At 45.9% G+C, this 54,462-nt stretch carries 50 protein-coding genes, 1 tRNA gene, 1 rRNA gene, 1 pseudogene and 1 riboswitch (1 of these 54 running past the window's edge); of the genes and pseudogenes, 28 read left to right on the top strand and 25 right to left on the bottom strand.

Translation table 11 applies throughout. The features are described from left to right. The 4 genes from rrf to L5L98_RS11555 form a co-directional block, all read left to right on the top strand. Positions 1-97: ribosomal RNA gene (gene rrf, locus L5L98_RS11570) — 5S ribosomal RNA — on the top strand; the annotation flags it as partial. A 36-nt stretch (positions 98-133) separates the two neighbouring features. Then, positions 134-210, top strand: a tRNA-Asp gene (locus L5L98_RS11565). A gap of 379 nt (positions 211-589) precedes the next feature. After that, positions 590-1,102, top strand: a complete 513-nt coding sequence (locus L5L98_RS11560) for a DUF1993 family protein (RefSeq protein WP_063885021.1) — start codon at positions 590-592, stop codon at positions 1,100-1,102. A gap of 409 nt (positions 1,103-1,511) precedes the next feature. Then, positions 1,512-1,721, top strand: a complete 210-nt coding sequence (locus tag L5L98_RS11555; protein WP_105251048.1) for a hypothetical protein — start codon at positions 1,512-1,514, stop codon at positions 1,719-1,721. Between the two features lie 105 nt (positions 1,722-1,826). Here the strand turns inward: L5L98_RS11555 and L5L98_RS11550 are convergent, their stop codons facing one another. From L5L98_RS11550 to L5L98_RS11520, 7 genes are all read right to left on the bottom strand, one after another. Then, a complete protein-coding gene (locus tag L5L98_RS11550) occupies positions 1,827-2,294 on the bottom strand; it encodes a GNAT family N-acetyltransferase (RefSeq protein ID WP_263140895.1) in 468 nt (155 codons plus the stop codon). 99 nt (positions 2,295-2,393) lie between these two features. Further along, positions 2,394-3,710, bottom strand: a complete 1,317-nt coding sequence (locus L5L98_RS11545; RefSeq protein WP_263140894.1) for a sensor histidine kinase — start codon at positions 3,708-3,710, stop codon at positions 2,394-2,396. Positions 3,711-3,714: 4 nt separating this feature from the next. After that, complete coding sequence (locus L5L98_RS11540) at positions 3,715-4,374, bottom strand: response regulator transcription factor (protein WP_263140891.1); 660 nt, start codon at positions 4,372-4,374, stop codon at positions 3,715-3,717. Then, positions 4,374-4,640 (bottom strand): PepSY domain-containing protein, encoded by a 267-nt coding sequence (locus L5L98_RS11535; protein WP_011787607.1) that lies wholly within the window; start codon positions 4,638-4,640, stop codon positions 4,374-4,376. The genes L5L98_RS11540 and L5L98_RS11535 overlap by 1 nt, the downstream gene beginning before the upstream one ends. Beyond that, entirely contained in the window at positions 4,633-5,196 is a 564-nt protein-coding gene (locus tag L5L98_RS11530; RefSeq protein ID WP_263140889.1) for a diheme cytochrome c, read from the bottom strand. The genes L5L98_RS11535 and L5L98_RS11530 overlap by 8 nt, the downstream gene beginning before the upstream one ends. Positions 5,197-5,298: 102 nt before the next feature. Next, positions 5,299-5,745 (bottom strand): DUF1924 domain-containing protein, encoded by a 447-nt coding sequence (locus L5L98_RS11525; protein ID WP_263140888.1) that lies wholly within the window; start codon positions 5,743-5,745, stop codon positions 5,299-5,301. A 53-nt stretch (positions 5,746-5,798) separates the two neighbouring features. Next, a complete protein-coding gene (locus tag L5L98_RS11520) occupies positions 5,799-6,386 on the bottom strand; it encodes a cytochrome b/b6 domain-containing protein (RefSeq protein ID WP_263140886.1) in 588 nt (195 codons plus the stop codon). A gap of 216 nt (positions 6,387-6,602) precedes the next feature. On the opposite strand from L5L98_RS11520, the gene L5L98_RS11515 reads away from it, so the two are divergent. Beyond that, positions 6,603-7,067 (top strand): DUF2809 domain-containing protein, encoded by a 465-nt coding sequence (locus L5L98_RS11515; RefSeq protein ID WP_263140885.1) that lies wholly within the window; start codon positions 6,603-6,605, stop codon positions 7,065-7,067. A gap of 83 nt (positions 7,068-7,150) precedes the next feature. Continuing rightward, a complete protein-coding gene (locus L5L98_RS11510; RefSeq protein ID WP_263140884.1) occupies positions 7,151-7,654 on the top strand; it encodes a hypothetical protein in 504 nt (167 codons plus the stop codon). Between the two features lie 166 nt (positions 7,655-7,820). Here the strand turns inward: L5L98_RS11510 and L5L98_RS11505 are convergent, their stop codons facing one another. Continuing rightward, complete coding sequence (locus L5L98_RS11505; RefSeq protein ID WP_263140883.1) at positions 7,821-9,341, bottom strand: aldehyde dehydrogenase family protein; 1,521 nt, start codon at positions 9,339-9,341, stop codon at positions 7,821-7,823. A 381-nt stretch (positions 9,342-9,722) separates the two neighbouring features. Here L5L98_RS11505 and L5L98_RS11500 point away from each other — a divergent pair, with 381 nt between their 5' ends. The 4 genes from L5L98_RS11500 (at position 9,723) to L5L98_RS11485 (ending at position 15,277) form a co-directional block, all read left to right on the top strand. Beyond that, positions 9,723-11,624: a sigma-54-dependent Fis family transcriptional regulator gene (locus L5L98_RS11500; protein ID WP_263140880.1), complete on the top strand. Its 1,902-nt coding sequence runs from the start codon at positions 9,723-9,725 to the stop codon at positions 11,622-11,624. Positions 11,625-11,906: 282 nt separating this feature from the next. Next, the gene (locus L5L98_RS11495) at positions 11,907-13,427 is read left to right on the top strand and encodes a catalase (RefSeq protein WP_317633952.1); all 1,521 of its coding nucleotides are present in this window, start codon (positions 11,907-11,909) and stop codon (positions 13,425-13,427) included. Between the two features lie 177 nt (positions 13,428-13,604). After that, on the top strand, positions 13,605-14,123 hold the full coding sequence (locus L5L98_RS11490; protein WP_263140878.1) for an ankyrin repeat domain-containing protein: 519 nt from the start codon (positions 13,605-13,607) through the stop codon (positions 14,121-14,123). A gap of 173 nt (positions 14,124-14,296) precedes the next feature. Continuing rightward, entirely contained in the window at positions 14,297-15,277 is a 981-nt protein-coding gene (locus L5L98_RS11485) for an MDR family oxidoreductase (RefSeq protein WP_263140875.1), read from the top strand. Between the two features lie 97 nt (positions 15,278-15,374). Here the strand turns inward: L5L98_RS11485 and L5L98_RS11480 are convergent, their stop codons facing one another. Continuing rightward, the gene (locus L5L98_RS11480; protein WP_411569209.1) at positions 15,375-16,751 is read right to left on the bottom strand and encodes an ATP-binding protein; all 1,377 of its coding nucleotides are present in this window, start codon (positions 16,749-16,751) and stop codon (positions 15,375-15,377) included. Beyond that, positions 16,739-17,425, bottom strand: coding sequence for a response regulator (locus L5L98_RS11475; RefSeq protein WP_105251061.1), 687 nt, complete (start codon positions 17,423-17,425; stop codon positions 16,739-16,741). The genes L5L98_RS11480 and L5L98_RS11475 overlap by 13 nt, the downstream gene beginning before the upstream one ends. Positions 17,426-17,709: 284 nt before the next feature. On the opposite strand from L5L98_RS11475, the gene L5L98_RS11470 reads away from it, so the two are divergent. The 4 genes from L5L98_RS11470 (at position 17,710) to L5L98_RS11455 (ending at position 20,389) form a co-directional block, all read left to right on the top strand. Beyond that, positions 17,710-18,219 carry a Spy/CpxP family protein refolding chaperone gene (locus L5L98_RS11470; RefSeq protein ID WP_263140872.1) on the top strand — a complete coding sequence of 170 codons (510 nt, stop codon included), beginning with the start codon at positions 17,710-17,712 and terminating at the stop codon, positions 18,217-18,219. Between the two features lie 51 nt (positions 18,220-18,270). Next, positions 18,271-19,161, top strand: a complete 891-nt coding sequence (locus L5L98_RS11465) for a cation diffusion facilitator family transporter (RefSeq protein ID WP_131525141.1) — start codon at positions 18,271-18,273, stop codon at positions 19,159-19,161. A gap of 14 nt (positions 19,162-19,175) precedes the next feature. Further along, positions 19,176-19,628 carry a hypothetical protein gene (locus tag L5L98_RS11460; protein WP_263140869.1) on the top strand — a complete coding sequence of 151 codons (453 nt, stop codon included), beginning with the start codon at positions 19,176-19,178 and terminating at the stop codon, positions 19,626-19,628. Positions 19,629-19,837: 209 nt separating this feature from the next. Then, positions 19,838-20,389, top strand: coding sequence for a porin family protein (locus L5L98_RS11455; protein WP_219251316.1), 552 nt, complete (start codon positions 19,838-19,840; stop codon positions 20,387-20,389). Between the two features lie 143 nt (positions 20,390-20,532). Here L5L98_RS11455 and glnG read toward each other — a convergent pair whose 3' ends face one another. The 8 genes from glnG to L5L98_RS11415 all read right to left on the bottom strand — a co-directional run bounded on the left by glnG (position 20,533) and on the right by L5L98_RS11415 (position 27,926). After that, positions 20,533-21,945, bottom strand: a complete 1,413-nt coding sequence (gene glnG / locus L5L98_RS11450; protein ID WP_263140867.1) for a nitrogen regulation protein NR(I) — start codon at positions 21,943-21,945, stop codon at positions 20,533-20,535. 38 nt (positions 21,946-21,983) lie between these two features. Then, positions 21,984-23,030, bottom strand: a complete 1,047-nt coding sequence (gene glnL / locus L5L98_RS11445) for a nitrogen regulation protein NR(II) (RefSeq protein ID WP_263140864.1) — start codon at positions 23,028-23,030, stop codon at positions 21,984-21,986. Positions 23,031-23,183: 153 nt separating this feature from the next. After that, positions 23,184-23,690, bottom strand: coding sequence for a DUF4124 domain-containing protein (locus L5L98_RS11440; RefSeq protein WP_263140863.1), 507 nt, complete (start codon positions 23,688-23,690; stop codon positions 23,184-23,186). 204 nt (positions 23,691-23,894) lie between these two features. Beyond that, positions 23,895-24,521: a glutathione S-transferase family protein gene (locus L5L98_RS11435; RefSeq protein WP_131525136.1), complete on the bottom strand. Its 627-nt coding sequence runs from the start codon at positions 24,519-24,521 to the stop codon at positions 23,895-23,897. A gap of 133 nt (positions 24,522-24,654) precedes the next feature. After that, entirely contained in the window at positions 24,655-25,347 is a 693-nt protein-coding gene (locus tag L5L98_RS11430; RefSeq protein WP_263140861.1) for a type 1 glutamine amidotransferase domain-containing protein, read from the bottom strand. A 59-nt stretch (positions 25,348-25,406) separates the two neighbouring features. Then, positions 25,407-26,564 carry an iron-containing alcohol dehydrogenase gene (locus L5L98_RS11425; protein ID WP_263140860.1) on the bottom strand — a complete coding sequence of 386 codons (1,158 nt, stop codon included), beginning with the start codon at positions 26,562-26,564 and terminating at the stop codon, positions 25,407-25,409. A gap of 174 nt (positions 26,565-26,738) precedes the next feature. Then, positions 26,739-27,335, bottom strand: a complete 597-nt coding sequence (locus L5L98_RS11420; protein ID WP_263140859.1) for a TetR/AcrR family transcriptional regulator — start codon at positions 27,333-27,335, stop codon at positions 26,739-26,741. Between the two features lie 279 nt (positions 27,336-27,614). Further along, positions 27,615-27,926 (bottom strand): pyrimidine/purine nucleoside phosphorylase, encoded by a 312-nt coding sequence (locus tag L5L98_RS11415; protein ID WP_011918489.1) that lies wholly within the window; start codon positions 27,924-27,926, stop codon positions 27,615-27,617. Between the two features lie 355 nt (positions 27,927-28,281). On the opposite strand from L5L98_RS11415, the pseudogene L5L98_RS11410 reads away from it, so the two are divergent. Continuing rightward, positions 28,282-30,236 (top strand): annotated as a pseudogene (locus L5L98_RS11410) (methyl-accepting chemotaxis protein). A gap of 132 nt (positions 30,237-30,368) precedes the next feature. Here the strand turns inward: L5L98_RS11410 and ovoA are convergent. Next, positions 30,369-32,486: a 5-histidylcysteine sulfoxide synthase gene (ovoA, locus tag L5L98_RS11405; RefSeq protein ID WP_263140854.1), complete on the bottom strand. Its 2,118-nt coding sequence runs from the start codon at positions 32,484-32,486 to the stop codon at positions 30,369-30,371. A 377-nt stretch (positions 32,487-32,863) separates the two neighbouring features. Between ovoA and L5L98_RS11400 the strand changes: the two genes are divergently transcribed. Further along, complete coding sequence (locus tag L5L98_RS11400; RefSeq protein WP_198572490.1) at positions 32,864-33,259, top strand: hypothetical protein; 396 nt, start codon at positions 32,864-32,866, stop codon at positions 33,257-33,259. Positions 33,260-33,298: 39 nt separating this feature from the next. Here L5L98_RS11400 and L5L98_RS11395 read toward each other — a convergent pair whose 3' ends face one another. Next, on the bottom strand, positions 33,299-33,481 hold the full coding sequence (locus L5L98_RS11395; RefSeq protein ID WP_113941356.1) for a hypothetical protein: 183 nt from the start codon (positions 33,479-33,481) through the stop codon (positions 33,299-33,301). 361 nt (positions 33,482-33,842) lie between these two features. Here L5L98_RS11395 and L5L98_RS11390 point away from each other — a divergent pair, with 361 nt between their 5' ends. From L5L98_RS11390 to L5L98_RS11375, 4 genes are all read left to right on the top strand, one after another. Next, on the top strand, positions 33,843-34,694 hold the full coding sequence (locus tag L5L98_RS11390) for a PfkB family carbohydrate kinase (protein WP_263140851.1): 852 nt from the start codon (positions 33,843-33,845) through the stop codon (positions 34,692-34,694). Between the two features lie 315 nt (positions 34,695-35,009). Beyond that, positions 35,010-36,470 (top strand): diguanylate cyclase, encoded by a 1,461-nt coding sequence (locus tag L5L98_RS11385; protein WP_219254984.1) that lies wholly within the window; start codon positions 35,010-35,012, stop codon positions 36,468-36,470. A gap of 135 nt (positions 36,471-36,605) precedes the next feature. Beyond that, positions 36,606-37,301 carry an MOSC domain-containing protein gene (locus L5L98_RS11380; protein ID WP_198572493.1) on the top strand — a complete coding sequence of 232 codons (696 nt, stop codon included), beginning with the start codon at positions 36,606-36,608 and terminating at the stop codon, positions 37,299-37,301. Positions 37,302-37,337: 36 nt separating this feature from the next. After that, positions 37,338-37,694: a DUF4870 domain-containing protein gene (locus L5L98_RS11375; RefSeq protein WP_105251079.1), complete on the top strand. Its 357-nt coding sequence runs from the start codon at positions 37,338-37,340 to the stop codon at positions 37,692-37,694. A 76-nt stretch (positions 37,695-37,770) separates the two neighbouring features. Here the strand turns inward: L5L98_RS11375 and L5L98_RS11370 are convergent, their stop codons facing one another. Further along, complete coding sequence (locus tag L5L98_RS11370; RefSeq protein ID WP_263140845.1) at positions 37,771-39,687, bottom strand: methyl-accepting chemotaxis protein; 1,917 nt, start codon at positions 39,685-39,687, stop codon at positions 37,771-37,773. Positions 39,688-40,035: 348 nt separating this feature from the next. Then, positions 40,036-41,685: an electron transfer flavoprotein-ubiquinone oxidoreductase gene (locus L5L98_RS11365; protein ID WP_263140843.1), complete on the bottom strand. Its 1,650-nt coding sequence runs from the start codon at positions 41,683-41,685 to the stop codon at positions 40,036-40,038. Positions 41,686-41,932: 247 nt separating this feature from the next. Next, positions 41,933-42,066: riboswitch (molybdenum cofactor riboswitch) on the top strand. On the opposite strand from L5L98_RS11365, the gene moaA reads away from it, so the two are divergent. The 7 genes from moaA (at position 42,054) to L5L98_RS11330 (ending at position 46,998) form a co-directional block, all read left to right on the top strand. Then, complete coding sequence (moaA, locus tag L5L98_RS11360; protein ID WP_105251082.1) at positions 42,054-43,034, top strand: GTP 3',8-cyclase MoaA; 981 nt, start codon at positions 42,054-42,056, stop codon at positions 43,032-43,034. (Overlaps the previous riboswitch by 13 nt.) Before the next feature lie 96 nt (positions 43,035-43,130). Beyond that, positions 43,131-43,607 (top strand): cyclic pyranopterin monophosphate synthase MoaC, encoded by a 477-nt coding sequence (gene moaC / locus L5L98_RS11355; protein ID WP_006079755.1) that lies wholly within the window; start codon positions 43,131-43,133, stop codon positions 43,605-43,607. A 23-nt stretch (positions 43,608-43,630) separates the two neighbouring features. Beyond that, positions 43,631-43,882 (top strand): molybdopterin synthase sulfur carrier subunit, encoded by a 252-nt coding sequence (gene moaD, locus L5L98_RS11350; protein WP_006079756.1) that lies wholly within the window; start codon positions 43,631-43,633, stop codon positions 43,880-43,882. Position 43,883: 1 nt separating this feature from the next. Further along, positions 43,884-44,351, top strand: coding sequence for a molybdopterin synthase catalytic subunit MoaE (gene moaE, locus L5L98_RS11345; RefSeq protein ID WP_168826423.1), 468 nt, complete (start codon positions 43,884-43,886; stop codon positions 44,349-44,351). A 79-nt stretch (positions 44,352-44,430) separates the two neighbouring features. Continuing rightward, positions 44,431-45,234, top strand: a complete 804-nt coding sequence (gene modA, locus L5L98_RS11340) for a molybdate ABC transporter substrate-binding protein (protein WP_263140837.1) — start codon at positions 44,431-44,433, stop codon at positions 45,232-45,234. Continuing rightward, a complete protein-coding gene (gene modB, locus L5L98_RS11335) occupies positions 45,234-45,914 on the top strand; it encodes a molybdate ABC transporter permease subunit (RefSeq protein WP_263140908.1) in 681 nt (226 codons plus the stop codon). The genes modA and modB overlap by 1 nt, the downstream gene beginning before the upstream one ends. Next, positions 45,895-46,998, top strand: coding sequence for an ABC transporter ATP-binding protein (locus tag L5L98_RS11330; protein ID WP_263140834.1), 1,104 nt, complete (start codon positions 45,895-45,897; stop codon positions 46,996-46,998). Before modB ends, L5L98_RS11330 begins: the two co-directional genes overlap by 20 nt. 48 nt (positions 46,999-47,046) lie before the next feature. Here L5L98_RS11330 and L5L98_RS11325 read toward each other — a convergent pair whose 3' ends face one another. Further along, positions 47,047-50,472, bottom strand: a complete 3,426-nt coding sequence (locus L5L98_RS11325; protein ID WP_263140832.1) for a response regulator — start codon at positions 50,470-50,472, stop codon at positions 47,047-47,049. A 97-nt stretch (positions 50,473-50,569) separates the two neighbouring features. Between L5L98_RS11325 and L5L98_RS11320 the strand changes: the two genes are divergently transcribed. Next, complete coding sequence (locus L5L98_RS11320) at positions 50,570-51,208, top strand: response regulator transcription factor (protein WP_168826430.1); 639 nt, start codon at positions 50,570-50,572, stop codon at positions 51,206-51,208. Between the two features lie 2 nt (positions 51,209-51,210). Here the strand turns inward: L5L98_RS11320 and L5L98_RS11315 are convergent, their stop codons facing one another. Both L5L98_RS11315 and L5L98_RS11310 read right to left on the bottom strand, forming a co-directional pair. Then, positions 51,211-52,458 (bottom strand): hypothetical protein, encoded by a 1,248-nt coding sequence (locus L5L98_RS11315; protein ID WP_168826432.1) that lies wholly within the window; start codon positions 52,456-52,458, stop codon positions 51,211-51,213. Next, positions 52,419-54,462: the 3' portion of a CS1-pili formation C-terminal domain-containing protein gene (locus tag L5L98_RS11310; RefSeq protein WP_263140830.1), read on the bottom strand. The gene runs 425 nt beyond the window's last position; only the last 2,044 of its 2,469 coding nucleotides appear in the window; its start codon lies beyond the right edge, outside the window; it ends in the stop codon at positions 52,419-52,421. The genes L5L98_RS11315 and L5L98_RS11310 overlap by 40 nt, the downstream gene beginning before the upstream one ends.

Here is a 54,462-nt window from a genome sequence, read left to right as displayed (position 1 = left end):
TGGAACCACCTGATCCCATCCCGAACTCAGAAGTGAAACGCAAACGCGCCGATGGTAGTGTGGGGTCTCCCCATGTGAGAGTAGGTCATCGCCAAGCGCCTAATTTAGGTTAACGTGTAAACGTTAAGCTAAAGGAGCGGTAGTTCAGTTGGTTAGAATACCGGCCTGTCACGCCGGGGGTCGCGGGTTCGAGTCCCGTCCGCTCCGCCAACATTAAGAGATAAGCCTCATCGAAAGATGAGGCTTTTTTCGTTATGGCGTCGCGGATAATTCGTGTCAGTGACGCACATGCTTCGGGCTCGAAGCATGTGGTTATCGTCATAGTCGGCCATCCCAATTCCTACGAGTGTACGTTATTGTTATTCGGATCAGTCCGAGATAATTTTAATCTCTTGGCTTGTAGCTGACGCTCTATCCCTACTGGTAACGTCTATTTTTTTCTCGTCCTAATTGACTTAATATCGTTTATATTGAAGTATTTATTATTAAGCAGATACTTAAATTCCAAGAATGATTGAAATTGAGTAATTTGCCCCAAGATCGTCTTAAGTGCTGCAGTTTTGTAGCGTCCATCAATGAGGTCTATGCCATGCTTTATGATTTAACGGTTGTACAATTTAGCAAGATGCTGAAAAATTTAAGCGTTATTCTTGAAAAAGGCGAATGCTTCGCAAACCTCAAGAAAGTTGATATGGCGGTGCTATTAAACTCACGTTTAGCGCCGGATCAATTCAATCTTATTCGCCAAGTTCAAATTGCCTGCGATACTGCCAAAATTGGCGTAGCACGTTTGACTGATAACTTAGATACAGTACCAAAGCATGATGATAGCGAGACGACGCTGGCTGAGTTGCAAGCGCGTATTAGCTCGGTTTTGGATTATTTAGCGACGTTTAAAGCGGATGATTTTGCTAATGCGGCCACGATCCATGTCTCACAACCACGATGGGAAGGAAAATATCTTACAGGTTATGAGTTCGCCATTGAGCACGCTATTCCGAACATTTACTTCCATGTAACAACAGCCTACGCGATTTTGCGCCACAACGGTGTTGAAATTGGCAAGAAAGATTACCTCGGCGCTATGCCATATAAGTCGTAAATCTAGGCTAGATGTAGTACTGTTGCGTAGCCTAATTGTTGCGCAGCAGCGCTTTGCCGCTCGAGCTTACCAACCTTTCTGCATTACTACCTGTTCTTTCTCTACCTATGTTATGCCGCTTTGTCGCCGTGAAATTTAGGACTCGTTAGGGTTCTGTTGCGTCGATGAAGTCAATCAATACTCAGTTTTTCATTTCGACCTTATGTCTCGATCGTCTTCATCCTATCAGCATGTATTTAATCTTGTTGGCTTAGATGAATGATATGGACCGTAAGTCTATGAGTCGCCAAATTATCTGTTACTTAAATAGTGAATGGCGAATTGACTCATTATAGATGACCTGTTTTTTCGTCTAGAGCAGGGATTTACTGGAAGAGCCTATTTAAGGTTCTAATTAAAGGAGTTAGCTATGTCTATCGAATCTCAAGCCGTCGAGAGTCCTACTGATGCAACGACAACTGATTTACCGATGAAGAGCAAGAAAGCCAAAAAAGCCGCCATTACCAGTGGTTTGCGTCTCAAAGACAAGTTGACCCAAGACACTCGCCGCCGAATTGAAATTCTGCACGAGCAACGCCAACTATCCAATCGTTTCGGTGTGGATATTGAAATTGACTAAAGCCTTTGGCTTGTCGCTAAGTATTAGATATCACATCTAGATATTTAGCCAGCATGTACAGCTTCACGACGCCCGTCGTGAGGCTTGCTCACTCTCCTTAAACATTCACTTCTTAAATTTATATTCCATTATCGTGACCATCTCGCCCATATAATCTTCCCGTGAAATCTTTGACCAACCAAGTGTCTGATAAAAGTCTGCTTTGTCTGCGGTAAACAAATATATTTTTTGTAATCCGAGTGCTTTGGCATAATCAACGACGGCATTGACTAATAATTTCCCTAAGCCTTTATTTCGATAGTGTGGATTAACATACACATTGGCGAGCCAAGGACTTAAGTCGGTTCGGCTGTCCATATCGGCGACGATTAATGAAGATGATCCCATCACTTGATTTGCCTGTTCGCAGATAAACATCTTGGGGATGGCGGCGTCAGTTAAATACTCGTTCATTTCCTCAATCAACGTAGTGACTGAAGCATTCGCAGAACTCAAATGTGCCCATGCTTGATGATGCCACTCCGCCAATTGTGGAATGTGTTGCGGGGCCGATTTTAGGTCGATAACTTTCATATAAATCTCTAGACTGATTGCTGAAAGGGGGAATGGGCAAATTATACCCTCTATTGGCTTGCATGAACTTAGTGGTCATAGGCCGAGTGAGTATACCGCTTAATTCGGGATCGGCAGAAATACGCTGGCTTTAAGCCCGCCTTGTTTCGCATGGCTAAAACCGAGTTCGCCTTGATAACTGTCGACGATATCTTTGCAGATAGATAATCCTAAACCATGGCCCTGGATGCTTTCATCTAGCCGAATGCCGCGCTCAATGATAACGGACAGCGCGGCATCGGAGACGCCTTCGCCATCATCACTCACTTCTATCCCATAGCCTGTGGTTGGCACGTTCTGCTGACTGATATGGATCTCAATATTTTTGCTACCATGCTTGCAGGCATTATCCAGCAAGTTGCCTAAGAGTTCGAGTAAGTCATCCCGATCAAACGGCATCACTAAGCCGCTCGTGTAATGGCTATGAATAATGCGGTCTGGGTAAATGCGCTGCATCACTTGAATCAGTGGCGCTAGGTCGTCATCGAGGACAGTATAACGCCCTGGAGTGGACAGGCCGACAATCTTAGTGCGCTTAAGCTCTCTCTCGATGATGTGGTGCAGGTTTGCGAGCACCTTGCCGCCCTCACTCCGCTGTTCTGGTTGAAGGCTTTCTAGGTAGGACTGCAGCCCTTGTAACGGACGTTTCATTTCGTGGGCTAAGTTACCCAAGGCATTACGGGAGCGTTGTACTCGCTGGCCCAATTGATTGACTAAACGATCTATCTCTTCGATCAGTGGGACTATCTCGCTTGGTACTTGGTCAGGATTGATTTCTTGCCCTTGGGTGCGCATTTGCCGGATAGCTTCTGGCATCTGCTCTAAGGGTTTAAAACCGCGTTTAAGTAATTGATACTGTGCTATTAATAGAATAACAATCGTGAGCAACACGGCTGCGCTGGCAAAGGCTAAAAACTGCACTTGGGTTTGTTCGATCTCGCTGATGTCTTCTGTCACCCACAGGATAACTAACTGATCATCTTTGATAACGGCCTGACTGAACATCAGCCAATGTTCTTTGCCGACAAACTCAGTGGCTTGGTGTTGTTCACCAGAGGTCAGCTTAAGCATGTTTACGTTATGGTCGAATAGGGAGCGTGAACGCAGAGTTTGCTCGCCGATTTGAATCGCAAAATAATGCCCAGAATTAACCCTGTGGTACACATTGGGCAAACGGTCGGAGGTGAGCGCCCAAGTGCCATCGGGATTGTGATTCAGGGCGGAGATCAGGCTGTCGGCATCGTGTTGCAATCGAGAGGCAACAAAGTCTTGGGTTAATATTTGGATACCTTGGTACAGAAAATATAATAACAGCACCATGGCAAAGGTGAGCGTGATCAGCAGATTGCGCGTCAGATAACCCTTGAGTGAATACACGCCTTTACTCCTTGAGTCGATAACCTTGGCCGCGGCGGGTTTCGATATAATCCTTGCCTAAGCGTTGGCGCAGGCGGTTGACGTACACTTCGATGACATTGCTGTCTTTGATTTGATCTTCTTCGTAAATGCGTTCACTGAGTTCTGACTTAGAGACGATCTTGCTGGGATTGACCATTAAGTAATGCAGCAGACGATATTCAATCTTAGTCAGCTCTATCACTTCACCATTAACATTGGTGACCGCCTGTTTGTCGACATCGAGGGAGACGCCTGCATGCTGCAACACATTGTCGGCACGGCCAAAGTGGCGGCGGATCAACACTTCGAGCCTTGCGAGTAGTTCTTCAATGTGAAAAGGCTTGCCGAGGTAATCATCCGCACCCGCCTTGAGGCCGTCGACCCGCTCATGCCACGCATCGCGGGCGGTGAGGATCAGCACTGGCATGGCTAAGCCTTTTTGTCGCCATTGGCCGAGGACTTCTAAACCGGGTTTGCCGGGTAAGCCGAGATCGAGGATCACGGCTTCGAAGTTTTCTTCTTCGCCTAAAAAGGCACCGTCGATACCATTATCGGCGTGCTCGACGGTATAACCCGCCTTGTTGAGGGCGGGAATGAGACGCGCGACCAGATCGGTATCATCTTCAATCAATAGCAAACGCATCAGTCGACCTTTTCCTTTAGCCACTCACCGGTTTTGGCGTCAATCTTGATTTCATACACTATGCCATCATCGCGGAGGATTTCGAGCTCGTAGATGATACGACCATGTTTCTGCTCGACTTCTAAGTCCAGCAGCCGTCCCTGTAGGCGTGATTCGTAGCGTTGCATTATGGTGTCGAAGGGTAAAACCTTGCCCTCCTTAACCCACTCGACCACCTTGCTGGAAAGATCATCGTCGTGGGCATCAGTGCTTGGGCTGCTAATCATCCCAACGGCCAAAGCCAGGAATATTAACGGTATCTTCATCGAATATGCCCTTCTCTGCGAGGTTGTGACAATTGCTACATTGACTGAATGAACCGACTTTTGGGTTATCTTGCACCATTCGCCTTGGGATCTCATCGTGTTTGCGAATAAAAAATGCCTGTTCTGTGATCTTTTGCGGCCCCATGCCCGCGAGCCGCGGCGTGCTGTTTTTCATCACCTTACCATTTTGCGCTGCATGTTGAACTAGATATTCCTCAATTCTAGCAGTGACTTGAGGATCTACGCTGGCGTTGTCACCAAAGTGGTTCTCAAGATCTGCGGTAATGGCGCGCCACTTGTCGGCGGGGAGTAAGTTCGCGGGATAAGCCATGTGGCAGCTGCCACATTCTGCCGTGTATTCCGCATTCTGTGGAATGGCGCGGCTGAGCTCGCGGCCATCGTCCGCATAGCCTGTGCCAGTTAAGGTTAGGCTGACACCGATAACGCCAATGGCCAATGCCGCGGCTGTGAGTGATGAGCCGAGGAGCCAGCTAATAGGGTGTGCTTGTTGAGTCATGACATCTTCCTTTTTGTGTCGTTACCTTCTGTGGAAGGTATTGAAATTAATCGATCTAATTAAATGAGTTATTGAATGAGTAATATGGTCGACATTTGGCGGTTATTGCAGGCTTAACCAGAGTAAGGCATCGCCTTTTTCCTGTGGCGTGCAGTCGCGTTTAAAGGTCCAGTTACAGTTACGGGTAAACCATTTCTCAATTTTGGCTGAGTCGGTTAACCGATCTGCGGTAATCGATGGCGCCATAGGGTCAATGGGTTTACGGGTATTTTGGTGCATCCCCATGTCGGTGACTTTGGCTGTATGGCAACTGGCGCAGCTGCGGCCGTCCATGTCCTGTAGCCAAAGCTTTTGTCCTGCGGCGGCGCTAAAGGGTCCTGCGCCTTGGGCTTGATAGCTTTGCAGTTGCGTGCCAATGCGCTCTGCGCTCAGTGGTAGGCTTTGCACTTTAATGTTGGCGGCGCTAACGCTAAGGCTAGTCAGCAGCAAGGTGGAAATCGCGGCAATGGCAAGGCGACTTTTATTCGTGTGTCTGGTTAATCTGTTCATAGGGCATTCCTTTTGGGCTGGATGTCTTATTGCTAAGCAAAATGGCTAATGGATTAATCTTCTTGTTCCACTGGGCGTTGTTTCTTGCCCGTGACCATAGCTCTGACTAAGTTTTCTTTGTGCAATAGGCTGCTGACGATGACGCCGCCAACGTGGATGACCACAAGGAACACTGTGAAGTTGGCAAAGAATTCATGGACTTCTTTTATGGGGCCTTCGGGCAAAGTGGCGAAAAAGCTTGTGGCTAATGGGCCATGTCCGTCGGTGGCGTAGAGGGCCATGCCTGAGAATCCCGTGATGGCTATGCTGGCAATCAAGGCCGCTATCATCATTGCCCCTGCGGGGTTATGGCCTATGTAGTCTTTGGCTTTGCCTGTGATGAGCCCTTTGAGGTACATCAGTACTTCTTTAGGGCGAGTGATAAAGTTGCTAAAGCGCGCATTGTGGGTACCCACAATGCCCCACAGCAGGCGAAACACCAGTAAAATTAAGATGCTATAACCTGCGTAACTGTGGATGGTCATCCACTCGCCTTCGCCTTCAGTGAGGTAGGCTAAGGTAAAAAAGCCGACGAGTGACCAATGGAATATGCGGATCAACAGGTCCCAGACTTTGATGGTTTGCAGTGTGTTTGATGACATGGTGTGACGCTCCTAAGTTGGTTTAGGTGTAGGCTACTTAACCCAAACTTAAACCTCGCTTAAATTTTGAGGCGCGAACATTCAGTGAGTTGGTGGGGTTAGGTTGCGCGCTTGCTCGGGTGACGAGTCTTAAATATCAACGGAAGCTCGCTTGTTAACCTCTTGGTATTACGGTAAATTCTGCCACCTCAACCGAGTGAAGGGACTAACTTATCTATGTCTACCGCCGTTATTCGCGCTTTCATCAGCCGCAATCCGAGTCGTAAATCCTTTTTTATTTATGCCGTTTTATTATTTTTGACTGAAGTCTTAATCGCTTTATATGCGCCTGCGGGTTTTATCCGTGGTTTTGTGGGCGATGTATTGGTGGTGATCTTGCTGTTTTGCATGGCGTGTGCTGTCGTTCCTTTTACCCATCCAGTAGAAAATACCGCAGCAAAAAACACCGGCGAGGGTATTAAGCGCTTATTTCAAACTCCTTGGCTGGCGTTTGCGGTATTGCTGTTTGCCTTTGCTATCGAGTTTGGCCAGTATTGGGGTTTAGTCGACAAGTTAGGCTTGGGCGGAAATCGCTTGGCGCGGATAGTGATAGGTAGCCATTTTGATCCACTCGATCTCGTGGCATATTTTGTCGGTTACTTGATCTTATTGGGTTGTTATTGGAAAAGCCGCCAGCCCTAGTGATTTGAATCCGCAAGAGCCGCGTGACATGTGTTTTCGCGGATAGGAATGCGAGATAGGTAGGCAGATAAGTGGGGTAAAGGATGCAACCGATAACGGCATTTTCACTGCTAACAGCACGTACTAATGGACTTGAGCTTAATCCACTGAAAATGCCTCTGTATTTTAATGGCCAACCTACTCACACTTTTATTGCAGGCCTAGTGATTGAAGGCCAATATCGCTGCGTTTTATCCAATAAAACCTTGGGGTATTTGGTCATCACTTCTTTCGATTGTCCCTTCGAAGAATCGACCGAGTTTAGTCTGCTTGATGAAGGGTTTAAGCTAATTGCGACAACCTCTTTGGCGCAAATGTACGATTCTTTTCTGCTTTATGCCCATTGGCCTATGACGGATAACCGGCTGAGATTGCACTATTACGGTCAGTTTGTGCTGGATTTAGTGATGACAACGGGCAGTTCTTGGTTACCTTTTCAGCCAAAACTTAAACTGGTTGAAGTTATCGATCCCCAAAGCGATCCACAAACAGCCTCCTCTCTTGCTGAATTAGCCCAGCGTTTAGCGCGGATTGATAATATAAACTGAGTGAGGTTTGAATTAAATTCAGTTAAAAAAGAAAGGGCTATTCGCCCTTTCATGTTTATCACTTGTATCGATTACTCATGCGGAAAGTTTTATAAGCTTGCTTGCAAAGACGTTTAAAAACCTAATAAAAGCTTCCTCACATCAGCTTGTTTGAGCCCCAAAAACCTTAGAAGAAACCTAAAGGATTAACATCGTAACTCACCAAGAGATTCTTGGTATTTTGATAGTGGTTGAGCATCATCTTATGGGTTTCGCGGCCGATGCCGGATTTTTTGTAACCACCAAAGGCGGCATGGGCAGGATAGGCATGGTAACAGTTAATCCAAACGCGGCCAGCTTGAATGCCACGTCCCATACGTTGAGCCGTATTCATGTCCCGTGTCCACACACCAGCACCTAGGCCGTACTCAGTATCGTTCGCGATCGCTAAGGCTTCGGCTTCATCTTTGAAAGTGGTGACCGAAATCACGGGGCCGAAGATCTCCTCTTGGAAGATACGCATCTTATTGTGGCCTTTCATAATCGTCGGGCTGATGTAATAACCTTCGCTTTGACCGCCATCGAGTTGGCAAAGTGTGCCGCCCAATAGTACTTCTGCACCTTCAGCCTTACCTATGGCTAAGTAACTTAAGATTTTATCGAATTGCTCTTTAGAGGCTTGAGCGCCAACTTGAGTGTCGGTATCCAAGGGATCGCCTTGCTTAATGGTTTGCGCACGGGCGAGCACTTTTTCGATAAAGCGATCAAAAATCGATTCTTGGACTAGCACCCGAGATGGGCAAGTACAGACTTCACCTTGGTTAAAGAAGGCCAACAACATACCTTCGACGGCTTTATTTAAATATTCGTCCTCATGGTCCATCACATCGGCAAAAAACACGTTAGGCGACTTACCGCCAAGCTCAACGGTCGATGGAATTAAGGATTCGGCGGCACATTTTAAAATGTGATAACCAATTTCGGTGGAGCCCGTAAAGGCCAATTTAGCGATGCGTTTGCTGGTGGCCAAATCTTGTCCTGCTTCGGCGCCAAAGCCGTTGACTACGTTAAGAATACCCGCGGGTAATAGGTCTTCAATCAGCTCGAGCAAGACCAGAATCGAGACCGGTGTCTGCTCCGCAGGTTTGAGTACCACACAGTTACCCGCCGCCAGCGCAGGGGCGATTTTCCATGCTGCCATTAAGAGCGGAAAGTTCCAAGGAATGATCTGGCCGACCACGCCTAAAGGCTCTGGAAAGTGATAGCTGACTGTGTTGCCGTCGATATCGGCAGCGCTGCCTTCCTGTGCGCGGATACAACCTGCAAAGTAGCGGAAGTGGTCGACGAATAAGGGCAAGTCAGCATTTAAGGTTTCACGCACCGCTTTACCGTTTTCCCAGGTTTCGGCAACGGCTAAGTATTCGAGATTTTGCTCGACGCGATCGGCAATGCGCAGTAACAGGTTTGAGCGCTCAGTGACTGAGGTTTTACCCCATGCTTCTTTGGCTGCGTGGGCGGCATCTAACGCTAATTCAATATCTTGTGCATCGGATCGCGGGATTTGGCAAAAGTTTTGGCCATTCACGGGGGAGCGATTGTCGAAGTATTTGCCATTGACTGGGGCGACCCATTTTCCGCCGATAAAGTTGGCGTATTTTTCTTTGAAGTTAACGATTGCGCCTGCGGTTCCGGGTTGAGCATAAATCATAGAATCATTCCTTCTTGTGGATGGCATGCTGGGCGTTGGCGATTTTTACGCTCTTGGCTTCAGCAAGGGAGTCTTGTTGATGCATCTCTACTGGATGCCTTTTTAAATATTTTTCGTTTTGCTTTAAGCCAATCCTATTGATTGGCTTAGTGTTCTCTTATGCAACACCTTAGGCTTGCATACCAAGGGTGCATCGCAAGGAGAGTGCCAAACTGGCAGGAGTTGTACACTTGTTGTGCTAACAGTATGATGAAAAGCTAATTTTGCAGATTTGAATAAGTATGGGCACTCAGGGAGAGAAGTGTGTCCAGTGGTTACTTTGTCATTGAGTGGCACACAGCAATTGTGCCGAAACGGAACACAGCTCGGGGTAGCACGGCTATGACAGTTAAACCGCATTTACCATCGACACAGGCGTGGTTGGCCGATTCGTGGCAGCGCAGCATTGGCGCTGGCTTGTCAGAATTTCAGTTACCCCAGGAGCTAAGGCTCGATGCCTGCGAACTAAAGCAGAAACATGAGCAATATCAGATGCTCATAGCATTAGTACAATCTCATGCCTTGCCCTTGTTCAATCAGTTGATGGCGCATTCTAATAGCCGACTCTTGCTCAGCGATGCCGAGGGTTATGTGCTCAGGCATTGGGGCGTGAGCCGTTACTCCACAAAACTGGCGAATGTAGCTCTGGATATTGGGGTGAATTGGCTTGAGCAGCACAAGGGCACCAATGCGATAGGGACGGCACTTACCGCCAAACAAGCCGTATCTGTAGTGGGTGAGCAACATTTTATTCGCCAGAATCGTTTTATGAGTTGCACTGCTTGCCCTATATTTTCCCCCCAAGGTGAGATGCTCGGGGTGATTGATATCACCAGCGAGCAGCAAAGGCACACCCAGCAGACGCTGATGTTAGTGTCCAGTTTGGCGCAGCAGGTCGAGACCGCGCTTTTGTGCCATCTGCCCGATAGTCATTATCGAATCGATTTAGCGGCGCAGCCAAATCTGTTGAATTCGGGTTGGCAGGGCATAGTGATTGCCGATAGTGATGGTCGCATCGTGGGTTGTAATCCCATGGCGAAACAATTGCTTAATCATGCCAAGGTGGGCGATGCCGTCGAACAGTACTTAGGCGATAATTGGAGCCGTGCGGGTGGCTTTAATCAACATTTAGCTTTGCATTTACAGACTCAATCCTTAAATATTCCCAGCGCTAAGGGTCGAGTTGCGATTAGCAATAAATCGCTCAATCAATTGGGGGTTCGGTTTCGCGATCCTCTATTAGAACGCGCTTGGCAACATGCCAATAAGGTGATCACCAAGCAAATTCCGCTGTTAGTGCTTGGTGAAACTGGCGTCGGTAAAGAGCAGTTTGTTAAAAAACTCCACGCCCAAAGTGCGCGTCGCACCGGGCCCTTAGTGACAGTGAACTGCGCCGCATTGCCCGCTGAATTAGTCGAATCTGAACTTTTTGGTTATCAGGCTGGCGCTTTTACTGGGGCAAACCGCACTGGATTTATCGGTAAAATTCGCCAAGCCCACGGCGGCTTTTTGTTTTTAGATGAGATTGGTGAAATGCCGCTGGCGGCCCAGAGTCGTTTACTCAGAGTATTGCAAGAGCGCGAAGTGGTACCCGTTGGCAGTAATCAAAGCTTTAAAGTCGATATCCAAATCATTGCCGCAACCCATATGGATTTAGAACAACAGGTGACTCAAGGGCTGTTTCGGCAGGATTTATTCTATCGATTGAATGGTCTGCAAGTACGTTTACCTGCGCTGCGTGAGCGGCAGGATATCGAGCGTATTATCCATAAATTGCATCGTAAACATCGTATCGCCGCGCAGGATATCTGCCCAGAACTGTTAGGGCAAATGATGCAATACGACTGGCCGGGGAATTTGCGTGAGCTGGATAACCTCATGCAAGTCGCTTGCTTGATGGCTGAAGGCGATGACACTTTAACTTGGCAGCATTTACCTGATTATCTGGCGGCCAAACTCACATGCGAGCCGTTAAAAGTAGGCCTGTTACAAGCAGCCCCCTTATTTGAAGAATTTAAGGAGGTAAGCCGTCAACATTCAGCATCACAGCTGCAAAGTGGTAAGTTCGCTGTGGAGCCGAATGTCACAAAGGTTCAATCGGATTCCCTAAATGAGGCGATTTATAGCAATGTGCTGCAGGCATTTCAGGCCTGTAATGGCAATGTGAGCCAATGCGCTAAGCGTTTAGGGATCAGCCGTAATGCCTTGTACCGGCGATTAAAACAGATGGGGCTTAAGGATTAATGCTAGCTTACGGCTCTTGTTGTGAAGCTCAATCAATCGCTAAATATCTCTTAATCACCCCACGTTTATCCACTTCGCAATAGACTAAAACCGAGAGGTTTTAGTCCACAATCTCTAGCTTCAGTATCTGACAATGTGACTTTTTGTTGTTGCCAATTTATGTCTAATAGGTTTTATTGATTCGTATAATCGATAAAGATCGTTTCTTCTAATTACAAATTCAGAACTATACTGCGGGCAGGCAGAAAAGAGCTTGGCGTTATGCATAGAAGAGGAACTGTTATGCATCTTACTAAAAGCCTTTTAATTATTTCTATGGGTCTGACATTGAATGTACAGGCTCAAACTTTACCAACAAATACCCTGACACGTGACAATGGTGCACCTGTGGGTGATAACCAAAACTCGACCACAGCGGGCAGTAATGGCAGCGTGTTATTGCAAGATGTGCAGCTTATCCAGAAGCTACAACGCTTTGCCCGTGAACGTATTCCTGAGCGTGTCGTCCACGCCAGAGGCACAGGTGTGCATGGTGAATTTGTATCGAGTGGCGATTTTAGTAACCTAACCCAAGCGGCACCCTTTGCACAAAAAGGTAAAGTGACGCCCGTATTTGTGCGCTTTTCTACCGTGATCCACTCGAAAGGTTCGCCAGAAACGCTGCGTGATCCCCGAGGGTTTGCGACCAAATTTTATACGGACCAAGGTAACTGGGACTTAGTAGGTAATAACTTACCCGTATTCTTCATTCGCGATGCGATCAAGTTTCCTGACATGGTGCATTCACTCAAACCATCGCCAGTGACCAATATGCAAGATCCGAATCGTTTCTTCGATTTTTTCAGTCACGAAGCGGGTTCAACTCATATGTTGACTCAGGTTTACAGTAACTTAGGTGTACCTGCCAGTTATCGTGAAATGGACGGTTTCGGTGTGCATGCGTACAAATTTGTGAATCGAGATAACCAAGTTAAATACGTGAAATTTAACTGGAAGAGTCTGCAAGGTGTTAAAGGCTTACGTCCCGATGAAGTGGTTAAAGTCCAAGGACAAAACTTTAACCATTTAACCGATGATCTTTATAGTGAGATCAACAAGGGTAACTATCCTAAGTGGGATCTGTACGTTCAATTACTCGACCCGACTGAGCTTAATAAGTTTGATTACAACCCGTTAGACGCCACTAAGGTGTGGCTAGATGTGCCAGAACAAAAAGTGGGCACTATGACGCTGAACCGCATGCCTGCAAACTTCTTCCAAGAGACTGAGCAAGCGGCATTTGCGCCATCGAATTTGATCCCTGGGATTGAGCCTTCGGAAGACAGATTACTGCAAGGCCGCATGTTCTCCTACGCCGATACTCAGCTGTATCGACTCGGCGCGAATTTGTCGCAATTGCCGATTAATAAACCCTTAGTGGCGGTGGCAAACCACAACCAAGAAGGTGCGGGCAATATGGGGCATACCCAGTCCGATGTGAACTATCAACCGAGCGTACATTTAGCCTTGGCTGAAGATAATCATTATCGTGCGGTAACAACTGCGCTGACGGGAACTGTGCAACAAACGGCTATTAGCAAGCAGGATAACTTTAGCCAAGCGGGTGTCTTTTATCGCAGCTTGAGCAAGCAAGATAGAGCAGATCTGATCACTAACTTGGCCGGTGACTTAGGCAAAGTGAACGATGCCAATGTGAAACATCAGATGCTTAGTCACTTTTATCGTGCAGACCCAGAGTTTGGTGAGCGTTTAACCAAGGCCGTAAAGGGTGATCTGGCCAACGTTAAACAGCGTTCAATCTGATGTTGTTATTTTTAGGACTGTTTTGGTCGAAGATATTTGCGCGTTAACAGTCCGAACCCAGTAAGTCCCGCAAGACGTAAACAAGCTCTTTTCTGCCCAGTTTAAGAGGGCGTCTTGCGGGCATTTCGTCACGTCTCATTGTTTAAATCTCTATTTTAGCTGTGCTGGGAGCCATTGATGAAACACACTATTGCTATCTTATTATTGATTATTGTGGCCCTGAGTATGTCGGTGGCAATGGGGGCGGGTTCGCTTCAAGCGCCATTGGTTACACCCGCAACTGTCAGTCAAACGGACGAGCCCGATACCGCACAAGTACAATTGCTGGTGGACTACTTTTTTGCTGCAGCGCGTACCGGCGATATCACAGTGCTTGAGCATTTTCTCGATGCAGGCTTCCCTATTGACCAGAGAAATAGTCAAACCTATACCGCGCTAATGGTGGCGGCTTATAACGGCCAAGAGGCTGCAACGGATTTATTGCTTGAGCATGGTGCTAATGCTTGTTTGCAAGATAAGCGTGGTAATACGGCAATGATGGGCGCTGTGATTAAGGCCGAATTCAATATCGTAAAGCGGCTATACGCGAAAGAATGCGATGCGAACCTAACGAATAATGCCGGAATGACCTTGACTGAGTTTGCCCGCTACTGGGGTCAAAGTGGCGCTTTACAGCAGGCGAGTTTAAAGCAATAAAGACGCTAGATCTTGCCATCTCTTGCGCTCGATCACTTTTGGTCATTATCTTTAATCTGTTTAGATCTCAGCATTTACTATTAGCAACAAGTCTGCTTGTTAATGATGTCTATGCCTTTTATGGTAACTTTTTGAATATCGTTTAATACGGTTTGGCCTTCGGAGAGCGATTTATGTTTGATGCCTTACTACTGACGCAAGAAGATAAACGTACGTTTGCTCAAGTTTCACAAATCACAGGAGCTGATTTGCCAGAAGGGGAAGTCTTGGTTGATGTCGCTTATTCCTCGCTGAATTATAAAGATGGTTTAGCTGTGACGGGTGCTGGCAAAATCATTCGTCAGTTTCCTATGGTACCAGGCATTGATTTTGCGGGCGTGGTGCGCGAATCGACTGATGCGAGATACCAAGTCGGTGATCAGGTGATTTTGACCGGCTGGGGCGTGGGCGAAAATCACTGGGGTGGTATGGCGCAAAAAGCGCGAGTTAAAGCCGACTGGCTGGTGCCCATGCCGCAAGGTTGTGATGCCGCAAAAGCTATGATGATAGGCACGGCTGGGCTTACGGCGATGTTGTGCATGCAAGCGCTGCAGCAGGCTGGGGTAACACCGCAAAGTGGGGATATTCTTGTCACAGGTGCCAGTGGTGGTGTGGGTTCTGTGGCGGTGACTTTGCTCGCCAATGCTGGCTATCGTGTGGTTGCCTGCAGTGGTCGAGTTGAACAGAATGCGCCTTTATTGAAGGAGCTTGGCGCCGCAGAAGTGATTGATCGCAGTGAACTTGAACAAGATGCTAAGCCGCTTGAGGCGCAGCGCTGGGCGGGTGTGGTCGATACTGTTGGCAACAAGATCCTCGCCAAAGCATTAGCGCAAATGCAATACGGTGGTGCAGCCGCTATCTGTGGTTTAGCGGGCGGTTTTGCATTACCAACAACCGTTATGCCGTTTATTTTACGGGGTGTGAGTTTACTGGGAATCGACTCTGTTTCTTGTCCATTTGAGAAACGAAAAGCGGCGTGGGAAGCTGTGATTAAAGCACTACCCGAACATTTTTATCAGCAAGCTTGTCAGCAGATATCACTGGCAGAGGTGCCTGATTTCGCGAATAAAATTATCCAAGGTCAAGTCACCGGACGTGTATTAGTTAAGCTGTAATCCCGTTTCCTACGTTTTAACACGATGGCAACACTGAGGTGTTGCCAATTACGACTAAACCATTAGTTCTGCCTCCTGTACTTGTTCTTCATATCGGCTATTTCGGCAGTGTAATCGTCACTTTAAGGCCCGTTGGTATACGGTTCTCGGCTTTAATCTTACCTTTGTGGGCGGTAATTGCCGCTTCAGTGATTGCCAGCCCAAGTCCCCAGCCACCGCTTTCTCTTTGTCTTGCCGAGTCGGGACGGTAGAAAGGTTTAAAAATGGCATCGAGTTCGGCGGCATCTATGCCTGGACCATCGTCTTTTATGGTAATTTGTACTTGATCAGCCGTCGCACTCGCCTGCAGGTGAATATCGCTTGCGGCATAACGGATCGCGTTACGCAGCAGGTTTTCGATCGCGCGGGAAAGTGATTTAGGAAAATGCGCTAACTCAATTTCTTCATCTATATCGATAGTAATGCTTTTACCTTGCTGTTCTGCTTCAAATTCCGCATCGTCTAAAACTTGGCTCAGGGATTCTGCCAAGCCTAAATGTACCTTAGTTTCGTTAGTGCTGAGCTTGACCCGTGAGAGTTCTAACAATTCACTGATAAGCTTTTCGAGTTGCTCAGCTTCATAACCTATGCGTTCCGTTTCGGTGGTCTGCTGACCTTTTTTACGGGCGAGGGCAAGGGATAACTGTAGCCGCGTCAATGGTGTGCGTAGTTCATGGGAAATATCCCCCATGAGCCGCTGCTGATTATTCACCATAGCTTCGATGGAGTCGGCCATGCTGTTAAAAGCCGTGGCGAGCTGACCAATTTCATCGTTGCGCTGAGTGGTGGACTTATCGACTCGGTGACTTAAGTCACCCTCTGCGAGGGCATTAGCACTCTTTTTAAGTGAATTTAATGCCTTACCTAAATGCCACGCGAGCAAGCCACATAATAATCCCGAAAGGAAAATCGCCAGGCTTAAGGTTAATAACTTATTTTCGGCGAAGAAGAAGAACCAAGGCCGTGGATGGTTATCTGGTAGGCGACCATAAAGTGAATAGGTTTCAGCGCCCAGATTGAATTGATAGGGACCAAACACCAGCTCATCTTTAAACTGATGGCTAATCGGTTGTTTTTCTTCATCAGCCATCAGCATAAAGCTGCGCACACCGCGACTCACCCTGTGGGTGTTGACGACTTGGCCTTGGCTGTTGACAAGATAGACCCGCAGAGGTTTGCCTTCCATGTCTCTGTGTCTTTCCCAGCGCCGAAGAAAATCGGATTCCAGCAAGGCGGGGTTTTCTTGAATGCGCTTAGCTATCGTCGATAGGACTTTTTCAAGGTGAGGTGGTAGTGGTGCACGGTCGTGATTTTGTTGTAGCAATGGTAACAGACCCACTAAGGCGATGATTAGTGAGCTGCAAAGCCAAAATCCGAGCAATAATTTGATAAATAAACGATTAGGCACAGTCGATACCGCCGTTATGGGAGCCAAATATAACCTTTGCCACGGATGGTTTTCACCCTTGGCCGACCATCGCTACGCTCGGGGAGTTTTTTACGTAGATTCGATAAATGCATGTCTAAGCTGCGATCGAAGGGCATGAGTTTTTTGCCGAGCACTTTCTCGTTTAACTCTTCCTTGTTCATCAACTCTCCAGCGTGCAGTGCTAGGGTGTGCAGCAGAGTGAATTCAGTGCCTGTGAGTATGATTAATTGCTCATTACAGTAAGCTTCTTGGCGCGATGGATCTAAGCGTAGATCGCCAAACTCTTGGGCGGGCGCGGCATGGATTTCTTGGGTTGTTAAGTTCGAACGACGAATAATGGCGCGGATACGGGCGATTAACTCTCTGTCATTAAACGGCTTTGGCAGATAATCATCGGCGCCGATTTCAAGCCCAACTACGCGATCGATTTCATCGCCGCGAGCGGTCAGCATTAATACTGGGGTTTGTTTATGTTGGCGCAGTGCGCGTAGTACTTCAAAACCGTTTAATTTAGGTAGCATGACATCGAGTAGGATCAGATCGTAATCTGCGGTCAGTGCCAGATCTAAACCTTGTTTACCGTCGTAGGCCAAGGTTAATTGAAACCCTTCTAACTCGAGCAGTTGCCCTAGTAGCTCAGATAACCCCAGATCGTCATCGATTAATAATATCCGACTCATACTGTTCCTTAATCTCTGTAATGTGGCCTCATGTGCCTGTTTATCATAGACACTTTTAGCGCTTTGGCTGAGTATACCTGTTTTGATGTCAATTGCTGTGTAGCAATGTAAGCCAAAGTAAAGAATAGAGTTATTGCCGCAACTTTACAGTGATTTACTCAGGCAACGCCCTCACTTACATATAGGGGTTTAGACTGGAAGGGTCGAAAGTGACTCGGCTTAAAAGGGTCGTCACTGTGTCTTATTACTTGCCATATTAAAGTTGAACCATCGAGGTTAACACTATGAAAACATTATCACCTTTGAAAGCGAGCCTGTTTGCCATTCTAGCGAGTTCTGCGGTTTTCGCGACGGCAGTTAATGCAGCACCTAAGGATGTTGGCTGCGACTTCTCTAAATCTGAATTCCATAAAGGCGACCGCATGGAACATGGCGGCCGACATATGGACCACGGTGGCATGCATCGTATGTTTGAAGGGCTCGATTTAACGGATGCCCAGAAAGCTGACGTTAAAAAGTTGTTTGCCGATCAGAAAGCCACGCGCGCTGATAATCGTCCAACGAAAGAGGAACGCTTGGCACATCGCACTGAGATGCAGGCCTTAATTACCGCGCCTAGTTTTGATGAAACACAAGCAAAGGCACTGATGAGTGCGCAGCAAGAGCAGCGTCAAACTCAAGCCATTGAACGTATGAAGCTGCATAATCAAATATTTAATCTGCTGACACCAGAGCAGCAAGCTAAGTTTAAAGCGCGATTTGAAGCACAAGCTGGTAAAGAACCTCGCGGTTAAGCGTCTTAGCTGATATACAATAGGGTCATAGCTTCTCAAGATAGATCCCTTATGACTCAAACTTCCCAATACGATTTTTGGGTCAAACTGGCTAGCCGCGCTTCCGTGGCTACCGCTTTGATCCTTATTCTTATCAAGATGTTCGCTTGGCTTTATTCCGGCTCTGCCAGTATGTTGGCATCTTTGACGGATTCCTTTGCCGATGCTCTCGCTTCTATTATCAATTTTATTGCCATTCGTTACGCGCTTGTGCCGCCGGATCATGACCACAGATATGGCCATGGTAAGGCTGAGCCGTTAGCGTCTCTAGCGCAATCCGCCTTTATTATGGGCTCTGCATTTTTATTACTTTTCTATGGTGGCGAGCGTCTATTAACACCTGTTCCGGTTGAAAATGCCACCATAGGTGTAGTTGTTTCTATCATAGCGATTGTGATGACGTTAGCTTTAGTCATGTTGCAGAAACGCGCATTAGCGGCGACAAAAAGTACTGTGGTTGAAGCTGATTCGCTGCACTATAAATCAGATTTATTCCTTAATGGTGCGGTATTGTTGGCACTAGTATTAGCGCAATACGGTTGGTGGTGGGCTGACGGTTTATTTGCGGTAATGATTGCATTTTATATTGGTCATCAAGCCTTTGGCTTAGGTTATCGCTCAATTCAAGCCTTGTTAGACAGAGAGCTAGACGAAGAAACTCGCCAGCAAATCACGCAAATTGCGATGGAAGATCCACGGGTGCAAGGGCTGCATGATTTACGCACTCGTCAAGCAGGCAAAACTGTTTTTATTCAATTTCATTTAGAACTCGATGGCAATTTGAGTTTGAATGAAGCCCACAGTATTGCTGATACAACAGGGATAAGAGTCAAAGCCGCCTTCGAAGATGCTGAGGTGATTATTCACCAAGATCCGGTTAAACCTGAAGTCAACGAAACATAAATTAAGGACAAGCTATGGCATGGATGCAGAAGCAAAGTCACAGATGGGATCATTCCACTCGATTGATATGTCGCTATCATAGGCTATCGACTCGCTTTGAGTTGATAGCCGAATTTGTGGTTTCTGACGTTAGCATTCCTGTGAATGCAGAAATCACGCTCCTAATGGAACAGAAACCTTCGATAGTAAATCAAGCAGATAGTACCGTATCTCCTGTGATAGCGGGGGCTTGGAGTCAGTTAGTCCTGCGTAAACATCTTTATTACTTACCGCAGAAAATTGAGCTCGACATTGCTAACCAAGCTTATCGAGTCCATGTCTGGCCATTATTTCTTTGGCGTACACGTATTACTTGTGTGGCGTCTGGCAGAGTTGTCGTATCCGAATGTTTGGATGTGAGAAGGCGTCGTTCCCTCATCCGTTGGCTATATGCAAGTTTTATAGGATTGTTGCGGGTGCTAAGTTAAATCCGTTAATGATTTTAGATATAAAAAGATAATGTCTAAAGTGAGTATGATTTCCCTCTATAAATATCAGCTATAGCTTTCGTTTTTGACTCAAGCTGAATAAATGCTGTACGGCTAGTGTTTTGCTCATTTAAACGATGACACCCCAGATCTGCTTATTGTAATATCCACGCCGTTTAATACTTTCGTTAAATCATTAGGGAATTATGATGAAAAAATTATCAATTGTTGCCGCTGCTTTATTGTCTGCATTTGTGGCGACTCAAGTCTCTGCTGCAACCGACACTACTGGCTTTTATGTGGGCGGAGCCCTCAATAAAGTGACTGTCGATGTTTTAGATGAATCAGAGTCGGGTACTGGCTTTGGCGTTTACGGTGGTTACAACTTCAATGAGTGGTTTGGTTTAGAAGCCAACCTGTTCGCCACTGGAGATCTTGGCGACAGAGATGTTGATATAGGTGCCGGCGCATTAAGCTTCACGCCTAAATTTACCGCACAAATCAATGATATCTTCTCTGCTTATGCGAAAGTGGGCATCGCTTCTATGGCGCTGGTGATTGATGACGGCTCCGATGATGAAGACTTCACCGGTTTCGGTTGGACCTATGGTGTTGGCGTTAATGCGGCGGTAACAGAGCACTTAAATATCCGCGTAAGCTACGATGTGACTACGGGTGATCTAGAAGCAGATCGTCACAACTCTATAGATATCGATACTGATATTAAACAGTTTGCTGTGGGTCTGCATTATCAGTTCTAATTCTGCTTCTGCTTGGGCTAGTGGTCGTCATGTTAGTTAGCACAATCTAGATATAAAAAAGGGATATGTGAATATCCCTTTTTTGTTGCTTAAGGTTAATGCGTTTGTATAGTTAGCCTTGATGAGAACGTTATTTTATCTACTCAATCCATCGACAGTTCTTTTAATTTCCGCGTTAAGGTATTTCGTCCCCAGCCTAAACGTTTCGCCGCTTCCTGTTTATGGCCTTGAGTATGGCGCAGCGCAGTTTCTAGCAGTATGCGCTCGAATGCGGGCTGCACCTCAGTTAACAGATCGCTGTTTCCTTCCGAGAGTTTTTGGTCTATCCACTCAGTTAGTGCCGATTGCCAATCTTGGCTGCCTTTCGCCGTGTGGGTGACACTCACAGGGTCTTTCAGTAATTCTGGCGGTAAATCTTGGGGTAAAATTTCTTGCCCCGATGCCATTACGGTTAACCAACGACAGGTGTTTTCAAGTTGTCGGACATTACCAGGCCAAGGTAATTGGGAGAGTTTTACCGCGGTTTCCTTGGTCATGATCTTAGTTTCTACGCCAATTTCCTTCGCAGCCGAGGCGAGGAAATGGGTGGCAAGTTGGGGAATGTCTTCTCGTCTTTGTGATAGTGGCGGCAAGTGCACGCGGATCACGTTGAGGCGATGGAACAAATCTTCCCTAAAGCTGCCTTTTTGCACTAATAATTCAAGATCTTGGTGGGTCGCCGCTATGATACGCACATCGACTTGTACCGCATTATGACCACCGACGCGGTAGAATTGACCATCGGCAAGTACTCTGAGTAACCGTGTTTGTACGTCTAACGGCATATCGCCGATTTCATCTAAAAAGAGCGTGCCACCGTTTGCTTGTTCGAAGCGACCTTGGCGCACATTGGCTGCGCCAGTGAAGGCACCTTTTTCGTGGCCGAATAGCTCAGATTCGATTAAATCCTTAGGGATCGCTGCCATGTTCAGCGCGATAAATGGCTTGTCTTTACGTGGGCTGTGTTTGTGTAACGCACCTGCCACTAACTCTTTTCCCGTACCCGATTGCCCATTGATCAGCACGCTGATGGATGAGCGTGAAAGTCTGCCTATGGCGCGAAACACTTCCTGCATCGCTGGCGCTTCACCTATGATTTCGGGTGTTTTGACTTGGGCTTCCTGCGCGGGTGCGGGGCTCTGTTCAGTGGCATGGGTAAGTGCGCGCTCAACCAGAGAGATTGCCTCATCGATGTCGAAGGGTTTAGGCAGATACTCAAATGCGCCCGCTTGATAGGCACTCACTGCACTGTCTAAGTCTGAGTGCGCTGTCATAATGATCACGGGAATATGGGGATAATGCACCTGCAATCGTTCGAGCAGGCTTAAACCGTCCGTGCCGGGCATACGGATGTCCGATACTATCACGTGCGGCTGCGATATTTCTAATGCCTGCCACAGGGATTCGGCGGCGGCAAAGCTGGCGGTGCTGAGCTTAGCACCTTGCAGTGCCTTTTCGAGTACCCAGCGTATCGAGCTGTCATCGTCGAGGATCCACACTTGTTCACTAATTCGCATCTTGCTTCCTCATACGGTATGGGTAGGTACTGTCGAAATTATTTAGCGCTTAAAATCGGTAATGAAATGATAAATTCTGTGTGCCCTGCGCTGGAGAGGCAATCGATCCTTCCCGAGTGTAAACGGGCAATATTATGGGCAATCGAGAGGCCTAAACCTGAACCTTGCTCACGGCTTGTCACCATGGGATAAAATAATGTGTCCATTAGCTCAGGCGGTATACCGGGGCCGTTGTCGATAATCGATAGGGTTAACACTAGCTTGTGGCGCTGTGAACCTATAGTGACTTGGTGTTGAGTGCGAGTGCGGATCAAAATCTCGCCACCCGAATGCTCAAGCGCCTGCACCGCATTTTGTAAAATGTTCAGCACAGCTTGCTGCATTTGGTCAGGATCCATCTCGATATCGGGAATGGATGGATCGTAATCCCGTTTGAGCTGGATGTTAGCGGGCAGCGCCATTTCAACTAACTTATAGACCTTTTGCACCACTTGATGGATGTTGTGCAGACTGTGCTGTGTCGGTCTTTGCGGGCCGAGCAGACGGTCCACTAAATTACGCAGTCGATCGGCCTGCTCTATGATGAGCGTAGTGAATTCCTTCAGCGCCGGATCATCCAGCTCCCGCGATAATAGCTGCGCCGCACCGCGAAGGCCGCCTAAAGGATTCTTGATTTCATGGGCTAAGTTGCGCACTAAAAACTGTGCCGCTTGCTGCTGTGCATCTTGACTCAGTTGCTGATGAATGCGTCTTTGTTGGTCAACTTGGCGCAGTTCGAGCAGGCTGAGTTCAGCCTCGTCATCGAGGGGAATAAGGGTTAAATCAACGGTATGATGTTGGCCATCGAGCGTGACTAGTGCTGCCGTATTGACCGTTAAGCCTTGGCCGGCTGTTACTGCATCCATTAATAGCTTGGCGTCGACACCGAGGATTTGATAGTGCTCAGGCAAAGTTTGTTCTACGAGTCTATGGCTACCAACACCTAATAATTGCTCTGCTGCTGCGTTGGCATAACAAGGCTTGAGATCCTTATCTATGACAAGTACAGCGGTAACTAAATGATTGAGCAGTGTCTCTTTATCCATCGACCGTTCCTAGAAATAGGGTTGCACCACTATGGTGCACCAATCTGGTGCAAGCTGCAACTTGTCTTCATCAAACGGTTTAGTCAGGAGGAGTTAATCTAACTTCATGTATTTAAAGTTTTTATACTAACTTTTACTATACAAATAGTGACATTAACGCTTAGCTGCTTGATGAAGAAATATCTTTCTTGGTGAACTTGATGCAAAGACTTTGCCGTTTTGAGTCAAAGCGTCAACGACTAAGGTATGTTCACCTCGGTCGATGTTTTTGAGTTTGAAGGTACCGCCAATTTGTGGCTGACCTATGGGGTTGCCATCGAGCTTGAGGGCCATCAAATACTGACTTTTTAGCTCTGGGGTGATAGTCGCAACGACGTCGAAATCGCCATTGTTATCTCTGACGGTTTCCTCTTCGGTCGGAGAGGTAATATTGACTTGATATTTAATAGATTCAATTGCTTGATTTGAGCTGTTTAAGTCTGTTTTGGGCAGAGGAAGGGCAATTTGATTTAAGGTCTTATCTTTTAGCTCAACGACTTGGGCATTTGGCTGCGGCTCATCGGAGTAATGGACTTTGCCATCTTTATCGACCCATTTATAAACAGTCGCTTGCGCTAACATGCTAAATAGCACTAAGCCGATGAGTGTGAGTGAACGCATGCTAAAGTCCCTGTAGCCTTGAGATAGAGTTAATCAAGATTAGTCTCTTTTACATCAAAAATCATGGTGTTTGTTGCGCTAAGTGGTTAAGGACGTCACCACTGAGAAGGTATAAAGTCGACAGAAAATGGGGAGGCAGAAACAGGGGTTAGTTAAAGTGGGTTAAGCTCGGGCACTAACATGTGCCCGAATTCGATCCATCAATTACAGGCTTGCATCGAGTTGTTTCTCGATCTCACTCGCTTTGACCCAAGCGGCATGTTGGGATAATTGAGTGGCATAGCGTTCAATGTGTTCAAATTTCGCGAGATCGCCACTGTTAGCCAGTAGCTCCACCACGAAGGACATCATGATATCCGCACCCGTGAGCTTGTCTGCAACAAGATAGGTTTTATCAGCCAACATATCATTGAAGTAATGACTAATCTTACTGACTTCCGTCGCGGCATAACCTTCAAGGAAATTGGTTTTACAACCGTCCTTTTGCACGAACATACGCAGTAACAAAGGCAGCATGGCTGAGCTTTCGGCAAAGTGTAGCCATTGCAGATAACTGACATAGTCTGCGCTGTCTCTGGCGGGGGCTAAGGTATCCGCCGCATATTTTTCAATAAGATATTCGGTGATCGCGCCCGATTCTGCTATCACTTGACCGTCCATTTCGATAACGGGTGATTTGCCTAACGGATGAATTTGCTTAAGTTCGGGTGGCGCGAGAAAAGTCTGGCTATCACGTTGATAACTCTTAATTTCATAGGGTTGACCGAGTTCCTCTAGCAACCAGATGATACGTTTAGAGCGTGATTTATTGAGATGGTGCAAGGTGATCATGGGCTTTCCTTTGGACACTGAGAGTACATTTTGGCTGTCGCACCATTATGGTGCGACAGCTCTTTTTAACGCATTTAGCACACTTGTGCGCCTGTCTTTGTTCATTTCAAGCTGAGCGTCGCGTATTTATCGCTTAGCCTCTCGCATTCAATTGCGCAACTATGGTTTCGGCTACGGCTTCGGATGATCCCGGATTTTGGCCTGTGATCAAATGGCCATCTGCGACGACAAAGCTTGTCCAGTCATCACCTTTGACATAATTGCCACCATTTTTCTGCAGCATGTCTTCAACCAAAAATGGCACGACATGAGTGAGTTGCACGGCTTCTTCTTCAGAGTTGCTGAAACCGGTAACACGCTTGCCGCTGACCAATGGCTTACCATTACTGGTTTTAGGGTGCAGCAATGCAGCGGGCGCATGACATACGAGCCCTAGGGGTTTATTGGCTTGGTAAAACTGTTCAATTAAGGCGATAGAATGTTTATCTTCGGCAAGATCCCACAGTGGGCCGTGACCGCCTGGATAGAAAACCGCATCATAATCGGCTGCGTTGATTTCACTTAAGCGAGTGGTATTCGCTAGCAGTGCTTGCGCCTCAGGATCTTTGCTAAAGCGCGCAGTAGCTTCGGTCTGAAAGTCTGGCTCATCACTTTTTGGATCGAGTGGTGGTTGACCGCCCAGTGGTGAGGCTAAGGTAATGTCAAAACCTTTATCTTTAAAAACATAAAAAGGTGAGGCGAATTCTTCTAGCCAAAAGCCGGTTTTTAAACCGGTATCACCGAGTTTATCATGCGACGTGAGTACCATTAATATATTCATTTTCATACCTTTACCTTAGTTGCTCACATCAATACGTGTGAGCTTTGGGTTTAGTTCATTTGACGTTATAGGGCTAAGGTCAAAATGTCACGGCTCATGGCTGGGTCAATGTTGCCATGTTCGCCGAGTGCCACCATGCCGTGCAGTTCAAGCTGCTTCACTACGGTATCAACATGGCTGGCATCGAGATCATAGGCAGATAAATGTGTCGGTATGCCCATGGCTTCGAAGAAAGCCTTGGTTTTTGCAATAGCGGCATCGATGCGCTCGTCATCTGTACCTGTGTTGATATGCCACACGCGGTCTGCGTATTGGAGTAACTTTTCGCGCTTAGCCTCTTTTGTACATTTCAACAGAGCAGGCAGTACGATTGCCAATGTGCGCGCATGGTCGATATCGTAAAGTGCAGTTAGTTCATGGCCAATCATATGGGTTGCCCAGTCGTGGGGAACACCGACGCCAATCGTGCCGTTGAGTGCCATAGTGGCAACCCACATTAAGTTAGCGCGAATGTCGTAATCTTCGGGTTGAACTAGCACTTGTGGACCAAGCTCAATCAAGGTTTGTAAAAGACCTTCGGCAAATCTGTCCTGCACGGCGGCGTTAACTGGGTAAGTGAGGTATTGCTCTGTGATATGTACAAAAGCATCGACAACACCGTTGGCCACTTGGCGTTCTGGCAGAGTGAAGGTTTTCGTCGGATCGAGTATTGAGAATTGTGGATAAACCAAATCATTACGGAATGGCAGTTTAGCCTGTAGTGATTTACGGGTCACTACGCTGGCGTTGTTCATTTCGGAACCCGTCGCAGGTAAGGTTAACACTGAGCCAAAAGGCATAGCTTGAGTCACATTGGCGCCCCAGCTAGTGAGAATGTCCCAAGGTTCACCTTCGAATACCGCTGCAGCGGCAACAAATTTAGTGCCATCGATAACCGAACCACCGCCAACCGCGAGGAGGAAGTCGATATTCTGCTCACGCACTTGGGCGACGGCTTTCATTAAGGTTTCATAGGTTGGGTTTGGCTCAATGCCATCGAACTCGACAACGAAACGATTACCCAATGATTGTTTAACTTCGTCTAACGTGCCTGTTTTTCTAGCACTGCTGCCGCCAAAGAGGATCATCACTTTAGCATCGCTCGGTACTAGGGAATCAATTTCGGCGATAGTGTCTTTACCAAAACGGATGCGGGTCGGGTTGTAATAGTTAAAATTTAGCATGGATGATGTTATTCCTATTATTACTTTAAATGAGCAGCGTTAATTGAGCCGCATTTATTAATCGCCCGTTAAATTAGTAGACCAGTCGTCTAATGTTGGGGCGTGAAAATGTATTCTTTAAAAAATCTTTGGCTGATCGATATCAGCAAATATTAGTTTTGAGTCGGTATTAGGTTAAAGGGCCGTTTTAGGCGTTAAAATGGCTTTAGTCGTTACGAGTGCACGTTCGAGTGCCGCAGGGCTGTGGCCCAACTTGTTCATTAAGCTGGCGCCTAACCACATGTGATACAACATTTCTGCGGTCGATTGCGGATCTTGCTGGGCGATTGATCTATCGGTTATGCCCACTTGAACACAAGTCGTTAACCTCTCTATGATACCGGCGGAACCTTTAAGTAAGGCAACACGCATGGCTTCGGATAAATCGGCCACTTCGGCGCTGAGTTTCACGACCAGACACTTTTGATCTACGCAGCCATCGGCTTGTACGTGCAACCATTGTTGCCAGTATTGCATCAAGCGTTGATGGCCTGTTAGTGTCGAGTCATTGAATAATGCGTCTAAATCTAATTGATATTTTTCAAAATAATCAGTAATAAGCGCTTCGCCAAATTGTTCTTTGGATTTGAAGTAGTGATAAAACGAGCCTTTTGGCACTTCGGCCGCCTGCAGCAGTAGGGATAAGCCGACGCTGGAGAAGCCTTTGCGTACGATCAGCTTGTAGCCGATGTCGAGAATATGCTGGCGAGTGGATTGAGTTTCAATTTTCATGGGGGTTAGGATAAATCAAATTAGACCGGTCGTCTAGTGTTGTTTTTATCGACGATTTCAACATATTCGATTTAGTATGCTTTGCATTGTGACTTTTGCGCTGCCTTGAGTCAGGTTAATAAAATTGCCAAATTGATAAATGTCAGATGGATAAGGCATTCTGATGGTGAAATGGTCGGGTGGACAACATACTCACAGTGCTTAGATAAATCGTCACTGTGAGCATTCGATTCACGATTGATGTGAAATATTAATCGTACTGCCACTCAATCGAGATGATTAGAGGTAGCTACAGCAATATTCGGCAATGGCAGTATTGCGGATTTTGAAGCTAACATTCGCGGCAAGCTCAAATTGCGTTCCTTCACTAAACTCTTGCCATAAAGTGCTCTCCGGTAACAACACCTCAAAGCGGCCACTGGTGACTTCCATGACTTCGCCTTGGGAAGTCGAGAACTCATATTCTCCGGGTAATACAACACCTAAGGTTTGCTTACTGCCATCGGCTAAAAATACACTACGGCTAGCTACTTTGCCGTCAAAGTAGATATTGGCTTTTTTCGATACTGACACTTGCTCGAGTAAACTCATTATTAATCCTCTATAAATTGGCTTTAGATGAATTTATATGCATTTTTGATAAATTTCAATGCGTTGTTTGCCGCGTGGATGTACGCATTCAATATACGTTGATGCTAATGTCCGGTTTATCGCCAATTTCCCACTTTATTATTTTAGTTGAAGTGGTCGACGACAGTTGATTGTCATTTAAAGTTATTAATCATTATTTTTATTTAAAAATAATGACTTGGAGGCATTTTAGTCAGCTTTTGATGAAAATAGTCGGTACTACTTTGTTTCGCTGAGATTCTTCTATAGTGTTATGGCAGGTTTGATTCTGTAAAGAGCGAAGGAATAGAATTCGAAGCATGACAAGGAGTCCTCCATGGGTTTTACTCGTAAAATTCAGCTTATCAGTTTATTAATTGTCCTATTACCCCTCATTTTTGCTACAGCAATAGTAACTTATATTGCTCGGGATGAATTGTTTGCCGAGGCTCAGTCTCGTTTAGTGGCTGTGCGTGAGATCAAGCAGCGGCAAATTGTGAGTATGTTTCAGGACTTTTCCGATAATCTTCAGGCCGTCAGCGCCGTAATCGCCAGCCAAAAAAACCTCGATACTCTTACCGACATAGATCAAACCTTGCAGTCCTTAAATAAATCTCTCGGTTTTTATGATCTGTTTATTATTCGTGATGATGGCACCGTTTTATATACAGTTGAGAAAGAGTCTGATTTCGGTACCAATTTGCGTACAGGGCCCTTCCATGATTCGGGATTAGCACAATTATTTAATAAGGCATTGGGATCGGCGGGTACTGTATTGTTGCAAGATTTTTCCGCATACGCTCCTTCAAATGGTCAACCAGCGGCATTTATTGGCCAGTCGATTCAGTTCAATCAGCAAAGGTTAGTCGTGGCGGCTCAGGTATCCATCGACCGCATTAATCGAGTTATGCAAATTCGTGAAGGTATGGGGCAAAGCGGTGAAACTTATCTCATAGGTCCAAATAATCGTATGCGCTCCGATTCTTTTCTCGACCCAGTTAATCGCACTGTTACGGCTTCTTTTGCGGGAACGGTAGCTCAGAATGGTGTCGATACACAGGCGGTCAAAGAGGCGCTGGCAGGTAAAACAGGGGTGATGCAAGTGAATGATTACAATAATAATCCTGTATTATCTGCTTATTCTCCCGTCGTTGAGCTTGGTTTACGTTGGGGTTTGATGGCTGAAATTGATGTGAGTGAAATTGCAGCTCCCGCCTACCGCATGCTGTTTATTGGTTTATCTGTATGTGTGGCCGCCTTAGTGTTGGCGTTCGCTGCCGCTAAGTTAGTCACAGGATTTGTATTAAAGCCGCTCGGCGGTGAGCCTGAGGACATGTGCAACTTGACCAGTATGATCGCCTCTGGTGATTTAACTCATCATTTACCGCATATTCAAACGGATAATCACCTGATGAGTTGGTTGGCGCGGATGCAAACTAAGCTTAAAGAAATCATCAGTCAGCTGGTGGGTGTTGGGCATGAACTTGAATCCGCCGCCGAACAAAACTCTGCAGCTATGAGTCAAGCCGATTGCAGTATTCAGATGCAGGCTAAAGAAACCGATATGCTGGCCACAGCGGTTGAAGAAATGAGTTATGCCGCAGCCGAAATCAGCACCAATACGATGAGGTCCTCCGATGAAGTGTCTGCCTGTACCCATTCGAGTGAAATTCTTTCACAAAACTTAGCCAGTACTCGTAAAAGCTTAAAAGTACCTTGAACAGTTTTGCGACTATTCATCAACAGGTGGGCAGTCTTGAGGCGGATAGTCAGAAAATCGGTTCAGTATTGGCGGTGATAAATGCGATTGCAGAACAAACTAATCTCTTGTCTCTTAATGCGGCGATTGAAGCTGCGAGAGCTGGCGAGCATGGTCGTGGATTTGCGGTGGTGGCCGATGAGGTGCGTCAGTTAGCGGTGAAGGTTCAGTTGGCAACTCAGGATATTGGGCAAGTGTTAAAAGGTATTCAGCAACAGTCAGGTGTGCTGGCGTTGCATAGCGTAACGTGTTCCACTGAAGCCTCTAAAACCGCAGAAGATGCCGATGGAATGCAAGCGGCTGTGGATGATATTGCTTTGCGCTTAGAAACCTTAAAGGCATTAATGATTCAAACCGCAACCGCTGCGGAAGAACAAACAACGGTTTCAGCGACGATTGCGCAGGGGATTGCTGGCTTAAGCGTGGCGGCGGAGGAAAATAGTGCGGCTATCAGCCAAGTGGCAGCGAGTACGCGGAGTCTGTTGGGGTTAGCACATCAGCTTGGTTTAACAACGGCACAGTTTAAGGTGTAGGTATTTTTCGCTGCATTTACAGTGTTCTCACCTTAGTTGGTGCTGTAAATGTGACTGAGCTCGATGTTGTATATCCGCCAGAAATGGAGCTCTGGCGGATATTTTTTACCTTTTAAGTTATCTAATAAAGAATTATGAACGCTTACGCCAAATTGTCATTTCCGAAATGGAGTGTTGGAATTTACGTTTAGTCTCGCGGATCACGAAGGGGATTTCCTTCACTGCGACCAGCTCAAATTGTCCAATTAAGGTTTCGGTCAAGCCATCTAAGGTGGTGAAGTTCTCCCCTTTGATCTTAACGCCACCTAACCATTTATCCTTGGGCGTATAATCTTCAAGCCAAGTGTATGGCGAGGCAATGACAAGGTATCCACCGTGATTAATCCGCTGGGCAATACTGGTTAAAAAGTGCTTAGGATCGTTCAACCTGTCGATAAGGTTTGAGGCATAAACCAAGTCATAACCTGTGTAGATGGGCTTTAAATTACAGGCATCACCTTGCATAAAGTTGACCTTTTTAACCTCAAGCTCATATCCCAGTTTCGCGAGACTCGCACTCTTAAATTCCTGTAAGTCGCCTTCGGTACGTATGGTGTAACGTTTTTCACCTTGTTCTGTCAGCGCATAGGCCTGTTGAATAAAGCGCGCCGAGAAGTCGATACCATCAACATGATCAAACACTTTTGCCAGTTCGAAACTCGCGCGACCAACGGAGCAGCCGATATCGAGGGCTTTGGTGGTATGGCTAAGCTGAATTTCACTGAGCGCTTGCTGCACACCATTGACGCAGAAGTTAGCCACCCCGAAATATTCGGCGCCATAGTGGAATTCAAGGTATTGGGAAATCAGTTCATCCGTTTCGTACACATTGACCTCGGCCATTTGAGCTGGATTTTGGGTGGATTCCACATAGCGAAAGCCCGCGTGTTGATAGAAATGTCGACGAAACGCATAGCGTGATGAAGCAATTGCCTCATTACCCGTAGAGATCCACGAGCCGCCTTTGATGAGATTATGTTTGCCATCGAAGGTTGGGGTGGAGAAATCATCGTAAAGTGGGTGTACGGCGAAGCCGTCAAAACCGTCGATTGCGGTTTCTGTCCATTGCCAAACATTACCGACAATATCGAAAAAGCCATTATGTTCGAAGCGATTCACTGGGCAAGAAGAGGCGTAATAAGCCAAAGCAATATTGCCCGGCACTTCATGCCAATCGGGCGCATCGGCGGGCACATTCTCGCGTAAGATGTACCACTCAGCTTCAGTTAATAGACGTATATTGCTTTGCTTTTGTTCGGCTTTCCAATTACAGAAGGCTTTAGCTTCGAGCTGATTCACTTCAACAGGCCAGTTTAATGGCAGCGGAATTTCTTCCGCTAAATTACGTTGCCACCATTTATCTTGTCTTAAGCGCCAAAAACGCGGCATTTGTGCTTGGGTATAGGCAAGCCAAGCTTGGCCTTCTTCATTCCAAAATTGGGGTGAGCGATAGCCGCCAGCCTCAACGAATTCGAGATACTCTTGATTTGATACTAAGAATTTAGCCGCTTTAAAGTCGTTAACGTTAAAAATTTTATGGCCGTATTCGTTGTCCCAGCCGTAGGTTTGGTCTTGCTCGGTTTTACCTAAGGTCACTTTTTGCCCTTTTACAGCCAATAGACTGTTGGTCTCGGCAGGGGCGGTGTCTTGGCACGTAGGCCAGAGGTGGTTGGGTGCGACATATTCCAGCGGCAGTTGGCGTATGATCACCGATGAGGTTTCTAAATGAATACGTTCATGCTCAATGCCCATCAAAATGATCCAGGCTGGGCTATTTTGAGTGATAGGTAACGTCAGGGGCATTTCATCAATAACGCGATTGACGACGGCGTTAACTTGCTGGCGATAGCTTCGCACTTCTGCCACATCTGGCCACGGATAATGTTGTTCGTTCAAATCATCCCAAGACATCTCATCGACACCAATGGCGAACATGGATTCGAAGTTGTCGTTTACTCGTTCATCGAGAAATTTACCGAGTTTGAGTTTGTTGATATAGAAAGTGGCCGTATGGCCAAAGTAAAAGATTAACGGATGGCGCAGCGGCTCGGCTTTGAGGTAATAGGCGCTATCTTCTTGGATCAAATCATACAGAGACTCGTATAAAGCCCATGTCTGATTAAAGTATTGCTTAAGCTCTTGACGCTTTCCGGCCTCAGTTTCACCAATGAGCTTAAGGGTTTGAGGGGGTTGCGTTATGGGCTTATCCATAGACAAGTAAACTCCGTATTTATCGGCCTGCGGTGCAAGCATGGGAAGATTAATCTATCGTGTGTGACTCTATACGCGATTACTGAGCTCAGGATCACTTTGTCAGCTTAATGTGTCGGTTTGAGGCAAAGTGTTTTACAAACTAACAGAAAGGCCAATAGAAAGGCCAATTGAGTCCAACATCAGTGCTGGAGCTTAAAGTATCTCAGGTATGACCCTTTGGTTTGGGATTATCTTACAAAGAAAGTGATGCGCTCAATTTAGTGATGCTACTCCTTACAGGGATTAAAATTATTTTATCCCTGAAGAGTATTTTCTCTGTCGGGGTTAAGGCAGAATGATCCCGTCCGTAAAATTATTATGCAGGATATAACGGGATGACAATTAACGCATTATGGATACCCGCCTGGTATGAGCTTGATCCGTCGATCGTAGTGGGTGTGACTGAGGAGTTTGTTTTTCACAAGACTGCCGCAAACGAGGCGTTAAAGTTTTACAGCGGTGCAAAGGAAAACGATGCCGTTAAGGCAACCGGAACTATTTCGGCCATTAAGCACAATGTCTTGGGGGACATTGAAAGTGTCGATGCGCAGGGGCTCGATTATACGCTTGTGTTGCAAGATGGACGGCGTTTGTTAGTCAACGCAGAGGAAAACCCTGGCTTGGTTTATGAGTGGGTTGATGATAGTTGGCAGCCTTCAGATATGGTCATTACAGATTGGACATTAACAGTACAATTTGCGTCTTTATCACCATTGACGCCAATAAAGTAATTGAAGGTTTATCGTGAGTAACTAGATGGCAAAGTGCAGTTAGCGCTCGGGATCCGAGGTTGACTGCACTTTTACTTGTTCAGCAAGTTGTTGGTATTCTTGTTTGATTTCTGCAATATAAACATCGTGAAAATTCAATTCATTAAATTCATCTATACAGAGCTGATAACGGCGTAGCTGCTCAGATTTTTCTTCGGCGGTATCCCATATTTCCATTAGCATAGCGTTTGATTCCATTCATAAATTTAATATATGTATCCAGCATGCATTTTAACTATGTCTACTGATAATTAATCGAGTCGGCTTCAAAATGGTTACGCTTCATTTTGTCCTGAGACGTTATCTTTTCTATAAATCTATTTTAAACAAAGTGTTAGAGTTAACATCTATGTTATACCGTATGAGTGTATAACTGTTTTCCTCGTCTTCTTCGGGACAAATGCTTACATCAAGGCGCTGCCATATCCTTATAATGTTTCTATCTTGATGATTGGATTGTGCCTGTGAGCATTTTGCTCTAGATTGATATTTCTTTGTTTTTATCTTCTGGCCTTGATGCTTTTTTGCCCTTTGGAGCCGTGTAATGGCTAATATTCTGTTAGTTGCCAATCTCAACTGTGATCGGATCTTACTGCTTGATAAACCTTTAAAAACAGGTGGACGTTTCCATTATCAAGATGGCGGCCAAAGGCTCGGCGGCGGTGGGGCAAATACCGGATTAGGTTTAGTCTGGGCAGGGCATAGCGTCGCGCTGGTGAGTCAAGTGGGCCGTGATGACATGGGGGATTGGCTCATTGCAGAAGCCAGTACGCAAGGGCTCGATTGTCGCTTAGTGCAGCGCCGCACCGGCAATACATGCGAAATGCTGCTTGTAATGACGCCAGACGGCGAGCGCACCATTATTCGGCCACAAAGACCCATATTTGAATTATCTGTACCGCCGAAATGGCAGCCATGGGACGCGTTGTATTTTAATACTTCCGCTGAAGGCTCTGTCAGCTGGGCAAAAACAGCTTTAGAACATTGTCTTGTGGTCGCGCAATTAGCCAAGGACGACAGACAGAGACCTTGTCATATTTTATTGGCCTCCATGAGTGATATTCAGGGGCGTTGTGATGGCGCATCTTGGGAATATGGCAAAAGCATTGGTGGCGATTGTCTGCGTTACTTTATTGTCACCGATGGTATCAATGGGGCTAAGGTTTACACGCATGATCAAGTGCAGCATGTTGCTGCTATCCCTGCCACAGTTGTTGATACCACTGGCGCGGGTGATGCCTATGCGGCAGGGTTGATCCACAGTCTCTGCATCGGCCAGTCGATTACTGAGGCCATGGCAGAAGGGGCGATTTGGGCGGCATTTGCGGTGGCAACCGATAGTTCTATTCCGGGTGAGGCACTAAAACAGTATTTAGAGACAAAGCAAACGACATAATAAGTACTATTGTGACCAGTTTGAGTCATCTTTTTGTCATACGTCCTTGCTAGAGTATGTCTTGTGGCGCATAGCTTGTCTCTTAACGTTTTCTTGTACTTTTCTCCCATTTATTGGTTAGTATGTTTTTTGCCTCGTTTCCCCAACGAGGCATTTTTTTGCTCAAAATAAAGTTATTCCATCGTAGAACGCCAATACGACAGAAATCTTGTGCGGCCATGGCGCAATTGCGTTAACATTTATTCAACTAAAATAGTTATCGTTAAATTAAAATAATAAGCCACTCAAGGTGTTCTGTAGTCTTTGGAGTTGAGAATGGGCAATAACGCTTGGAATGATAAAAATAAATTTATTTGGCTTCTGTCTGTTTTGCTTTTGGTCGCCTTTTTAGTGACTAGCGGTATCAGTTACAAAGTAGCCCATGATTCACTGAGCCAACAAATAGAGAGCAATACCTTACCGCTCACAAGTGACAATATTTATTCAGAAATTCAACAGGATTTGTTACGACCCATCTTTATTTCATCCTTGATGGCGCAGGATACCTTTGTTAGGGATTGGACCTTAAGTCATGAGCAAGAGCCCAAAAAACTCATTCGTTACCTTAAGGAAATCCAAGAGAAATACGGTACAGTCACTAGCTTTTTTGTGTCTGAGAAAAGTCGAAATTATTACCATTCCACGGGCATTTTAAAACAAATCCAAGATGTAGAGCCTGACGATGCTTGGTATTTTCGAGTGCGTTCTTTACCTGAATCTGAGCATTATGAGGTCAATATTGATGCCGATACGGCTGATCGCAGTAAGACAACAGTATTTGTGAATTATAAGGTTTTTGATTTTGAAGGAAAATTCATTGGTGTTACTGGTGTGGGGTTGGCGGTTGAAAAGGTTAAAGCCTTAATTGAGTTATATCAAAAGCGTTATAACCGCCGAGTGTTCTTTACCGACCGGCAAGGTAATGTCACTTTGCATGGCGATCAATATGACGGTACGGATTCGCTGCAAACGAACGTAGGGCTTGATAATTTGGCTACGCGTATTTTAACCAGCCCAAGTGCCGCCTTCAGCTATCAGAAAAACGGGAAAACGGTTTATCTCAATAGTCGCTTAGTTCCTGAGTTTAAGTGGTATTTAATTGTTGAGCAGGAGGATGCGCCACAAGAGCGGGAACTGTTAAATACGTTTTGGGGTAATTTGGCGTTAAGCCTAATGGTGACCCTAGGTATTTTATTCATCTCCAACATGACCTTAGGTCGTTATCAGCGCAAACTAGAAATTATGGCGTCTACTGATAAGCTCACTGGCGCCGCTAACCGTCAGGTGTTTGATGAGTACTTTAGGCAGGCGTTAGATAAAGCTAAGCTGACACAATCGCCGATTTCAATACTCTTGCTGGATATCGACCACTTTAAAAAAGTGAACGACAGTTATGGGCATGGGATTGGTGACTTAGTATTAAAAACCATGACTAATATGCTGCGTGGTTTACTACAACAACAGGATATTTTATGTCGCTGGGGCGGTGAGGAGTTTTTAATTTTACTCCCTGAGATGGATTTATCTCGAGCGGCAGAACTGGCAGAACAGATCCGTGACCTCATTTCCCAGCGGGAAATTAAAGTGAATGGATTACACATTTCTATTACTGCCAGTATTGGTGTTGCTGAGCATCAAGTGCAAGAGCCCGCAGAGGACCTTATCAAACGTGCCGATCTGGCCTTGTATCAGGCAAAAGAAGCGGGCCGAAATCAAGTGGTGTTAAATCATTCATAGACTCTACTCGGTTCTTCTTGGCAGCAATGTTTAGCCTACCTTTGTGGGTTATGGCGCGGGTTGATTGTATTATTGGCGTATCGCGGTTTACACTCTGACAGTAATGCGCGATAGGTCATTGATTTGGAGTTGCAGATGTCAAAGTTGTTGATTAATAAGTTGTCTGGATTGTACTTAGGAACTCATCTTCAAGAAATGTCCGGTGTTGCTACGGGGATTGATGGTAAGCAAGCGGCTCAACAACTGTTAGTGCATATCGACCATGTTGAAGGGGACGCGCAGGCCGATCCAAAACACCATGGCGGCCTTGATCGCGTGCTACATCATTTCCCCCGCGAGCACTACGGCCAATATCGTCGTTGGGACTTAATCACCCAGCTCGAAGATGCGCCCAGCATGGGAGAGAACATTAGCACAGTTGGACTGAACGAAACTCAAGTCAATATTGGCGATATCTTGCAAATTGGCGCAGTAAAAGTGCAAGTGACTCAGCCGCGTTCACCTTGTTTTAAATTGAATCTGCAATTTGGCCACAGAGAATTCGCCCTCGCTATGCAGCAAAGCCAATTATGTGGTTGGTTTTATAGAATCTTAACCCCAGGGATTATTCAGTTAAACGATAGGATTGAATTAGTTGAGCGTCGTACTGATATCAGTGTTGCCGAGGCCATGTCACTCTATTTCTCGCCAACGTTTAATGCCAGTGCCTATGATCGTTTAGCTTCCTGCGAGGGATTAGCGCTGAGTTGGGTTAATAGCCTACAACGCCGCTTAGCATTACAGACAGTAGAAGATTGGCAAATGCGTTTATATGGGCCGAGTGGAAAATAAGGCTTTATATTCAAAATGATAAAACAGGGATGACCTATGATTGAACCCGTTACAAAAAGTGATAAAGATTTTGGCTTACTGGTATACGCCTCAAGTTTTATTGGATACTTAGTGCCGTTGGGCTCTATTCTTGGTCCTTTGATCATTTGGCTGATGAAGCGTGAAGAGTCCGCATTTGTTGATCAATGTGGCCGTAGTTGCTTGAACTTTAAATTGAGCCTGTTGATTTATGTGATCATCAGTGGCGTATTAGCTTTGGTCGGCATTGGTTTCATCTTTTTAGCCATACTCGGCATATTCGATCTGGTGTGTACTGTGCTGGCGATTATTAAGGCCAGCGAAGGTAAAGTGTATCGCTATCCATTAACGATTAAATTTATTGCTATGGATTAATTGCCTCTGCGAGTTAAAGAAAAACGCCTTAGATGGAAACATCTAAGGCGTTTTTTATGGCGTAAGTTTTAAGGTTTTACACCTTAAACTTGGCCACTAAGGTATCTAAGCGGTGTGACAGTTGATTCAAGGCTAAACTCGCCTGTGCCGCCGCTTGTGCAGTATTGGCAGTACGTTGAGTAATGTCATTGATTTCAGTGACGTTACGGTTGATGTCCTCCACAACTGTGGATTGTTCTTCCGTTGCCGCAGCAACTTGAATGTTCATGTCGCTGATAAGACCAATGCGATCGCTAATGCCAATTAACGATTTGCTGGCTTCATCGACGGCCACAACGCCTTCGTGGGAGCGGGTACGACTCTGGGCCATCGCATTAACCGCGCGGCTGGCTTCCGATTGCAGCTTGTCGATCATGCCTTGCACTTCATTAGTCGATGCTGCTGTGCGTGAGGCTAAGTTACGCACTTCATCGGCTACGACAGCAAATCCGCGTCCAGCTTCGCCGGCACGTGCTGCTTCAATGGCCGCGTTAAGTGCTAACAAGTTAGTCTGCTCAGAGATAGCGCGGATCACATCTAAAATACCGCCGATGGATTTAGTGTGGGTCGCGAGGGACTCAATCACTTCACCCACTTGGCCAACGTCTTTTGACAATTGGTTAATGGTATCGCGGGCACGGGTTACCACAACTTGGCCGCTGCTAGCTTCAGTATCTGCATCTCTGGCGGCAACCGCAGCTTGGGCGGCATTACTGGCAATTTCGTTAACCGTCGCGCCCATTTCATTAATGGCCGTTACCACCATCATAGTGCGATCTTTCTGCTCGTGGCTGTCTTCTAAGGTTTGTTGTGCCTGATTCGACACATCCTTAGCCGAGAAACCGAGCTGTTCGCTGGTTTGTGCCACTTCGATGACCGAATCTTGGATCTTGCTGATAAAGCTGTTAAATCCCTTGGCGAGTTGCGCAATTTCATCTTCACCATTAACAGGTAAGCGTTGGCGTAAGTCACCTTCACCTTCGCCTATGTCGTGGAACATGGCGGCAACTTGGGCAATAGGACGACTCACAGAACCTGCCACCACGATGGCGAGTACAATAAAGCCCGCTGCAATGATCAGTGTCCAGATTAAGATCTGATAAGCCGCTTCGGTTAATAGCGCAAACACTTCGGCTTCTGGCACTTGTGCCACTAAGTACCAATCCATAGATGCGATATAACTACTGGCAACCAGCATGTTTTCGCCATTGATCTTGGTATTGATCAGATTGAAATCACCGCGGTTTAATAATGAGCTTGAACTTGCATCCTTGTATAAGTTGCTTAGGTTGCTCTTACCAATTTGGCTCGTATCTGGGTGGAGTTTCACTTCTCCCTTGGCATCCACTAAGTAAACAAATCCCGTTTCTTCAATCTTAAACGAGCTCAGCAAGCGCACCATATCATCGAGTGATTTAGCGAGCCCGACTAAACCGCGACCATTAGGTTGCTGGTAGTTGATGAAGAGTTTGACTTCGCCGTTGGCCTCAGTGAATACGTTTAACATACGTTCTTGGCCACTGTCGCGGTAACCAAAAAACCAGCCATCCTGCGCAGGAGTGAGCACGCGCAAAAAACCATCCTGAGTGTAGTAGGCGGCAGTTTGTCTATCTGCGTAGGAAGCTTGCGCTAGCTTATATTGACGAGTGATGTCTTTGAGTTGGGCTACGACTTGGGTTTCTTGGGCCTGCGGTCTACCGTCTTCGAGCCATTGCAGTAACATGCGGCTACTGGCCAATTGCTCTGCAGCATTCATCAAAGTGGAAATGTCGAGATCGATCTTATTGCGAATTTGCATCATTAAGCTCGGTAATTCCGAGCCTAACATCCTTTGTTGTACGACATTTTTAGCGCTACGTTGGCTTAATACGCCGACGAGTATGGTCGACAACAGTACTGCAAATGTCACTGTTAACAGAATTTTCTGCTTAATGGTGAGGTTATTAAATATCATAAATATCAATATGCCTGTGTTGGACTATTTTGAGTTATCGGTCAACGCACTCTTGTACGGTAAAAGATTATCGGACAGAAATGTTAAAAGTTAACCTTAGTCTAGGCCGGTTGCCGAATAAAACAGCGTATAGAACACTTATTTGGCCTAACCTGTTGGTCTTGCTGTAGATCTAATTATGTAGAGTATAGATGGAAATGAGATGGTGATTGAAAACGAACTCTTTTTTGTGTGGCAATTGTGGCCAATGTCGCGAGTAAGGGCAAGCAAAAAAAGTGAACTATTCGTGTAAAAGGTGAAAAAAAGGCGCTCCACTGAGCGCCATTATTTACATTTATCATCCAAATGTTACATGTTGGGGTAGTTTGGACCACCACCACCTTCCGGTGTAACCCAAGTGATGTTTTGGCTCGGATCTTTAATGTCGCAGGTTTTGCAATGAATGCAGTTTTGCGCATTGATTACAAACTTGGGTTGACCCGCCTCTTCGACGATTTCATACACGCCGGCTGGGCAGTAACGCTGTGCTGGCTCATTAAACTGAGTCAAGTTAATGCCCAGTGGAATGCTGCTGTCCTTGAGACGTAAATGGCAGGGCTGATCTTCCTCATGATAAGTGCTCGATAGATACACTGAGGACAGTTTATCGAAGCTAAGCTTGCCATCGGGTTTTGGATAATCAATCTTGCTGTAAGCGCTCACAGGTGCCATTTGCGCATAGTCTGGGTGCTCATCACGCAGTGTGATAGGGAACTTTCCGCCAAACCAGTTTTGATCTATATAGTTGAATGCGCCGCCTAAATAGGTACCAAATTTGTGCATCGCTGGACCAAAGTTGCGGGATTTATGTAATTCTTCGTATAGCCAGCTTTCTTCAAGGTGGGTTTGGTAACAGTCGAGATCTTTACCGCCTTCAACCCCTGCCATCATGGCTTTACCTAAGGTTTCTGCTGCAACAATCCCGCTCTTCATCGCAGTGTGAGTGCCTTTGATTTTAGCAAAGTTCAACGTACCCGCGTTGCAGCCTATGATAAGACCGCCAGGAAAACTCATCTTAGGTAGCGAGTTTAAGCCGCCTTTAGTAATCGCGCGGGCGCCATAACTAAGGCGTTCGCCGCCGGTTAAATACTTAGCAATCACAGGGTGGGTTTTATAGCGCTGGAATTCGTCAAATGGGCTCAGATGCGGATTTTTGTAGTTCAAATCAATAATAAGGCCGACCGCAATCTGGTTATCTTCCATGTGATAAAGGAAGCCGCCACCCGATGCGCCCTCGGTTAATGGCCAGCCACCTGTGTGAACGACTTTGCCTTGTTCGTGTTGCTCGGCGGGGACTTTCCAAATTTCTTTGAAGCCTAAACCGTAATGCTGTGGTGTTTTACCATTATCTAAATGGTATTTTTCGATAAGTTGCTTGCCTAAGTGGCCGCGGCAACCCTCGGAGAAAACGGTATATTTAGCATGCAACTCCATGCCTGGCATAAAGCTGTCTTTGGGTTCGCCATCGGCACCCACTCCCATATCGCCAATTGAAATACCTTTAACGCTGTTATCGGCGTTAAATAGCAGTTCACTGGCGGCAAAGCCGGGGAATATTTCGACACCGAGTTCTTCTGCGCGATTGGCAAGCCAGCGAGACAGATTACCGACGCTGATAATAAAATTGCCGTCGTTGTGCATGGTTTTTGGCACAAAAGCATTAGGCATGACTCTGCCGTCGGTGGCTGAGCTGAGTAGGTAGATTTCGTCGTGGGTGACAGCGGTTTTTATTGGAGCATCTTTTTCGCGCCAGTCGCTGAATAGCTCGTCTAGCACTTTTGTCTCGAACACTGCGCCTGACAGAATATGCGCGCCCACTTCTGAGCCTTTTTCTACCACACAGACGGTAATTTCTTTACCTGAATCCTGTGATATTTGCATTAATCGACATGCCGTGGCCAAGCCAGCTGGACCAGCACCGACGATAACAACATCGAATTCCATTGATTCGCGTTCCATCAGTTCACCTCTTCCTTCACGTTTCCCCGATTTTTATCGAGTGTTGTAGTTTGTAAACGGGCGTTTTATTGCTTGCACCACCTTACCTGAAAATAAGATAAGGTCACAGTGGATTAAGCTGCTGTTTAGTCTAATTCAATACAAATCTTTAGGTGAGGACTGTCACAGATTATTCACGCTAGCGTGATCTAGGTTAATAAATACCTGTTTAGGGGTATAGCTAGTGAGTACTTTCGGCCTATAATCACCGACGACGGTTCTCCGAGCTTGCCTGCCTAAGTCGAAAGATATGGAGGTGTAGCCGTGGTAATAATGCCACCGGGGTGGGATAAGAAATGCTCTCACCTCCCACACTTGGAAAGGTGATCATGTCTCAATTACAAGACAGCTTTGGTCGAAAATTTCACTATTTACGGATGTCAGTCACTGACGTTTGTAACTTCAAATGCAGTTACTGCCTCCCTGATGGTTATCATCCTGAAGGTAAACCAAAATTCTTATCTCTCAATGAGATAGAAAACTTAGTCTCCGCATTTAGCCAAGTCGGCACCCAAAAAATCCGCATTACAGGCGGTGAACCTACCCTGCGTAAAGACTTTACCGACATCATTCGTGTCGTCGCTGATAACCCGCGCATTCATACTATTGCGACGACCACTAATGGATATCGACTCGAAAAGCATGCCAAAGAATGGTTCGATGCTGGCTTGCGTCGTATCAATGTGTCCGTGGATAGTTTAGATCCCAAAATGTTTTACCAGATCACCGGCGAAAATAAGTTTGACGAAGTGATGCGGGGGATTGATGCCGCCTTGTCAGCAGGTTTCGAGCGAGTAAAAATCAACGCCGTACTGCTTAAAGGTTTAAACGATAAAGATTTGCCACGTTTTTTACACTGGATTAAACACACGCCAATCGACCTGCGTTTTATCGAGCTGATGGAAACGGGTCTTGGTCGTGAGTATTTTGAAGCCCATCACCTAGCGGGCGCCGACATCAAAGCACAGTTACTGGCAGATGGCTGGCAATTAGATACGCCAAGCGCCTCCGATGGTCCAGCCCAAAATTTCAGCCGCAGCGATTATCAGGGCCGTATCGGCTTGATCATGCCCTATGCCAATAATTTTTGTGCTACCTGTAACCGTTTACGGGTATCTGCTAAGGGTAAATTGCACTTGTGCCTCTTTACGGAATCCGGTGTCGATTTACGTGATCTGCTACAGCATTCTAACCAGCAAGCGGAATTAATTGAGCGTCTGCACGGTCAATTAGCCCAGAAGAAAGAAACCCATTACTTGCATCAAGGCATCACAGGTGTCACTCAGCATCTTGCCTCTATTGGCGGCTAGACCTGATTTTAGGTCTGTGGCTATAGCCAATTTAGCGCGAGTAAAAGCTCAATTTCCCTTGTACCCTGTTTTGACCTCAATTAAAGGATCGCTCCAATGAGCAATGTATTTACTCATATTAATGCCGATGGCAATGCCCATATGGTCGATGTAACTGAAAAAGCCGTTACCGAGCGCGAAGCCCGTGCAGAAGCTTTTATCGAGATGGCGAGCACGACACTCGAGATGATCATGAGTGGCAGCCACCACAAGGGTGATGTGTTTGCGACCGCGCGTATTGCGGGCATTCAAGCCGCGAAAAAAACTTCAGACCTTATCCCTCTCTGCCATCCGCTGATGCTAACGAAAGTTGAAGTCGATTTAGAGGCACAACCTGAACATAACCGCGTGCGTATTACTAGCCTGTGCAAGTTATCCGGCAAAACGGGCGTAGAGATGGAAGCGTTAACTGCAGCTTCAGTGGCGGCGTTAACTATCTATGACATGTGCAAGGCCGTGCAAAAAGATATGGTGATCTCCCAAGTCCGTCTGTTGGAAAAGCGTGGCGGCAAGTCGGGACATTTTAAGGTTTAGCGTATCAAAAACGAGAGAAGACTATGATTAACGTGTTGTTTTTTGCTCAAGTTCGAGAATTGTTGGGCACAGCTAAATTAAGCCTAGAGGCGAGCGAGCAGACACAAACTGCCGAAGCATTACGGGCAACGCTGGCGGCAACCGACGACAAATGGGCTAAAGTATTAACCTCTGACAAATTGCTGGTGGCGGTAAATCAGACCATTAGTCAATGGGATACGCCTGTAAACGATGGTGATGAAGTCGCCTTTTTCCCACCGGTTACAGGAGGTTAATATGCGTTTATTACCCGCAGTTCGAGTGCAAGAGGTCGATTTTAGTGTTTCTGACGAATATCGCCAGCTAGCTCAAGATGATAGCGATGGTGCCGTAGTCACTTTTGTCGGCAAAGTGCGTGATTTTAACGATGGGACCGCGGTGACAGACTTAACCTTAGAGCACTATCCGGGTATGACCGAAGCCGTGTTAGAACAAATCGTTGCCGAGGCGCGTAGCCGCTGGCCGCTCAATAAAGTGACGGTTATTCACCGTGTCGGTACTATGGCTCTGGGTGAGCAGATTGTGTTTATCGGCGTAACCAGCGCCCATCGCAAGGCCGCTTTTGCTGCCTGTGAATTCTTAATCGACTTTTTAAAAACCAAAGCGCCATTCTGGAAATTAGAAGCGGGCGAGCAAGGTAAAAGTTGGGTTGAAGCGAAAGATGCCGATGAACAAGCGGCTAAGCTATGGCAACACAAAGACTAGTCGCGTGGCAGAGATACTCGTAGTCGCAACGCAGCTTGCCAGTTTAAGACCCGCGCGGATATTGCACTAAGGTGACCCAATGCAGAGTTTGACCCGTTTCTTCCATACCTGTGTTTTTGCATTACTCTGGTACTTGGCGGTCGTGCCATCTAGCAGTCGAGCGGCGGATAATACAGCGATTCCCGCGATTGCCGCTGCCTCAGATTTACGTTTTGCCCTCGATGATATTAGCCAAAAATTTACCAATGAAACTGGGCTAAAAGTAAAAATATCCTATGGGTCATCGGGCAATTTTGCTACTCAAATCCAAAACGGTGCGCCCTATGAATTATTTTTATCTGCGGATGAAAAATATATTCAGCAATTGCATAGTGCTGGCGTTGCCCGCGATGCCGGCGTTCTTTATGCCCAAGGGCAACTCGCTATTGTTGTACCTAAAACAGGTCGTTTGTCCGTTGATCCTGAACTTAAGGGGTTAGCCGATGCACTCGCTGCAGGAAAAATTACCCGTTTTGCTATTGCTAATCCTGATCACGCTCCCTATGGCGAAAAGGCCAAAGAAGCATTGCAGTTTGTGCAGTTGTGGGATGCAATTCAACCTAAATTGATCCTTGGGGAAAATGTGTCCCAAGCAGGGCAGTTTGCGATTAGTGGTTCAACCCAGGGCGGGATTATTGCGCTCTCTTTAGCTATGTCTCCTACTTTTGCCAAACATAGCAATTACGCCATAGTGCCAGCAAAAATGCATAGTCCACTGTTTCAGCGTATGGCATTAATGGCCAAGGCGGGTGAAACTGCTCAGCATTTTTACGATTATTTAAGAGCCGATAGTGCTCGTCGTGTTTTGGCCGATTATGGTTTTTCATTGCCAGAGCAACCATGATGGATTGGCAGGCACTTTGGTTATCGGTCAAGCTGAGTGGTATCACAGTTTTAGTGTTGATTCCTCTAGCTATATTGGCTGGACGGGCATTAGCTTATCGTCAATTTGTCGGCAAATCTTGGATCGAGGCGCTGATCATGGTGCCCTTAGTATTACCGCCAACTGTGATTGGTTATTACTTGCTGGTGGGGCTTGGCAGTCAAAGTTGGCTCGGACAATGGATTGAGCAAGTCATAGGTCAGCAACTCGTGTTTCACTTTTCAGGTCTGGTTATCGCCTCTGTTTTAGTTAATATTCCCTTCGCTGTGCAGCCGATACAACGCGCCTTTGAAACTGTACCTAATGATGTTCGCGACGCAGCCGCTTGTTGCGGCATGAGTCGACTTAAAATTCTACTTAAAATTGAATTGCCTATGGTGTGGCCGGGTGTGCTCACGGCATTAGTTCTGTGCTTCTCCCATGTGCTTGGGGAGTTTGGCGTTGTGCTGATGATGGGCGGCAATATTGCTGGCGAGACTAAGACGATTTCGATTGCAATTTATGACAGTGTGCAATCATTCGATTTTAATGCCGCTGGCACTATGTCATTAGTCTTATTGCTGTTTGCCGTGACGGCGTTAGCATTAACAACCAGTCTATCGCGGCGTTTAGGAGGTCAGCGTGGCGCAAATCATCGCTGATCTGCAGTGTCAGATCCAAAATCATAAACACATTAAACTCAACGCTGATTTTCGCTGTAAAGCGGGTGAAGTACTTGCTGTGGTAGGGCCGTCTGGCGGTGGAAAAACCACGCTGCTACGGATGATCGCTGGGTTGAATCATCCCGATACGGGACAAATCCACTTTGGCGATCGGCCTTGGTTTGATGATAAAGCGCGTATCGCCTTAAGCCCGCAGCAACGCCATATCGGTTATATGCCGCAGCATTTTGGGCTATTTCCGAATCTCACTGCCTTAGAAAATGTAGTCGCTGGGCTTGATCATATTCCCAAGGCGGAACGCATACCGCGCGCGAAAGATTGGCTCGAACGGGTCAATCTACAGGGATTACCCGATAGATTACCGGCGCATTTATCGGGCGGCCAACGCCAGCGCGTTGCGCTTGCCAGAGCGCTTGCCCGCGAACCGTCGGTTTTGTTGCTGGATGAGCCTTTTTCTGCGGTGGACAGGGAAACTCGCGAGCGTTTATACCTTGAGCTTGCGCGCCTCAAAGAGCAGTTACTTTGCCCAGTGATTATGGTCACCCACGACTTAAATGAAGCCTTACTGCTGGCTGATTCGATGATTTTGATCAGCCAAGGCAAGATGCTACAGCAAGGTGCACCTTTCGAGGTGTTATCGCGGCCACGAAATGAAGCTGTGGCTAGGCAGATGGGGCTAAGAAATATTTTTGATGGTGAAGTGGTATTTCAAGACAGCACTAAAAATCTCACTTGGCTTAAATTTGGTGAGCAGCTAATTGCCTGCGACTATGGCAAAGAGCGCCCTGTGGGAAGTCGAGTCCGTTGGGTTATCCCCAATCAAGGTATTCGTTTTAATTCGATTTCCAAAGGGCGTTTATGCCGCAGTTTTAATAAATTAGATGTCACGATCGACGCTATGCTGGTGATGGGCGAATCCGTTCGGCTTATCTGCTACGTCACTGGCACCCCATTACAACTTAACACTGAAGTCTCGCTGCATTTTGCCCAAAAGCTTGCTCTTACTAAGGGGATGCAAACTACGGTGGCACTCAAATCCGAACAAATTCATATTTTGGAATAGCTTAGCCCTTAGTCCACCATGATAACTTTGAGTAAACCTGCCACCATATTAGGTGCGATTTCGCATTATCGCGTCTAGCTCAGTTATCAATTGGGCTATTGTCGTTTGAAATTGAGCCAATTCCGCTTCAGCATTATTATTTCCCTGTTGCCTCATTTTTTCTTCGAGTATCCAAGCGTGCTCTGCTATTGATGTGAGCCCTAACATACTGATAGTTCCAGCACATCTATGGATCTTATCCGCAAGTTGAGGTGTTTTAAGTTGAATATCCTGAAGTGAGGTTTCGAGCTCAGTTTTAAACATTAATAGCATTTTGCTTAATGTCTCTTCCCGACCAAAGGCATCCTCTAATATTTTTATATCGATAAGTGCTGGTTTTGCAGACGGTAGCCATTTCAAAAGCATTTCATACAGCTCATCTAAGTGCAGTGGTTTTGCCAGTAAGTCATCCATCCCAACTGCGATGCACCTTTGCTTCTGCTCATTTAGCACGTTGGCCGTGAGTGCGATGATGGGAATATGTTGCCCCTCGATTTCCTGCGATCTCACTTGTTGGCAAAAAGTGTAGCCATCCATCACTGGCATGCGGCAATCGCATAACACTAAGTCATATTGAGTCTTTTGCATGAGGGCGAGCGCTTGGGCACCGTTATCTGCGATATCGCATGTTAGGCGTAACTGTTTCAGCTGTCGCTGCACCAATATCTGATTAAGTTGATGATCTTCAACTAATAATATTTTGCATTCTGGCCAGTTAAACTTAAATTGAATATCCCTTTGCGGGGTTGAGACTATAGTATCAATCCACCCCATGTTGATGTAACACACATCCTTCACAGCTTGCGATGTTAAGGGATTTGCATTCAATAAACATTGCTCATTTTGATATCTATAACCCAGTGCTTCATTAAAGTGAGTGCAGAGTATGTGTTGCCGATCATCCGAAGCATTATCAGTAAACAACAGGTCTGCATTGGCTTTATTCTCTGTTAATACAATGCCTAATGAAGCTAAATGCCAAGATAAAGTGTGACGTAGTTTTATATCGCCGATGGCGATATATGCTTTTAATCCCTGTAATTGCTCATCAAATTCATTCTGAGCCACCACAGGTAACCGAATGCGTAAACCAATAAATGTGCCTAAATGAGGGGCGCTATTCAGGATGATGTCGCCGCCCATCATTTCGGCGAGTGTATGGCTAATGGCAAGGCCCAAACCTGCACCACCATAGCTACGTGTTGTCGAGACATCAGCTTGCTCAAAAATATTGAATATTCGCGCTTGAGTCTCAGTGTTCATGCCGATACCCGTATCTTGTACGCCAATGAGCAGTAATTGTTGACCTTCTTGTTCGGCTTCAAGCTTGACTGAGACTTCAATAAACCCGCGTTCAGTGAATTTAATGGCGTTATTTACCCAATTGAATAGGATTTGCTTTATACGAAGACTGTCTCCTGTTACCCGTGCTGCTACGCCTTGGTCAACGTGTAAGTAGAGGCTTAAGCCTTTAGTGCGTAAATCATTCATGACCATATTAAGCGTACTATCGAGAACTTCACGCAATAGTATTGGTGTCGATTCTAGACGCATTTTTCCCATGTCTATTTTAGAGAAATCGAGAATGTTATTAATGATCTGGAGGATTTCTTCCGCGCCATTACTAATGATTTGCACCATTTGTTTTTGTTCTATACCAAGAGGGGTAAAGCTGAGTTGCTCTGCCATACCCACGAGCCCATTCATGGGCGTGCGGATCTCATGGCTCATGGCTGCGAGAAATTCAGCTTTTCTTTTAGTGGCTTGCTCGGCGTTTTCTTTTGCGATGGCTAGAGCATTTTCGACGATGCGCCGTTTATTGATTTCTTGCCTGAGTTTTAAATAGGCTATGGTTAAGCCGCCAATGAAAAGCAGTAAACCTATCGCAATCGGCAGTAGTGTTTTGAGTAAGGTGTGCCAAGAGATGCCTTCGCTGTAATTTACGGCTAGCCAAGTATTGCGGATCTGCTGTTTTTCTTTCTCACTCATACTGGAGAAAACACGGTTAATTAATGGGATAAGTGGCCAATAAGGTTCACGAACGGCAACAGCGAGTTCATCTTTATAAGGCGTTGGTGCCGCTACTCGTAATTCATCGTCAAATTTGTCGTCGATAAGCATAGTCACAACGGCCAAATTACCTATGTAAGCCGCTGCTTTGCCCTTTGCGACTAAGGTCAGACCTTCGTCGGGATTGGCAGAAACTACAACATCGATATTCGGATAGGCTTTTTTAATGCTTGGCAGCAGTAGATTATCTGTGATGACCACGCGTTGAAAGTTCAGTTCTGACAGCCCCGCGATTCGCGGACTGTTGCGGGCAGTGGCTATAACAATAGGGAAAGACGTAAACACTTCGCTCATGTGCCAGTCTGGATATTGTGCTTTCAATCGTGTTGGAATAATGGCGAGATCAATCTCATGATTAACGAGTGCGGTTTGGATTTCATCCCACGTTCTGGTTTTTTGTGCCGCATAATCAAGCCCTAGTTTTTCTCTGAATTGTTCAAGATAATCAGCAAGTAAACCAACCAAGATGCCTTTATTGTTAACCGAAGAGAATGGCATCCAATGACTTACAAATCCGACTCTGAGTGAAGGTAAACCTGCCAGCCATTCGCGTTCATTGGGTCTAAGTAGAAAATTACTGTGGCCTAAAAAATGAAGATCACCCATACCCAGCCAAGTTACTTCGAGAGCATTGCGCTCTTCTACACTCAGAGCCATTAAGGCGTTATCGAGTTGTGTTACAAGCAGGCTATTGTTCTTCGTGATCCCTAAATGTAAGTTTTCCATCATCAGGGGGGCTTGGGCAACGATAAGAAGTTCAGGGTGTGCACTAATGTATTGGTTAGCAACATGAAGATTACCGATATAGGCATCGGTCGTTTTATCAATGACGGAGGAAAGTGCTTGTTCTGTATTAGAAAATGTTACTTCTGTTACGGTTGGATAATGCAGTTTGACTAATTTCTCCGTCGAGAATCCTTTTTCAACGGCAATCCGAGCTTGGCCAAATTCACTCACATCGCGAAAAAATCGGCTGTCGTAACGAATAACGACAACAGTGGGGGAGGTGTAGTATGAGCGGCTAAACATAAGGCATTGAGTACGTTCAACAGTACGAAAAGCGTCAAGCAAGACATCGACTTCCCCATTACAGCCAGCAGAATAGAGGCTCATCCAATTGGGATAAACCTTCCAGTCAATTTGGTAATTAAGATTTTTGGCGAGCAGTTGTATGAGTTCGACACTAAATCCCGTTGTTATCTGGTCATTAATTTGTTGAAAAGGTCCCCAGCCATTGGCGAGTACGCCTACTCTAATTGTTGTGGTTTTGGGCTGTTCGGCATGAGTGATAAAAGTCATGCATAGCAGGGATAAGCAACTGAAGATGCAAAGAAGTTGGTAACGCATTTTTTGAGTCGCACTCATCTCTATGACCAAAGTGTATTAAGTCTCGAAAAAAACACCGATGCCAAGTAGTATAGATAAGGCATCCATAAGTTCACATTATCACGAGGAGTTATATATGGCTTTTAAGATCATCCTTGCCGACGATCACCCTATTATACTCACTGGCGTGCGTAGTTTGATGGCTGAAATGCAGCCAAGTTGTGACATTGTTGCTGAAGCAAATAATGTTTCCGAATTATGGCGTACATTAGAACAACATGAATGTGACTTATTGATCACAGACTTTAGTATGCCTAATGATGACAATGTCGACGGTATGGCCATGATTAAACAGCTAAGACGAAAATATCCAAATTTACCCATAATAGTATTGACCCAAGTACATAATTTAGGTGTATTACAAGCGCTGTTACAGATTGGAATACAAGGCTTATTATTAAAAAAATCAGTCATTGCCGAATTAGAGAAAACAGTTAAAAAAGTATTATTAGGTTCTGTTTACATTGGCGAAACTGTCCGTGAATTATTAAATGAACAAGGTATTAATCAATATACCATCCCAGTTGAACTTTCACTGAAAGAAATAGAAGTGGTACGTTTACTGGCAAACGGCATGTCAGTGACTCAAGTTGCCAGCTATTTACACCGCAGTGTAAAAACCATAAGTACCCAAAAAACCAATGCGATGCAAAAACTCGGTTTAAAAAGTGACAGTGAATTGTTTCATTATGCACAGCAACAGGGATTATTTTAATGTTAAAATGGAGGGATTTCAGCCTCAAACATAATAGTTACATCCCCTTGGTAAGTGCTTCCTGGATATTTCATCATTTCAGTTAAGTTGGTTTTGTTAATTTCAAACAATAGCTTTCTTGCAACATTGATATATTCCCCATCTGTATTTGTAAAATGGTACTTTGATGTCGATAGCGGCACTGATTTTCCTATACCATTTATATAACTGATTTCTATATTTGTTTTGTGACTGTTTTTAATGTTTTTAAGTTGGCACTGGCCATTGTTTTGATATTGGCAATAACTCAATGAAACATCAAATGGTGCGCTAAACCAAAACTTAAACGGCAATTCAGCCTTTAAGTTGGGCGGTGTTTTTCCGCTGTTCATCCATGGTGCCCAGCCCTTAGGCGGTTGCAAGATTACTTTATTGCTGCCAGCAGGGAATTCTAACTTAAGTTGATGCGTGACCCTTAAGGTAAATTCTATGGTTACGTTTGAGTCTGAATAGGTTGCATCACCAAAGTCGAGATCTTTATTGCGTCCAAGGCTCAGGGTTATATTGCCTTTATAAGTACCATTTTCCATTTTTAAAGGATCGGGAGGTTGCAGTTTATAACCAATATAAATCCTTTGAAGGGTGACATTCTTTGATGATGTGAATTTCGGGTTAAATTTATTGTTGTAACAAATGCCTCCAGACTGTTGGTTAGCGTTTTTTATGTCATAAAAATAATCTAAAATGCTACTGCTTGCCCAGGTATTTAATCTGAAGTTGCAATCTCCTTGAACATAATATAACCAAAAATTATCGGTTTCTCCTGCTTCTTTTATTAAGTTCGGGGTTTGAGATGCTCCAATTTTCGTTAGTTTAAATTTCATTTTGTGTGTTTTACTACTCCCTTTTTTTGTCAGCTCTACAGTTTTTTCGCCAGTAAACTTTTGATAAGTAATAGCATGTTCTAGTTTTCCATCATTACTAATTAGTTTTGATGATATTGTCGTCTCTATTTTTATTGCTTGCTCATTTTCTAAAGATGCGGTGCCTTTACACCAGAAATCACCAGTCATATTTTCAGGAACTGAACATGGTGTAGTGTTAATAAACTTACTACCATTAATATCATAGGGCGCAGGTTTATATTCAGCAGTAACCTGAATGGTAGCTGCCTCTGTTAATGGGCTGAGTAGCAAATATCCCAACAATGCATATAAAGCGTAACGATAATTCACTTGGCTAGGTTCTCTGTTAATGTTTGTTGTGCCCATGTTTGGGCATTACAAGTGATATTGCCTAATAGCAATAGGTTCTGTTCACGTTTCACTCGGTGTAAATCGAGTTCAAGGTTGCACTCTTGTATACCTTGATACTCCACTTGCAAGCTCGGATGGTGTTCACTCATTTCGACGGCAAAAAAGCCATCGGCCTCACTCAAGCTGCGCCCCGCATGGTTGGCGATAAGCGCGCCTTTAAGCGGCAATCCCTGTTGATTCACTAAGCGGCCAATCACAGTGACAGTCTTCATGACTCTGATTTGTTGGTAACTGACGCCTCCCTTATTGAGGTGGTAGTGCAATACGCTCGGTTGGATGACTGAAGGTGTGTCATCAAAGTCCTGTATGGCGAGTTGTACGCTACCACTGCGATAGGCGGTCACTGGCACTAAGTTGCGCCCAGGCTTTAAGGTGACACTGCCACCGTGCTCATCTTCTGCTTGTAAAATGATGTCTGGGGTATCAGCCATGACATCGATTATCATGCCCGCATCGTGGTTTTGGCTTTGGCCTGAGATGCTGAGTTCACCCTGTTGCCCCAGTGCAACCATACTATCGAGGTTTATGCCGCCTGTGATGCCGCTGTTATAGGACGATGACTGTGCATAGGCATCCCCGCTAACAATATCGTTGCTAAAGCGGCTATTGGCGGTTGCACCAACCCCATAGCTATCCGTGTTTAGCCCCATCCCTATGGTTTCAATGCCACGCCAGTCTAGTTGCTGTTGGTAATCAACATAGGCATGCTGTTCTTGCCCGCCAGAACGTGAAGTTCTGCTGCCTAAGCCACCACCCATTCGACGCGTTTGAGCGCCTAAGTTCATACTGAAATAAAGTGCTCCGCCTTGGTCGCGCTGGGCTGAAGTGTTAATGCTGCCAGGACGATCGAACGCATTTAAACTCCAGCTCATTTGGCGTCCCCAGAGTTTGCCGCTGTACTGCCAACCTAAGTCAATTCCTTGACCTTGCTCGGATTGATGTGACAAATAGGCCGAAACAGAGTGACCATTTCCTAAGTTATGTTGCAAAGATACACTCGTCTTTTGGGGATTAGAGTTCGTGATATCACTACTTTGCGATTGATTGAGCTGTTGCTGATGGCTGAGTACAAAGCTGCCGTGTCTATAGCTATAAACTGCTTGTAAATCAAAATCGCTGCCCTGTTGTTCATTCATCACCCAGTTACCAAAAAAGCGCAGTTGTTGGTTCCAGTCCCAATCAGCCGAAATGCTGTAGTGCCAACCTTTATCCATAAATTGAGCCGCGGCGCCAAGGATGATCGCCGGTGTTAATAAGTAGTTTGCGAGTACCCCCGTGCTGAGTCCGCGTCTGCTTTCATCATCCCAATTCGTTATATCTTGTAACTTTTCTCCAGCAAACAAGTTCACCCGAAAGGGTTCTTCAGTGTTTTGCCATTGAATGGGTTTGTTAATGATTTCTCGACGACGTTCAGTGACTTGGCCATCTTCTAGAATCCGAATTTCAACTTCATATATGCCAGATGGTAATACTTTAGTATCAATGGCTTGTAAGCCAGCGTTAATCTGTTGCGAGTTGATCAATTGTCCATTTTGATAGATTTCTACCACACCTGCACGATTCGGAGTGACATAAATGGGTGTGGCACTGGCATAGGCTTGATCGACCAATAACTGATTAGAGTCACCCAACATCACGCCCATCACAGCTTGTGAGCTGCCGCTATAAATGATGGGCTGACGAACTAAACCTTGGGCATAAGGGGAGAAATACCCGAGTCGATAGAAGTGTCCTTCGTTTTGGTGTTCTGTATACAACTGTTGAATAGTCGAGTTGAGTGTCTCTTCATTATTTTGAGTGACTTCACCTTCAAGCAGTGTGGTCCACTGGCCTAAACTTGCTTGGGCTTGCAAATTATAACGGCCTGCGTAATCGCTCTCATTGGATTGACTCCAATTGAGTTGTTGTCGAAATAGCGCGCCGTAGCTGCCTTGTTCAGGCAAGGCATAGTAGTGTGAG

It is taken from the genome of Shewanella sp. SM23 (assembly GCF_025654295.1).
Lineage (GTDB): Bacteria > Pseudomonadota > Gammaproteobacteria > Enterobacterales > Shewanellaceae > Shewanella > Shewanella oncorhynchi.
The sequence above is the reverse complement of the archived record's forward strand: the minus strand, read 5'-3'. Positions and strand labels throughout refer to the sequence as shown.

Excerpts from the sequence above, each read along its gene's own strand:
- glnG (WP_263140867.1), bottom strand. The coding sequence starts at position 21,945 with ATGCGAATTAGTGAACAAGTGTGGATCCTCGACGATGACAGCTCGATA.
- L5L98_RS11455 (WP_219251316.1), top strand. The coding sequence starts at position 19,838 with ATGAAAAAATTATCAATTGTTGCCGCTGCTTTATTGTCTGCATTTGTG.
- L5L98_RS11535 (WP_011787607.1), bottom strand. The coding sequence starts at position 4,640 with ATGATTAGCAGCCCAAGCACTGATGCCCACGACGATGATCTTTCCAGC.
- L5L98_RS11430 (WP_263140861.1), bottom strand. The coding sequence starts at position 25,347 with ATGAAAATGAATATATTAATGGTACTCACGTCGCATGATAAACTCGGT.
- L5L98_RS11500 (WP_263140880.1), top strand. The coding sequence starts at position 9,723 with ATGACAGTTAAACCGCATTTACCATCGACACAGGCGTGGTTGGCCGAT.
- L5L98_RS11315 (WP_168826432.1), bottom strand. The coding sequence starts at position 52,458 with ATGGGCACAACAAACATTAACAGAGAACCTAGCCAAGTGAATTATCGT.
- L5L98_RS11390 (WP_263140851.1), top strand. The coding sequence starts at position 33,843 with ATGGCTAATATTCTGTTAGTTGCCAATCTCAACTGTGATCGGATCTTA.
- L5L98_RS11460 (WP_263140869.1), top strand. The coding sequence starts at position 19,176 with ATGGCATGGATGCAGAAGCAAAGTCACAGATGGGATCATTCCACTCGA.
- L5L98_RS11400 (WP_198572490.1), top strand. The coding sequence starts at position 32,864 with ATGACAATTAACGCATTATGGATACCCGCCTGGTATGAGCTTGATCCG.
- L5L98_RS11525 (WP_263140888.1), bottom strand. The coding sequence starts at position 5,745 with ATGAACAGATTAACCAGACACACGAATAAAAGTCGCCTTGCCATTGCC.
- L5L98_RS11370 (WP_263140845.1), bottom strand. The coding sequence starts at position 39,687 with ATGATATTTAATAACCTCACCATTAAGCAGAAAATTCTGTTAACAGTG.
- moaD (WP_006079756.1), top strand. The coding sequence starts at position 43,631 with ATGATTAACGTGTTGTTTTTTGCTCAAGTTCGAGAATTGTTGGGCACA.
- L5L98_RS11375 (WP_105251079.1), top strand. The coding sequence starts at position 37,338 with ATGATTGAACCCGTTACAAAAAGTGATAAAGATTTTGGCTTACTGGTA.
- glnL (WP_263140864.1), bottom strand. The coding sequence starts at position 23,030 with ATGGATAAAGAGACACTGCTCAATCATTTAGTTACCGCTGTACTTGTC.
- L5L98_RS11530 (WP_263140889.1), bottom strand. The coding sequence starts at position 5,196 with ATGACTCAACAAGCACACCCTATTAGCTGGCTCCTCGGCTCATCACTC.
- L5L98_RS11540 (WP_263140891.1), bottom strand. The coding sequence starts at position 4,374 with ATGCGTTTGCTATTGATTGAAGATGATACCGATCTGGTCGCGCGTCTC.
- L5L98_RS11395 (WP_113941356.1), bottom strand. The coding sequence starts at position 33,481 with ATGCTAATGGAAATATGGGATACCGCCGAAGAAAAATCTGAGCAGCTA.
- L5L98_RS11495 (WP_317633952.1), top strand. The coding sequence starts at position 11,907 with ATGCATCTTACTAAAAGCCTTTTAATTATTTCTATGGGTCTGACATTG.
- L5L98_RS11560 (WP_063885021.1), top strand. The coding sequence starts at position 590 with ATGCTTTATGATTTAACGGTTGTACAATTTAGCAAGATGCTGAAAAAT.
- L5L98_RS11520 (WP_263140886.1), bottom strand. The coding sequence starts at position 6,386 with ATGTCATCAAACACACTGCAAACCATCAAAGTCTGGGACCTGTTGATC.
- L5L98_RS11515 (WP_263140885.1), top strand. The coding sequence starts at position 6,603 with ATGTCTACCGCCGTTATTCGCGCTTTCATCAGCCGCAATCCGAGTCGT.
- L5L98_RS11320 (WP_168826430.1), top strand. The coding sequence starts at position 50,570 with ATGGCTTTTAAGATCATCCTTGCCGACGATCACCCTATTATACTCACT.
- L5L98_RS11415 (WP_011918489.1), bottom strand. The coding sequence starts at position 27,926 with ATGAGTTTACTCGAGCAAGTGTCAGTATCGAAAAAAGCCAATATCTAC.
- modB (WP_263140908.1), top strand. The coding sequence starts at position 45,234 with ATGGATTGGCAGGCACTTTGGTTATCGGTCAAGCTGAGTGGTATCACA.
- L5L98_RS11465 (WP_131525141.1), top strand. The coding sequence starts at position 18,271 with ATGACTCAAACTTCCCAATACGATTTTTGGGTCAAACTGGCTAGCCGC.
- L5L98_RS11485 (WP_263140875.1), top strand. The coding sequence starts at position 14,297 with ATGTTTGATGCCTTACTACTGACGCAAGAAGATAAACGTACGTTTGCT.
- L5L98_RS11385 (WP_219254984.1), top strand. The coding sequence starts at position 35,010 with ATGGGCAATAACGCTTGGAATGATAAAAATAAATTTATTTGGCTTCTG.
- L5L98_RS11475 (WP_105251061.1), bottom strand. The coding sequence starts at position 17,425 with ATGAGTCGGATATTATTAATCGATGACGATCTGGGGTTATCTGAGCTA.
- moaA (WP_105251082.1), top strand. The coding sequence starts at position 42,054 with ATGTCTCAATTACAAGACAGCTTTGGTCGAAAATTTCACTATTTACGG.
- moaE (WP_168826423.1), top strand. The coding sequence starts at position 43,884 with ATGCGTTTATTACCCGCAGTTCGAGTGCAAGAGGTCGATTTTAGTGTT.
- L5L98_RS11435 (WP_131525136.1), bottom strand. The coding sequence starts at position 24,521 with ATGATCACCTTGCACCATCTCAATAAATCACGCTCTAAACGTATCATC.
- L5L98_RS11490 (WP_263140878.1), top strand. The coding sequence starts at position 13,605 with ATGAAACACACTATTGCTATCTTATTATTGATTATTGTGGCCCTGAGT.
- L5L98_RS11365 (WP_263140843.1), bottom strand. The coding sequence starts at position 41,685 with ATGGAACGCGAATCAATGGAATTCGATGTTGTTATCGTCGGTGCTGGT.
- L5L98_RS11505 (WP_263140883.1), bottom strand. The coding sequence starts at position 9,341 with ATGATTTATGCTCAACCCGGAACCGCAGGCGCAATCGTTAACTTCAAA.
- L5L98_RS11425 (WP_263140860.1), bottom strand. The coding sequence starts at position 26,564 with ATGCTAAATTTTAACTATTACAACCCGACCCGCATCCGTTTTGGTAAA.
- L5L98_RS11420 (WP_263140859.1), bottom strand. The coding sequence starts at position 27,335 with ATGAAAATTGAAACTCAATCCACTCGCCAGCATATTCTCGACATCGGC.
- L5L98_RS11325 (WP_263140832.1), bottom strand. The coding sequence starts at position 50,472 with ATGAGTGCGACTCAAAAAATGCGTTACCAACTTCTTTGCATCTTCAGT.
- ovoA (WP_263140854.1), bottom strand. The coding sequence starts at position 32,486 with ATGGATAAGCCCATAACGCAACCCCCTCAAACCCTTAAGCTCATTGGT.
- L5L98_RS11550 (WP_263140895.1), bottom strand. The coding sequence starts at position 2,294 with ATGAAAGTTATCGACCTAAAATCGGCCCCGCAACACATTCCACAATTG.
- L5L98_RS11380 (WP_198572493.1), top strand. The coding sequence starts at position 36,606 with ATGTCAAAGTTGTTGATTAATAAGTTGTCTGGATTGTACTTAGGAACT.
- L5L98_RS11555 (WP_105251048.1), top strand. The coding sequence starts at position 1,512 with ATGTCTATCGAATCTCAAGCCGTCGAGAGTCCTACTGATGCAACGACA.
- L5L98_RS11470 (WP_263140872.1), top strand. The coding sequence starts at position 17,710 with ATGAAAACATTATCACCTTTGAAAGCGAGCCTGTTTGCCATTCTAGCG.
- L5L98_RS11510 (WP_263140884.1), top strand. The coding sequence starts at position 7,151 with ATGCAACCGATAACGGCATTTTCACTGCTAACAGCACGTACTAATGGA.
- modA (WP_263140837.1), top strand. The coding sequence starts at position 44,431 with ATGCAGAGTTTGACCCGTTTCTTCCATACCTGTGTTTTTGCATTACTC.
- L5L98_RS11440 (WP_263140863.1), bottom strand. The coding sequence starts at position 23,690 with ATGCGTTCACTCACACTCATCGGCTTAGTGCTATTTAGCATGTTAGCG.
- moaC (WP_006079755.1), top strand. The coding sequence starts at position 43,131 with ATGAGCAATGTATTTACTCATATTAATGCCGATGGCAATGCCCATATG.